This is a genomic window from Lentzea sp. NPDC051208 (assembly GCF_040682435.1).
GTDB lineage: Bacteria > Actinomycetota > Actinomycetes > Mycobacteriales > Pseudonocardiaceae > Lentzea > Lentzea kristufekii.
In genome coordinates this window covers 1-57,379 of sequence record NZ_JBFBAW010000029.1, presented here as the reverse complement: position 1 = coordinate 57,379, position 57,379 = coordinate 1, and the positions used below count along the sequence as shown (strand labels likewise).

Genomic DNA, 57,379 nt, shown 5'->3' with positions numbered 1-57,379 from the left:
CTACGAGGAGAAGCCGCACGTCGGGCGCAGGGCGTTGCAGCTCAGGCGTGCCCTGGTGCAGCTCAGGCGTGTCGCGCTGCCGATGCGTGAGGTGCTGGGGTCGCTGTTGCACCGTGAGCACGACCTCGTGGACGACGTGATGACGCCGTACTACCTGGACGTGAAGGACCACACGCTGTTCACGGCCGAGCTGACCGAGTCGATGCGGGAGCTGATCACGAACCTGCGCGAGGCCGAGGTCGCCGTGCAGGGCAACCGGCTCAACTCGATCATGAAGAAGGTCACCAGCTGGGCCGCGATCATCGCGGTGCCGACGGCGATCTCGGGCTACTACGGCATGAACGTCCCGTACCCCGGCTTCGAGCAGGAGTGGGGCGTCTGGGTCTCCACGCTGGGTATCTTCGGCCTCTCCTACGTCCTGTACCTGATGTTCAAGCGCCGCGATTGGTTGTGAGCCACCTGTGAAGATCCACCTGACCCGCCGCGACGAGCTCGCGATCATCACGATCGACGCGCCGCCGCTCAACCTCTACTCCCTCGACCTCGACGCGGAGTTCCACGAGGCCCTGGACGAGCTGGGTGACGCGCGGGCGTTGCTGGTCAACGCCTCGGGCCGGGTCGTGTCGGGCGGCGTGGACGTGTCGCTGTTCGCCCAGCAGGAGTACCGCGAGGAGGCGCAGCAGCTGTTCGACCGCATGATCCTGCTGCCGCAGCGCCTCGCCGCGCTGCCGATCCCGACCGTCTTCGCCGCGCACGCGCTCTGCCTGACCTGGGCCTTCGAGCTGGCGGTGGCGTGCGACCTGATCCTGGCCTCGTCGTCGGCGCGCTTCGGACTGGTCGAGAAGGTCGTGGGCCTGACGCCGACGATGGGCGGCACGCAGCGGCTGGCGGCGCGGGCGGGCGTGGGCCGCGCGAAGGAGTTCGTGATGACCGGCGACCTTTACGACGCGGCGACACTCGAACGGTGGAATGTCGTGAACCGCGTGTTTCCGGACGAAGGCTTCGCGCTCGCGGCCGAACAGTTCGCTTTGTCGCTCGCGGCCGGCCCCACGCGGGCACATTTTGCGACCAAACAGGTGCTCGCGCATTTCGAGAACGGTGGCGTCCCGGAGGCCGACGCTCACGTCACGACGATCGCGTCGGCGTTGTACGAGACCGAGGACCTGCCACGCGCTGTGCACAGCTTCCTCACGGACGGTCCGGGCCGCGCGACTTTCACCGGTCGCTGATCTCACACATCAAGAATTCACATGGCGCAGTGATAAAACCGTGATCTACCAGCTCAACCGGATGAAGCATTCCCTTCGAGGCGGAAGATGATGTTGCGCCACAAGGAGATCCGCTTGACTCCTCCCGTCGTGCCGTGCAGTGTGCTGACCGTTCAACGGCCCTGTACGAACTCCGTCGCACGGGTTTGTACAAATTCCGCACCGGCCGACGACACAATCAGCGAGTTCACGGTCCCCCGTCGTGAACGCGCGTGGAGGTAGAACCAGCCGTGAGACTGAGATTGGCCGTGCTGCTGACCGGTGGTGTCATCGTGCTGGCCGCCTGCTCCCCGACCGAGGCGGCCTCACCGACACCCGTGGCGGACAGCAGCACCAGCGCCAGCTCGACCACCCCCAGCAGTTCCTCCGCCGCCCCGAGCAGTTCGGCGGCACCCAGCTCCACCACGAAGTCCGCCACCAACGGACCCGTGAAGCCCCCGGCGAACAGCCCCGCCCCCTCCGGCTCCCCCGGCTGGAAGCTCACCCAGGGCAACACCGGCCTCGCCGCGCACGGCCTGAACTGCGACTCCCTTCCGCTCTACACCGGCCCCGGCGCCCCCGCCGCCGGCACCGTGATCTCCGGCAAGCGCGTCGAGCAGGCACTGACGCTGTTCGCGGGCAACATCACCGTCGAGAAGTCCTGCATCCGCCCGAAGAGCCTCGGTGAGACGGCTCCGCTGATCACGACGAACGGCCCGTGCGGCAGCAACTCCTGCCAGGTCACCGGCGCGCCGGTGACCATCCGCGACTCGAACATCGACGGCTCCGCCCTGCCGGCCAAGACCATCGCGGGCTCCTGCGCGTTCCTCGGCGTCGGCACCCTGCAGCGCAACTACATCAGCGGCATGGGCTCCGGCATCTGCTTCTACAACACCGGCGCCACCCTGAGCGGTCTGGCCGAGGGCAACTACGTCCGCGGCCTGCGCTCGGACGGCGAGTCGCACAACGACGGCGCCACCGTCCGCGACTTCCCGCTGGACAAGAACGCGGGCCGCACCCTGACGTTCCGCAACAACCGCATCGACTGCTCCACCGGCAACGACACCGGTGCCCTGTTCATCCAGACCTACGGCGGCGACATCGACAACGTCACCGTCGAGGGCAACCTCCTGGAGGGCGGCGGCTACCAGCTGGGCCTGGAGGCCGGCTTCGACAACCTCTACGGCCGCAACATGAAGTCCATCAACAACCGCTTCAGCGGCACCGGGTGGGGCGCGGCCTACGTGAGCCAGAAGGGCGCTGCCCACAAGTGGGCGGTGTGGCAGGACAACTTCCTGCACGACGCGGGCGCACCGGACGCCAAGGGCAAGCCCGCGCCCACTCCGTAGTCGCCTGTGACCGCCTGCGCCACCGAGCCCCCGCCGACAGCGCAGGCGGTGCGCGGGCTCAGTCAGGCGGTGCCGCGGAACGGCGCTCGGCCTGGGCAACGCGTTCCTCGATGACCCGGATGCGGTCGTAGAGATCGACCAGGGTCACGCCGTCGGCCACCACGCCGGGGCGCTGCCAGTGCCTTCGCACGAAGTCCTCCCGGCTCTCCTGCGGCGACTGCTGGAACCCGGAAAAAGGTCCGGCACCGGGTGCCGTCCCCGGCGTGGGTGCGCCCAGCTGCACGAACAAGCCCTTCTGCAGCTTCGTCACGACGATCCCGACGACCACGATCACCACGAGGACGGTGAGGGGTATCAGCAAAGCCCAAGCGCCCGACATGAGAACCCCCTGATCCTTCGACAGCGGAGATCGACCCTACCGGCCGCGGCACCCGCTCAGCCGTTGTCGCGGAACTTCAGCCACCGTCCGCTGAGCGAGTCCCAGATCTCCTGGTACCGCTCGAACATCTCCCGCACCCGCTCCGGATCCACCTCGTCGGCCGGGGTGGACGCCACGTAGTAGGCGAGGTCGTCCTCCAGCCGGTGGAACTTGTAGCTGGCCTCCTCCATCAGCACCCACAGCGAGCGCCACGCGAAGAACGGCTCCAAAGCGGACACCACGGTCACCACCGCGATCAGCGAGAACGCCGTTCCCGTCCAGGGGTCGAGGTTCTGCAGCCCGAGGATGATCGTCGACACCGCCGAAAGCACCAAAGTGGTCAGTCGGACAGTTACGGACTTCCACCTGAACCGCTGCTTGCGCGCGCGGGCGTACGCGTGCCCGCGTTCGATCTGTCCGCGCAGGTGTTGTGCGAGTTCGTGCGGCTTCAGGCCAGACGGCAAGTCGGTCACCGGAAAGACAATAGTTTCGAGGTAACTTCCCCGCGTGCAGTTCGATGGACCGAGAACCTTGATGGCCGTCCACGCTCACCCCGACGACGAGTCGCGGTCGACCGGAGGAATCCTGGCCCACTACGCCCGTCAGGGCGTGCGGATCGTCCTCGTCACGTGCACGAGCGGCGAGCTGGGCGACATGCCCGGTGGCATCAAGCCCGGCGAGCTGAACCACCACCCGCAGGTGGTGGCGGCGCGGCGCAGGGCGCAGCTCAACGCGGCGTGCGACGTGCTCGGCATCACAGACCTGGAACTGTTGGGGTATCACGACTCCGGCGAGACGGGCGAGGTTCCGCCGGGCGCCTTCTGCTCCATCCCCGTCGAGACCGCCGCGGGGCGGCTGGCCGCTCTGATCGAGCACTTCCGGCCGCAGGTCGTCGTCACGCACGACCACCACAACCCGCACCAGCACCGCGACCACGTCCACGCCGCCCGGGTCGCGCAGCACGCGGTGAAGGAGACCGGGATCCCGGCGAAGCTGTACCTGGAAGCCCACGACAGCCTGGCGACGACCACGGTCGACACCTCAGGCGTGGCCGACCTGAAGCGCAAAGCGTTGCACTGCTACGAAAGCCAGTCGCTCATCGGGAAGCTGACGGCGCAGCAGCGGTTCGCGGCGGAGTCCTACATCCGTGCGATCGACACCACGAACGCGCCGCTGCCGGAGACCGATCTGTTCGCCGGCATCACCCACCACGGGCCGGATCTGCCGCGCTGGTGAGCAAAGGGGCGTTCGCCGTCCACGGCGAACGCCCCCGGGAAGAACAGTCTCGAAAGGACTAGTGCTGTGACTTGGAAGGTTGCCGGGGGAATTCGCGGTCAGACGGGTGCATCGTGGTGCCGCCCCCACGTCCTCGTACTGGACGTATGGGGGCGTGGGGGCGGTGCCGCGAGGCGCCCTGCTGAGCGTGGATCACCTCGCCAAGCTTCCGAGTCACGCCGCTAGCGACGGCCGAGCGACGTGCAGGTCAGGCCGGCGCGGCGGAGGACGTCCGGGTCCAGGAGGTTCCGGGTGTCGACGACCACGGGCTGCCGCACGGTCTCGGCCAGGCGCGCCCAGTCGAGTGAGCGGAACTCCGGCCACTCGGTCAGCACGACGAGGGCGTCGACGTCCTTGGCCGCCTGGTACGGATCGTCCACAACGGACACCGGACCGAGGTCGGTGCCGCCGGTGAGCGCCGGGTCGTAGCCGACGAGCTCGGCGCCCGCCTGCTTCAGCAGAGCGGCCACCGCGAGGGCCGGCGAGTCGCGCAGGTCGTCCGTGCCCGCCTTGAACGTCAGGCCCAGCAGGCCCAGGCGCACGTGGGACAGCGAGCCGCCGCGCTTGCCGGTGACGGCCAGACGGACCTTCTCGACCATCCGCTGGCGCTGGCGCTCGTTGGTGTCGATCGTGGCGCGCAGCAGGCGGAACTCGAAGTCGGCGGCGTCCGCCACCTGGAGCATCGCGTGCGTGTCCTTGGGCAGGCACGAGCCGCCCCAGCCGGGGCCGGGGTTCAGGAACGCCTGGCCGATGCGCTTGTCGTAGCCCATCCCCTCGGTCACGTCGGTGATGTTCGCGCCGAGGCGCTCGCACAGCTCCGCGACCGCGTTGACGTACGAGAGCTTCATCGCGAGGAAGCAGTTCGCCGCGTACTTGACCATCTCGGCGGAGGCGGCGTCGGTCAGCACCGTGGGCGCGCCGAGGCGGGCGTACAGGGCGGCGACGCGTTCGGCCGCGTCCTGCTGGTCGCAGCCGACGACGATGCGGTCCGGGTTCAGGAAGTCGTGCACGGCCGAGCCCTCGCGCAGGAACTCCGGGTTCGAGACGACGGCGACGTCGTCACGGCGCAGCAGCTCGGCGGTGCGGATCGAGGTGCCCACCGGCACGGTGGACTTGTTGACGATCACGGTGCCGGACGGCAGCAGGTCGCGCGTCTCGTCCACAACGGACTCGACGGCCGCGAGGTCCGCGATGCCGCCGACGCCCATGGGCGTGGGCACGCACAGGAAGACGACCTCGGCGTCGGCCACCGCGGCGGACGCGCCGAGGACGAACGACAGACGACCGGAGGCCAAACCCTCGGCGACCAGTTCGGCGAGGCGCGGTTCGAGGATGTCGACCTCGCCGCGCGAGAGGCGCTCGACCTTGGCCGCGTCGACGTCCGCGCACACCACGCGGTGGCCCAGCGAGGCGAGGCAGGCACCGGTGGTCAGACCGACGTAGCCGGTGCCGACGACAGCGATCCTTCTGACGAACATCATTCTCCCGTTCGGGTCACGGCGAACGCGCGGAGCACGGCGTCGTCGCTCACGTCGATCAACTTGTTGCCCCACTGGTCGGTGCCGGCACCGAGCTCGGGCCTGCCGTCGGGGAACGGGCCGCGAGAGGCGAAACCGGTGAGCCCGTCGAACACCGCCACGTAGTTCTCGGCCTGCGGCCGCCAGTCCAGCTCCGCCTCGCAGCGGCGCCGGCCCTCGAAGCCGAGGCGCGCGCGGCGTTCGGCGTCGTCGAGCAGGTCGAGCAGCGACGTGGTGAACGCCTCGACGTCACCCGGCTCGACGAACACGGCGCACTCGCCCGCGGACACCACGGTCTCCTGCAACCGGTACGTGACGACCGGCAGCGCGTAGGCCATGTACTCCATGGTCTTGTTCATAGTGGACACGTCGTTCAAAGGCGACAACGGATCCGGGCCGAGACCGACCGACGAGGTCGACAGGTAACGGGAGATCTGTTCGGGCCCAACCCGTCCCGTGAACTCGACGTACTGATCGAGCCTCCAGGCCGTGGCCTGCTTCTTCAGGTCTTCGAGGCAGTCTCCGAAGCCCAGCAGCGCGAACCTGACATCGGTTCGGCCGTGGTCGAGAACCACTCTCCGTGCGACTTCCAGGACCCCGTCGACGCCGTCCTGCGGTCCCATGATTCCGAGATACGCCACCAGATGTTTGCCGCCGCGTCGGAGTTCGTCCACGCCCTCGACAGGCCGCATCACGGTGGTGTCCGGGCCGGAGCGCACGACGGTGGTGTGCTCGGGCGGCACGTCGCCACGCGTCCACGCGATCTTCTGGTACGAGGTGTTGGTCGACGTCACCCGGTGAGCCGTGCGGAACGTGCGGCGCTCCAGCCACTTCAGGATCCGGTACTGCGCCTTGCCCGCGACGCCCTTGGGCTCGCCGAAGCGCGACAGGAAGACCTCGGGGTTCAGGTCGTGGTGGTCGAAGACGAACTTCACGCCACCGAGCCGCCACAGCAGAGCCAACGCCCAGTACGTGTCCGGCGGGTTGCACGCCTGCATGACGTCGAACCGCCTGCGGCCACGCACCTTCACGCTCAGCAACGCCGTGCGCACCCAGCAGTACAGGAACTCCCACGCATAGCCCAGTGCGCCCTCGGCCTGGGGCGGCGGAGCGTACTTGTAGATGTGCACCCCGTCGAGCAGTTGGTAAGCGGGATCACCCGGACCCTTGGGGCAGATCACCGAAACCTCGTACCCGGCGTTGGTCAGGGCACGGCATTCCAGCCACACCCGGCGGTCCAGCGGTACGGGGAGGTTCTGCACGATGATCAACACGTGAGGCGATGACGTCACGCTCTGGTTCTCGTTTTGGAGGGCAAAACGGTTACACATGGGGCGAATCTCGTAACGGAGGTTGCAAAGCACTCGATGTAGCGCGCAGAGACCCAAATGCGAGGAGCGGTTGTGGAGCGGTCACCTGTCGCGGTGGTCATCGTCACTTACCAGAGCGAACAGGTCATCGCGGGATGCCTGGACTCGTTGCCCGGCGACGTCAGGGTGATCGTCGTCGACAACGCCTCGACCGACGGCACTGTGGCGGCCGCCACCCGACCCGGCGTGGAAATCGTGCGCAGCCCGGTCAACGGCGGTTACGCCGCCGGCGTGAATCTGGGCATCAAAGCCGCCGAAGGCCACGACGTCCTGATCCTGAACGCCGACATCCGGCTGCACCCAGGAGCCGTGGAATCACTCCGCGCCGCGGGCAAGCCGATCGTCGCGCCCCGTCTGGTCGACGAGAGCGGCGCGCTTTCCTACTCACTGCGCCGCAAGCCCACCGCCACCGGCGCCCTCGCGGAAGCCGTCATCGGTGGGACCAGGGCCGGCAGGATCGGCCTCGGCGAGACCGTCACCGACGCGAAGGCGTACCAGGGCGCACACGCCGCCGACTGGGCCACTGGCTGCGCGTGGCTGGTCAAGCGCGAAGTCATCGAGAAGCACGGCCTTTTGGACGAACGCTATTTCCTCTATTCGGAGGAAACCGAGTACATGTTGCGCGCCGGTGGCGTCTGGTTCGAACCGCGCGCGGTGGTCACGCACATCGGCGGCGAGGTCTCCACGAACGCGCGGCTGTGGTCGATGCTCACGTCGAACAAGGTCCGCCTGCACCGCGAACTGCACGGGCGTTTCGCCGCATTTTTCATGTGGTTCGCCATGGTCGTGAACGAAGGGCTTCGCGCGCGTTCGCCGAAGCACCGCACCGCGTTGAAGGGGCTTTTCCGCATGCGCCGCTGGCCGGAGGAAGTGGCCTCCGAGGGCCCGAGCTACCTGTGCTTCTCCGCGCAGGACTGGTGGTACCACAACCGCGCCCACTCGGACTTCCAGCTGCTGCGCCGCGTCGCCAAGCACCGCAAGGTGTTGCTGGTCAACAGCATCGGCCTGCGGATGCCGTCGCCCGGCAAGAGCACGCAGTTCCTGCGCCGGATCTTCCGCAAGGCGATGAGCGTCGCGAAGCTCGTGCGCCAGCCGATCGAGGACACGCCGAACTTCTACGTAATGACGCCCGCTCCCCTGCCGTTCTACGGCAAGCCGTGGCTGCGCAAGCTGAACTCCGTGCTGGTCCGCACCCAGGTGAAAGCGGTCTGCTTCTTCCTGCGGATGGGCACGCCGGTCGTCGTCGCCACGATCCCCACCGCGTGGGACGTCGTGAAGCCCATGAAGACCAAGGGCCTGATCTTCAACCGCTCCGACCGGCACTCGGCGTTCCCCGAGGCCGACCAGGGCACGATCGCCGCGCTGGAGAACCAGCTGCTGTCCAATTCGGACACCGTGCTGTACGTGAGCCGCGCTCTCCAGGAAGAGGAATCCGCGCTGACGGGCGACCGCGCGCACTTCCTCGACCACGGCGTGGACGTCGACCACTTCACCCGCCGCACCGAACTCCCCGCGGACATCGCGAGCATCGCGGGCCCGCGCATCGGGTTCTTCGGCAGCCTCGACGACTACCTCGTCGACTTCGACCTGATCGAGAAGGTCGCGCAGGAGTTCCCCGAGGCGTCGGTCGTGCTGATCGGCGACGCGACCTGCTCGATGGAGCGCTACGACTCCTACCCCAACGTGCACTGGCTGGACTTCCGGTCCTACGACCAGATCCCCGGCTACGGCTCGGGCTTCGACGTGGCGCTGATGCCGTGGCTGGACAACGACTGGATCAAGCACGCCAACCCGATCAAGATGAAGGAGTACCTGGCCCTGGGCCTGGCCGTCGTGTCGACGGACTTCCCCGAGGTCGAGCGCTACGGCGACGTCATCCGGATCGCCAAGGGCGAGGCCGACTTCATCGACCAGATCCGGCTCACGCTCAAGGACGGCGGCCTGAAGACTCCCGCCGAACGCCGTGCGGCCGTGCTGGCCTCGTCCTGGGACTCCCGGGCCCGTGAGCTCATGCAGATCGCCGAAAAGTCCTCTTCCGGGGAGCGCTAGGACATGTGCGGTATCGCAGGCATCAGACGGTTCGACGGCGCGCCCGTCTCACGCGAGGTCCTCGCCGAGATGGCGAAGCGGCTGCACCACCGCGGCCCCGACGACAGCGGGTTCTTCTCCGACGGCTCGATCGGCTTCGCGCACACCCGGCTGTCGATCATCGACCTGGCCGGGTCGCCGCAGCCGATGGCGGGGGCGTCCGGCACGACGACGATCGCGTTCAACGGCGAGATCCTGAACTACCGGCAGCTGCGCACGGAGCTGCCCTACCCGTTCCGCACGAACGGCGACACCGAGGTCCTGCTGGCGCTGTACGAGCAGCACGGGCCGTCCGCGGTCGCCAAGCTGCGCGGCCAGTTCGCCTACGCGATCCACGACGCCCACACCCGCGAAACGCACCTGTTCCGCGACCGGCTCGGCATCCTGCCGCTGTACTACTACGCGGATTCGGCGATGTTCGCGTTCGCGTCCGAGATCAAGGCGCTGCTGCCCGCGATCGGCACCGCAGCGGTCGACCACGAGTCGCTGCACGACTACCTGGCGCACCGTTCGGTGCCCGCGCCGCACACGCTGGTCAGAGGCGTCCGGAAGGTGCCGCAGGGCCACCACCTGGTCGTGACGGCCAAGGGCCAGGTGCGGACCGAGCCGTACTGGGAGCTGCCGCGCGAGTCGGAGATCAGGCAGGTCACGCCCGAGGAGGCCGTCCGGCTGGTCGACGAGGCGCTGACCGCCTCCGTGCGCGACGCCCTGGTCGCGGACGTACCCGTCGGCGCTTACCTGTCCGGCGGTGTCGACTCGTCGCTCATCACCGCCCTGGTGGCGCGAGAACGCGGTGACGCCGAGCTGCACACGTTCTCCGCGGGCTTCGGCGACCCTCGCGTCGACGAGATCCACCACGCCGAGAAGGTCGCGGGGCTCGTCGGCAGCCGGCACCACAACGTCATCGTCACGGCCGACGACTTCCGCGACAGCTGGGCCAAGCTCTCCTGGCACCGCGACGCGCCGCTGTCCGAACCCGCCGACGTGGCGGTGTTCCGGCTGGCCGAGCTCGCTCGCAGGGACGTGAAGGTCGTGCTGTCCGGAGAGGGCAGCGACGAGCTGTTCGGCGGCTACCCGAAGTACCGCTTCGCCCAGGCCACCCGCCTCGCCGGCATCGCGCCGTCGTTCGCGTTGAAGCGCCTGGAGAAGGCCCTGCCCGCCTCCAAGGCACGGCTGGGCGTCGCTCTGCGCGCCATCTCCGAACCCTCCTACGCCGAACGGATGCGCGGCTGGTTCGCCCCGTTCACCGTGTCCGAACGGGCAGCGCTGCTCGGCGGGCCGGCGACGAGGTCGGTGCTGGCGCCGTACGAGAACGGGCGCGGGGACGCGTTGCGGCGCATGCTCTACGCCGACTCGCACACCTGGCTCGCCGACAACCTCCTCGAACGCGGCGACCGCATGTCGATGGCCGCCTCCCTGGAACTCCGCCCGCCGTTCCTCGACCACCGCGTGGCCGAGCTGGCGTTCTCGCTGCCCAGCAACGTGAAGGTCCGCGGCGGCACGACCAAGTGGGTCGTGAAGGAGGTGGCGCGCCAGCACCTGCCGACAGACATCGTCGACCGCCCCAAGTCGGGCTTCAAGGTGCCGCTCGACGCCTGGTTCCGCGACGGCCTGCGGGACATGGCCTACGACCTGCTGACCGGGCCCACGTCGTTCGTGGGCAAGACCTTCGACCGGGCGGCAGTGCGCTCGTTGCTCGACGACCACGACTCGGGTGACCGCAACGAGCAGCCGCGCATCTGGACGCTGCTGTCTCTAGAGGTGTGGCACCAAACGCTCAGCTGGTAGGACGGTCCATGAACAGGGATTTCGTTGCCGGGGCGGGTGGGTGACCCTTGTACGTCGCCTCCTCCCGCCCGTCCAAGACCGACTTCCGCAAGCGGTTGCCGGGCACGGTCTTCGCGCTCGGCACGGTCAGCCTGCTGACCGACGTCTCCGCGGAGATGATCACCGCCTTCCTGCCGGTGTACCTGCTGTTCACGCTGAACCTGGGCTACGCGCAGTTCGGCCTGCTGGACGGCATCTACACGGGTGCCACGGCGGTGCTGCGCCTGGTAGGCGGCACCGTCTCCGACAAGTTCCGCAGGCCCAAGGCCGTCGCCGCGGCCGGGTACGGGCTGTCGGCCGCGACCAAGGTGTTCTTCCCGCTGGTCGGCGCCTCGCCGTTCGGCATCGGCGCGCTGATGGCGGCCGACCGGGCGGGCAAGGGCATCCGGACCGCGCCGCGGGACGCGATGATCTCCCTGGCCACGCCCGAGGACCGGCTCGGGGCCGCGTTCGGCGTGCACCGGAGCATGGACACGTTCGGCGCGCTGCTGGGCCCGCTCATCACGTTCCTGCTGCTCTTCCAGATCGGGACCGTGCCGGGGCCGATCTTCGCGGTGTCGGCGGCATTCGCGGTCATCGGGTTGATCGTGCTCATCGCGTTCGTGCGGGACACGCCCACCGACAAGTTGCCGAAGGGGCCACGGCCCTCGTTCCGGGCCGGGCTGAACCTGCTCACCGACAAGCACTTCCGGCGGACCACCATCTCCGCCGGGATGCTGGGGCTCGCGACCGTGTCGGACGCGTTCGTCTACGTGCTGGTGCAGAAGGCCACGAACATCCCGCTCGGCTGGCTGCCGCTGCTGCCGCTCGGCACCGCGATCGTCTTCCTCGTCGCCGCCGCGCCGCTCGGCAAGCTGTCGGACAGGGTGGGCCGCTGGCGGATGTTCCTCGCCGGCCACGCGCTGCTGCTCGGCGTGTACGCGCTGCTGTTCATCCCCGAAGGCGGGATGGGGGTCGCGATCGCGGCGCTGCTGCTGCACGGCCTGTTCTACGCGGCGACCGACGGCGTGCTGTCGGCCAAAGTGAGCGAGACGGCACCGGAGTCGCTGCGCGCATCGGGGATTTCAGTGGTGCAGACCGGGCAGGCGCTGGGCCGTTTGGTCTCGTCCGTCGCCTTTGGACTGCTGCTGCAGTTCTCCAGCTTCGGGACGAGCATCACGGTGGCGCTGGCAGCACTCACCGTGACGCTCATCGCCGCATACGGAATCAACCGCGAGCAGCCAGCTTCTGCTTGATCTTCTCGAATCCGCCCCTGCCGAGGACCTTCATGGCCGCGTTCTTCGCGGCCACCCGCCCCGAGTCGCGCATGAAGCGGATCGGCTGATCGACCAGGCGGTCCTGCGCGACGGCCAGCGAACCCGGCTCGGGCACGTCGTCCAGCAAGTCCCCGAACGACGCCTTGTAGGGCTCGGGCGAGACGAGCCGGCCGCGTGTGCGGTTCGACACGTTGCCGCCGTGCACGACCTGCAGCCAGCCCGGCGCTCCACCCAGCTCGACCACGGGGAAGTGCAGGTGCATGTGGTTGTGCCAGTGCGCCCAGCACGTCACCGGCGCGTCCCAGGACTCGCGGACCGAGACGAACGCGTTGTGCCGGTCGACCCGGTGATACAGCCCGCCAGGAGACTTGATCAGGCCGTTGACCAGGTAGTACGCCGCCGTGGTCGTGGGACGGGGAGCCGCGCAGAGGCGTTCCACGAAGTCGGCCGCGAGGCCGTCGTCGTTGTCCAGGTTCGTGGTGATCAGCTCGGAACCGGTCTGGGAGAAAAGCGACCGGATGTCCGACCTCAGTTCTTCCCGAGACACTTCCGGACGGTAAACGGCCGTGTACGCGTCACCGTGTGAGGCGATTCTGTCTTTGAGCCATTTCGGTGATTCGGGGTCGAAATAGATGAGCCAACGCGTCCGTTCGTCCGTCTGCGCGAGCACCGATGGCAGGCAGTAGCGCTCGAACAGCGCAACGCGTTCGGTCAGCCATCCTTCCTTTGCCCGGACGTAACTTTCAGCACCTTTCGAAGGCAGGTTGAAGCGCGTCAGGATGACGTGGTCGGCCATGACTCCCCTTACTCCGGTCATCGCCTACATCGCCTGGTGAGACCAAAACGTTGCGGCGCTAACGAATGCCGGGCGGAACCGATACCCAGGTTGTGCCAACGCTTCCCACAGTGGACGTCGTGATCCCCTGTTACAACTACGCCCACTTCCTGCCTGCCTGCGTCCGCAGCGTCCTGGACCAGCCCGGTGTGGACGTGCGAGTGCTTGTGATCGACGACACGTCCTCGGACAACACACCCGAGGTGATGGCCGAACTGATGGCCGCCGACAAGCGCGTCGAGGGCTACCGGCACGAGGTGAACAAGGGGCACATCGCCACCTACAACGAGGGCCTGCTGGACTGGGCGACCGCCGACTACACGGTGCTGCTGTCCGCGGACGACCTGCTGGCGCCGGGAGCGTTGCAGCGCGCGGCCCAGGTCTTCGAGCAGAACCCCGAAGTGGGCATGGTCTACGGCCGCGTCGTCTACTACAGCGACCACGACGCGTTGCCGAAGGTCGCCGAGCTCCCGGTGAGGTCGAAGGTCTGGCGCGGCGAGGAGTGGATCGAGAACCGCTTCCGCAGCAGCCGCAACGTGATCTCCTCGCCGGAGGTCGTCGTGCGCACCAAGGTCCAGCAGAAGGTCGGCGGCTACCGCTCCGACCTGCCGCACGCCGGCGACCTGGAGATGTGGCTGCGCATCGCCGCGGTGTCCGACATCGGCTACGTCAGCGGCAAGCCCGGCGCGTACTACCGGGTGCACGAGAACTCGATGATGCGCACGACGTTCAAGTCGGTGTTCGCCGACCTCGAACAGCGCCGTGACGTGTTCGACCTCGTGCTGGAGCAGAACCCCGGCCTGCCCTCGCGACTGAAGACGTTGGCGCACAAGGCGATCGCGGCTGACGCGCTGTGGCGGGCGGTCCGCCTGCACGACCGCGACCAGCTCGACGGCACCGAGAAGGAACTGCTCGACTTCGCCCGCGAGACCTACCCGGACCTCGAAGAGCTACCGGAGCACCGCGCTCTGTTGCGACGCCAGAAGTTCAGCCCGTCTTTCCTCAACCGCACGCAACTCTTCCTCGCGCCACACGCCTACAAGAGGGCGAAGTTGTTCGTCGGAACTCAGCGGTGGAAGTGGCGGGGCGAGTGGTGACGACGCAAGAGGACACGGGTCAGCTCGAGGGCAAGGTCTCCTCGGCGATCCGCTGGAGCGCGATCAACTCGCTGCTGCAACGCCTCTCCGCGGTCGGCATCAGCATCCTGCTGGCCCGCCTGATCGCACCCGAGCAGTTCGGTGTGTTCGCGGTCGCCCTGGTCGTGCTCAACATCGTGCTGAGCGTCTCCGAGCTCGGCGTCAGCGCCGCGCTGGTCCGCCACAACGGCCCGATCGACGAGATGGCGCCGACCGTCACGACGCTGTCCCTCGCGTCCGGCACGCTGCTGGCGTTGATCTGCGCGCTCGGCGCGCCCTGGTTCTCCGGCGCCATGGACGCGCCGGAGGCCGCCGGGGTCATCCAGCTCATGTCGATCGCCCTGATCATCGCGGGCGCGACCGCCGTGCCGGGCGCGATGATGCAGCGGAACTTCCGGCAGGACCACAAGTTCTACGCCGACACCGCCGCGTTCGTGTGCGGCACGGCCGTCGCGGTCGTGCTGGCGTTCATGGGCTTCGGCGCGTGGAGCCTCGCGTGGCAGCGGATCGTGCAGAACCTCTCCGCCGCGGTCATCATGTTCTGGCTCACCAAGGACAGGTTCCGGCCCGGCTGGAATCCCGCCCAGGCCAGGGAACTGCTCGCGTTCGGCCTGCCGCTCGCCGGATCGAGCCTGCTGATCTTCGGCGTGATGAACGTCGACTACATCGTCGTCGGCGCCATGCTCGGCACCATCCCGCTCGGCTTCTACCTGCTGGCGTTCAACCTCGCGAGCTGGCCGGTGGCGGCGTTCAGCGCCCCGGTGAGGAGCGTGTCGCTGGCCGCGTTCTCCAAGGTGCGCGAGGATCCCGAGCTGTTCCAGAAGTCGTTCGGACGTGCGCTCGGCCTCCTGGCTCTCGTGACGGTTCCCGCGTGCGTGCTCCTGGCCGCCCTGGCCGAACCGCTCATCCGCGTCGTCTACGGCGAGCGCTGGGCTCCCGCGGCGACCGCGCTGGCGTTGCTGGTGCTGCTCGGCGCCGTCCGGGTCGCCCTCGAACTGGGCTACGACTTCCTCGCCTCGGCGGGCCGGTCGCGAGCGATCCTCGTGATCCACCTGGTCTGGCTGGGCGCGCTGGTGCCGTTGCTGGCGCTGGGCGCGCACCTCGACGGCATCCGGGGCGTCGCGGCGGCACACGTGGTCGTCGCGGTCCTGGTCATCACGCCCGCGTACCTGATCACCTTCAAGCCCTACGGCATCCGCGCCGGGGCGCTCGGCACGCGCCTGCTGCGGCCGTTCCTCGGCGGTGTGCTGATGGTCGCCGTCGTGCTCGCGGTCCGGAACACGATCGACAGCCAGGTGCTGCAGATCCTCGTCGGCGGCACGCTGTCCTGTCTCGCCTACGCGCTCGTGGTGTTCCCGATGCGACACGAAATCCTTGCGGTGCTGAAGAAGAGGGCGAGCGCGTGAGACGACTGAGGCAGGTCACGAAGATCGTCCGCGAGCAGGGCGCCAAGCAGCTCGGCGTCCGGCTGCTGACCGCCGCGACCCGCAGGCTCGGCGCCGAGGGCGAGGAACTGCCCGTGCGGCTCGACGACGTCCGCAAGGCCGACGTCGAGGCGCGCAAGCCCGTGGTGATCCCGCCGATCCCCCGCGACGGCAGGCTCGTCGTCAACTGGGTCACCACTCCCCCGTCGAAGGGCTCCGGCGGCCACACCACGATGTTCCGGCTCATCCGGCACCTCGAGTCGCTCGGGCACGAGTGCCGGCTCTACCTGTACGACACGTTCGGCAACACGGTCGCCGACCTCGAACCCGGTGTCCGCGCGGCGTTCCCGTTCTTCAAGGGCTCGATCCACGACGTGACGGACGGGATGGCGGACGCCCACGCGGTGTTCGCGACCGCGTGGATCACCGCGTACCCGGCGTTCAACGACCCGTGCGCGGGCAAGAGGTTCTACCTCGTGCAGGACTACGAACCGTGGTTCTACCCGTCCGGCGGCCTCTACGCGCTGGCGGAGAACACGTACCGGATGGGCATGCACGGCTTCACCGCCGGCCGGTTCCTCGCCGACAAGGTCCGCGACGAGCACGGCATGCCGGCCGACCACTTCGACTTCGGCTGCGACGCCGACAGGTACAAGCTCGGCGACGAGAAGCGCGACGGCATCGTCTTCTACGCGCGGCGCAAGGCACCGCGGCGCGCGTTCGAACTCGGCGTGCTCGCGCTGGAGGTCTTCGCCGAGAAGCACCCCGACCTCAAGATCCACGTCTACGGCGAGAAGATCGGCGACCTCGGTCCGCAGTTCCTCGACCACGGCCTGGTCACACCGGACGACCTGAACACCATCTACAACCGCTGCTTCGCCGGGTTGTCGCTGTCGATGACCAACGTGTCGCTGGTGCCGCACGAGATGCTCGCGGCCGGATGCGTCCCCGTGGTGAACGATGCGCACTTCAACCGCGTAGTCCTGGACAACGACCACGTCCGGTACGCGACGCCCACCCCGCACTCACTGGCGCGTGCATTGTCCGATGTGGTCACATCGCCGGACTTCGACGCGATCGCCCGTGCGGCCGCGTCCAGTGTGGAGGGACGTTCTTGGGATGCGGCAGGACATGAGCTGGAGAAGGTGCTCCGCCGCGAACTCGCCACATGACTCGCGCGAACGTTCCTCACATCACCGGGGACGGCGACGTGGCGTCGGAGATCAGCACCCTCGCGGGCTGCGAGCCGTCGGCGGGAACCACGTGAACGGCGGGCAGCTTGGCGTCCTTGGGCACCGCGGCGAACGCGAGCTCGCCGGTGGTGAGCCAGGTCGCCTGGTCGTCGATGCCGGCCGTGCCGGGCAGCCGCGTCTCGGTGTTCGTCGCGAGGTCGAGTACCGCGAGGTCCCACGGGCCGAGGCGGCCGATGCGCTTCTTGTACGCGACCTTCGTGCCGTCCGGCGAGAGCGACGGGCATTCCGCGTCGCGTCGCAACGTCGTCACGGACTTGGCCGTCAGGTCGCCCTTCACCAGCCAGGTGAAACCGCCGCTGGCGAGCGTCGCGTAGAAGGTCCTGTCGTCGGAAGCCACCGTCAGACCCCAGTAGTTGATGTCACTGGCCGTGTGCGGAGCACCCTCCACAGTGGCGGCGAAGTGTTCGAGCGACTCGACCGTCTCCCCGGTGCGCAGGTCGTGGAAACCGGTGCGGGTGGAGAAGCCACCGGGCACCGAGTACGAGTCGCCGGTGACGAAACTCGTCCAGGACACCACGTTCCCGGACTGCGACACCTTCGCACGGCTCGGGATGCCGGGCAGCGGAATGGTCCTGACCGGCTTGCCGTCGCGGCTCACCTCGGCCGAGTAGGTCGGGCCGGGACCGGACAGCTTGAGGCACACGCTCGTGCCACCGGCGACGTAGAACCGCTGGCAGACCTGCTCCGTCGGGGTGCGGGAGCCGCCGCCGGCGAGCTTCTCGACCCGGTGCTGCCCACCCGCGAGATCGACGAAGAGAAGATCGCCGGTCTTGGCCTGGGACACCTGTTCGGCGCCCTCCGGCCGGTTCGCGTCGGTGGCCGCCGTGACGACGTAAGCCGTTGTCCCACCGATGACCACGAGAATGGCCGCGATGGTCACGGTCAGTCGTCCTGCACGCATGCTGCCTCCTGGTTTCCTCTCCTTCATCGCTCGCCAGCTACGGCCTGTAACAGTTGGCAGCTCACCCCGATTTTCAAAGCAGGCGATACCCTACGAACAGTGCGTTCGCAAGACCGAGCCGCGGATCGGGGATTTTGATGGACTTCTGGGGAACCGTACGAGTGCTGCGGCGGCGGTGGTACATCGCCCTTCCCGCAGTGCTGCTCACCGGTGTCCTCGCGCTCTCCGTCTACATCACCGTCCCCACGCGGTACGAGTCGAGCGGCGTGCTGGTCCTCACCTCCCCCGCGGCCGGCGGCCGGTACTCGGAGAAGACCAAGCCCGAGGACGTCGTCAGGGTCAACCCGCTGCTGCAGTTCGACGGCAGCCTCACCACCACCGCGCAGATCCTCACCCAGATCCTCGGCGACCCGAAGACCGCGGAAGAGCTGGCGGGTGAGGGCTCCACGGCCGTCTACACCGCCAACACGGGTCCCGTCGGCGGCCCGCTGCTGTTCATCACGACCGAGGCCGACTCGGCCGAGACCGCCGAAGGCCTCGTCGGCAAGGTGCTCGAGAAGACCGTGGCGGAGCTCGCGGCGCAGCAGAAGGCGTTGAGCGCGCCCGAGCAGACGTTCATCACCGCGCAGGTGCTCGTGAAGCCGACGACGGCCTCGGCCAAGATCGGCGGCAAGGTCCGGTACGTCGGCGCGGCGACCGTCGTGTTGCTGCTGCTGACGCTCGCCTCCACGTTCGCCGCCGACTCGATCCTGCTGAAGGCCAAGCGCCGCAAGGACGGCAAGGACAAGGACGCGAAGGACCCGGCACCGTCCGAGAAGGACACCACGCCGGCCCCCGTTCCCCCGGTCCGGCCGAACCCGCCGATCAACGGCAACGGGGGCGTCCCGCAGCGGCCCACGCCTCCCGGTGTGCCGAACGCGCACCAGAAGACCGTCATCATCGCCGCCCCCAAGCCCCCGAACCCGGCATGGCCGACGAAAGACGACTGACCGCCCAGCGAGCCGACGGCGCCACTCTGCTCATCTTCTACATGGTGGCGCTGCTCGTCGTCCCGGCCCGGTTCACGATCGCGTTCGTCCCGATCACGCTGCCCCCGGCGTTGTTCGTCGCGATGTGCCTCGCGGTGGTGTGGTTCGCCGCCCACCTCGTCGACCACCTGGGCATGGCCAAGGGCCGCAACGCCGTCCGCACGATCCTCGCGATCTACGTGATCCTGCACCTGATGACGTACGCCCTCGCGACGCGGCGCTACCTGCCGATCGACGAGCTGTCGGTGTCGGACTCGGCGCTCATCAGGATCGTGTCGATGGCGGCGCTCGCGGTGTTCGTGTGCGACGCCGTGCGCAGCGGCGAGAGGCTGAGCCGGGCGCTGCGGGTGATGGTGGGCTGCCTGACGGTCAGCGCGTTCGTCGGCCTGTTCCAGTTCGGCCTGGGCCTCGACCTCGCGTCGTACATCACGCTGCCGGGCCTGCGCGTGCAGGACAACGGCTACTCGGCGCTGGAGTCGCGGTCGATCTTCTTCCGCCCGGCCGGCACCGTGAACCACCCGATCGAGTTCGGTCTGGTCTGCGTGCTGGGCGTGCCGTTCGCCGCGCACTTCGTGTTCCAGGCGAAGGACCGCGGCGAGCCCGTCGGCCGCTGGTGGACGGCCCTGTCACTGCTGGCGCTGATGGCGATCCTGTCGCTGTCCCGCACGGCGATCATCGGCCTGGTGGTGACGGGCATCGTGATGGCGATCCTGCTGCCCCGCGAACGAGGCCTGCCGCTGCTCGGCATCGGCGCGGTGTTCCTGGGCGGCGCCTCCATCGTCGTGCCGGGCCTGTTCGGCACGGTCACCTCGATGTTCTCCAACATCGAGGACGACCCGTCGTTCCAGGGCCGCACCAAGGACTACGACGGCGCGTGGCTGGAGATCGCCAAACACCCGTGGCTGGGCAGGGGCTTCGGCACCTTCCTGCCCTCGAAGTACACGATCCTCGACAACCAGTACCTGCTGACGATGATCGAGAACGGCTACCTCGGCCTGATCGCCTTCGTGCTGCTGTTCCTCGGTGCCATCTTCGCGGCACTGCGGGCCCGCGCGCTGTCCCGCGACGAGGGCGTGCGCGGCATCGCCATGTGCCTGGTGGCCGCGATGCTGACGTCCGCGCTGGGCGCCGCCACGTTCGACGAGCTCGCGTTCAGCGTCGCGACCGGCATGACGTTCATGCTGATCGGCGTGTCCGGCGCGTTGCTGCGCATAGCCAGACAGGAGGCCGCCGCGCGCAAGGCGGCCGAGGTCAGTCCAGCCAGCTGAGCAGGCTGCGCCAGGCAGGAGCGGAGAACGCGAGGACGTCACCGCTCGCGTTCTTCGAGTCCCGCACCAACGCGGCGTCGGACAGGGCTACTTCAACGCAAGCGCTGTCGGTCGAACTGCCGCTGTAGGAGCTCTTACGCCAGGTCCGTTCGCTGGTCATGAAGATCCTCTCGAAGACTGCTGACGTACTCCGCCAGCATGCTCCGAGATTGTTCCGCATCCAGGGCTGCCGCATCCAACCGCTCGAAGAACTTCCTGCTCGACGCGACGGCTGAGGGCTCCTGCGCGAACACCTTGGCCAGATCGGTCTCCGTGTAGGCCAGTGGCGACGCCTTGCCGAACTCGAACAGCTGGAGCGGCGTCTTGAGCGCGAGGCCGACTTCTTCCGCTGGCACGATCCGTACGAAGTCCGCGTTGAAGAGCAGGCGGAGGTACTGGTCTTCCATGGTCTTCGCGTCGCCGACCCGCAGCCGCAGCGCCAGTTCGTGCACGTAGAACACGCACTCCGGGCGATAGGGCCGCCGCCAGATGTTCTGCCGCTCCATTCGGACCTCGACGCCTTTCTCGATGGCGTCCGGCGATTCACAACCCGCATGCCTGAACAGTGCGCGCACAAAGGCCTCCGTCTGGAGAAGGCCGGGGATCGACAAGATCTCGTAGCTGAAGATCTTGGTGGCCATCGCCTCGACCATGGCGAGCGTGCGCAGGTTCTCCGGCACCTGGGCGAAGTACAGGTCGAAGGCGTGGCGGTACCGGTCGGCGAAGTCCTGCAGGAACTCGATGCCCTTCCCGCACGTCGCCAGGTACTGGGCGAGGTCGACCTCGGTGGGGCGAGCCTTGCCGGTCTCGATGTTGGAGACCTTGCTCGGGTCCCACCCCAGCTGGGCGGCCATCGCGCGGCCTCCGAAACTGGTGTTGTTCTCGCGCAGCCTGCGCAGTTCGTCGCCCAGATCCCGGCTGTACGCGGTGGAGATGATCGCAGTCATGCTCTTGGACCGTAAGCGTTGAAGGAACTCCATAGAAAGGCTCGTTCGGGTGAAAACGGAGGACCTGTGCCGCGCATCTAGAGAGAGACGGCGCGCACGGCGCCATAGCCTCTGACCTGGCAATACACCCGATCGTGGAATGGATTTCGAACACCTGTTCATGCCACGATGAACCCATGCAGGCACTCGCGCTGTCCACCCCGCTTGAGCTCCTCGACGAGCTCAAGCGGAAGGTCCGCGCGCTGCACCAGCTCCAGTTCCAGGTGCTGGAGATCGTCGGCACGCTCGATCAGCAGGGCGCGGCGGAAACGTTGGGGTACAAGGATCTTGTCGAGGTCTTCAAGCACGCGCTGCGCTGGGATCCGAAGACTTCCCGCCGCAAACTGGCGCAGGCCAAGGCTTTGTGCCCCACCGTCACGCCGAGCGGTGCGCCGGTGGAACCGGCACTGCCGCTCGCGGCGGCGGCGATGGCGGCAGGAGAGCTGTCCGAGGACCACGTCGATGTCGTGGCCGAAGCGATGGCAGGCCTGCCCGCCGTGGCCGAGGTCCACCTGGTCGAGTATGCACAACTACACGAGCCCCGCTCGGCCAAGGCGTTCTGCAAGGAGCTCGCCTACCGCCTGGACCAGGACGGCCCCGAACCTGGGGACGCCGAGCCCGTGCAGCCGCGCAACGTGGTGCGCCGCCAGTGGAAGAGTGGCCGCTACCACCTCTTCGCCGACGTCGACGCCGAGACCGGCGCCAAGCTCGACGCACTGATCGACCCGCTGGCCAAGCCGGAGCCCGGCGACCTCCGCTTCGCACCGGAGCGAGAGGGCGACGCGTTCTGCGAAGTGATCGACCTGGCGATGTGCGCCGGCCACGACCACATCAGTGGCGGCGAACGCGTCCAGCTCACCGTCACCCTCGACTACGACAAGCTCCGAGCGGGCATCGGCACCGCCCGCCTGGACAACGGCGAGCAGATCCCGATGCACCAGGTCCGGAAGATCGCCTGCGACGCGGCCGTCATTCCCATGCTGCTGGGCACCCGTTCCCAGGTCCACGACGTAGGCCGCAAGACCAGGACCATCAACGCGGGCCTGCGCCGAATCCTGGTGGCCAGAGACAAGGGCTGCACCTTCCCTGGCTGCACCCGCCCACCCAGTCACTGCGAGGCCCACCACGTCCGGCACTGGTCGAACGGCGGCGAGACCAACCTGGCCAACCTGGCCCTGCTCTGCCGCCGCCACCACGACCTGGTCCACCACTCCGACTGGCGACTACAGATGGAAGGCGGCGTACCGACCTTCCGCCCGCCGGCCTTCGTGGACCCTCACCGAAGACCACGCCACAACCCGATCCACGCCGTCGCCTGACCCGCCTCGGCTACGCCGCCCTGCCTCCGTAACGGCGGATCTCCGGCGTACGACAGTCGCACCGACAACCGCGACGTGCGAAGGAGCTCGGTGTGACCTCTGATCCCCTCGAAGAACCGGTCCCGGCGTCGAGCGGAGGAGGCCAGCGGGTCCTGGACCTGCTGGACAAGGCCATCGGCCTGCAGACACCGTTGGTGCGCAAGAACATCGCCCGCGCCCGCCAGCGCAACCCCGACGCGACACCGGCGGAGGTCATCAGCAGCCTGGAGAAGATGTACGTCAGCGCCCTGGCAAGCACAGGAGCCGCGGTAGGCGCCACCGCGGCAGCGCCCGCCGTCGGCACCGGGGTAGCGCTGGCGCTCTCGGCGGGCGAGTTCTTCTCGTCGCTCGAACTGAGCACCCTGTTCGCGCTCTCGGTCGCCGAGGTCCACGGGATCCAGCTCGACGAGATCGAACGCCGCCGCACACTGGTCATGGGAATCCTGCTCGGCGAGTCCGGCTCCGCGACCATCGGCAAGGTCGCCGAACGCACCGGCCAGCACTGGGGCCGCCAGCTCGTCAACAAGGTGCCCATGGCGACGCTGAAGCAGATCAACAAAGTCCTGGGCAAGAACTTCATCACCAAGTACGGCACCAAGCAGGGAATCATCGTGCTCGGCCGGGTGGTCCCGTTCGGCATCGGCGCGGTGATCGGCGGCGCCGCCAACGCCACCGTCGCCGCCCTGGCCGTGCGGACAGCCCGCCGCGCCTTCGGCCCGGCCCCGCAGTCCTGGCCCGAGACACAGCAGGAAGTCGTGCCAGGAATCGTGCTGGAGCACGCACCGGACCCGACTTCCCGATCAACACCGCAGCCCGGCTGAGCGCCGTCCAGACCAGCAGGGCCCCAGCCACCGGTCACCACTCCGCCCGCGTCCAGCGCTCCCAAAATCGCTGTGCGGCACCTAGATCGCGGTGATAGACAGCGGCGTGCACACCACTCTGGCGTTCCCCGACCTGCTGCGACTGATCGAGGAACGGACCGCCGCCTTCTGCGCCGCGATCGCCGCCGCACCCGACCTCGACGCACCGGTACCGTCCTGCCCGGGCTGGACGCTGTACGACCTGGTCCAGCACCTGGGCGACGGCCGCCGCAAGTGGGCGGAGATCGTCGCGGCGGGCCCGGCCGACGCTCCCCCGGCCCGCACCCCCGCCGTGGCACCGCGCGAAGACCTGGTGGCGTGGATGACCGAGTCGTCGCGGCTGCTGGTGGAGGCGCTGAAGGAGTCCGGCCCTGACCGCGGCTGCTGGGCGTGGTGGAGCGACTTCCAGTCGCCGCGGACCACCGGCACCGCCGCCCGTCACCAGCTCCAGGAGATCGCGGTCCACACCTACGATGCCCAGCTCACCATCGGCGCCCCGCAGCCGTTGCCGGCCGAGGTGGCGCTCGACGGCGTCGAGGAGTTCCAGACGACCTGCGTCGCGACGACGTCCCCGTGGCCGCACGAACCCACGATCGTCGACTACCACGCCACCGAGGGCCGTTCCTGGCGCGTGACGCTCGACGCCGAGGGCGCCCGAGTCGGTGAGGTCCCTGGCACGGCCGACGCGTCGTTCAGCGGCACGGCGAGCGATCTGGTGCTGTCCTTCTACGGCCGCAAGACCGCGGCGGACCTGAAGGGCGAGGGCGACCACCTGCGCGTCTTCGACCGGCTCGTGGCCTGGGAACCCGCCTAGGGTAGGGCAGTCGGCGGTGGCGATGCTCGAGGAGATCGCGCAAGCGCTGCGCAACGCGGCTGACAAAGCCGCTGCTGCGGCGGCGCCGATGGTGGCGGCGGAAGAACTCGCCGACGCCGCTGCCGACCTGGTCAGAACTGCGGGCGAAGGCTCCTACGGCCTGACCGCGGAGATCGAGCAGACGGCAGAACAGTTTGCCCAGGTCAAGCCAGTCGTCGCGGAACTCTTGGAGCGCCTTGACGCCGCTCAAAGGGCATCGCCGGCATCGTCTCCGCACTGATGGGCGACGGAGCTCCGGCAAAGGGATCCCAGGTGGGGGCACCTGCCTCGCCCCGGACAGCGGTGTGGGCGTCCGCACCTCCGACACCGCAACCTGAACTTCGCTGGGACGAGCAACAGCGCAGGACCCTTCCCGCCCAGATCACGAGTGGTCGGTACTTCGACGATGACGGACACAGCGACCTCGTGCAGAGCGGCAGCGAGCCGGACGGCGAGCACGAGCGGATCAACGACTACCTGATCGAGAACGGCATCATCGACCCGAAACGGATCGAGACCACCAAGCACGTGAGATGAAGGTTGCCTGGAGGATGAGTCAGGGCGGAGCCGACCGCGTCGACCTCGTCATCAACAACAAGGTCTGCAGCGGCGTCCTGTCCTGCGCCAAGCTGCTGCCATGGGTGCTCGGCCCAGGTCAGGTGCTACGAGTGCACGACCCAGTAAGGTCGCGGGAGTTTCGCGGAAGGGACACGCGGTGAGCTACACGCTGGATGTCTGGTACTACACCGACACCCACGACGCGGACGAGCCGGTGTCGGTTCGTTCGGAGTCGGACCTGGAGCTCGTGCTCCGCGAGCTCGTCGAGCACGAGCAGCCGCACCCGACGCAGGTTTCCGCACCCGAGCTGCCGACCCGCGGGCTCGCGGAAATCCCCGACCGCATGTTCAAGATCGGTGTCGCCCACAGGGGCGAGGTTGGTGCGATGCTCTACTTCGGACCTACCTCTGAGGGTGTTGAAGGCATCTGGATGACGCGCGCCGACGAGCCTGCCGGTGACGCGCCGACGTTGTATCGCGACGTCGACAGCCGCAGGGAGTTCCCCGCCGATGCAGTGCTGCCGCTGTCCTCGGTGGGCAAGGCGTTGCGTGAGTTCCAGTCGACCGGCGTGCGTCCGGACTGCGTTCAGTGGCAGGAAGCGGACACCTTCTGACACGGGAGAGGCCGCCAAAGCCCTGGCTTCGGCGGCCCTGAACGTGTGCTCAGACGGCTTTCAGGCCGTCCGGGGTCTCCTCGTGCCGGATCCCGCACTCGGGGCACGACAGGTCGTCTGAGAGCCGCACCCCGCAGGCGCAGACCCAGCCCTTCACCACGGCCGGGTTACCCGCCACGAACGCATGCGCAGGCACCGAGCGAGTGATCACCGCACCAGCCGCCGCGAACGCGTGCTCGCCGATCTCCGTCCCGCACACCACGATCGCACCGGCGCCGAGAGTCGCACCCCGACGAACCAGCGTGGTCTCCAGCGCGTCGCCGGTCTTCTTGACGTGCGCACGAGGCCGCAGGTCGTTGGTGAAGAGCACGTTCGGGCCGAGGAAGACGTCGTCCTCGCACGTCACGCCGTCGAAGACCAACGTCCCGTTCTTGACCGTCACGTTGTTGCCCAGCACCGCGCGCGACTCGACGAACGCGCCGTCGCAGATGTTGCAGTCACGGCCGATGCGCGCGCCCGGCAGCACGTGCGCGAACGCCCACACGCGCGTGCCGTCGCCGACGTCCTCGGACTCGCACAGCCCCTTGGGGTGCACGCGGACTCCGGTCATCGCAGCGCCTCCTTCAACGCCTCGGCCACGCGGGTCTGCTGGGCCTCGGTGATCTCCGGGAACAGCGGCAGCGACAACAGTTCCCCGGCCGAAGTCTCCGCCACCGGGTACGAGCCGTCCAGGTGGGCGAACGCGCCGGTCTTGTGCAGCGGCGTCGGGTAGTGGATGCCGGCGCCGATTCCCGCGGCGTGCAGGGCGGAGAGCACGCGGTCGCGTTCCGGTACGCGCACGACGTAGAGGTGCCAGACGGGCAGGTTGCCGTCCAGGACCATCGGCACGCGAACCCGTTCGACGTCCGCCAGCAGCTCGGTGTAGCGGGTCGCGGCGGCGCGGCGGGCCTGGTTCCAGCCCTCCAGGCGGCGCAGCTTCGCGGACAGCACCACGGCCTGCAGCGTGTCGAGGCGGCTGTTGAAGCCGAGCACCGGGTGCTCGTACTTGCGCGGCGAACCGTGCTCGCGCAGCAGCTTCACCGACTCGGCGATGGCGTCCGACGTCGTCAGCACCGCGCCGCCGTCGCCGTACGCGCCGAGGTTCTTGCCGGGGTAGAACGAGGTCGCGGCGGCGGCACCGAGGCCACCGACGGCGACACCGTTGCGGCGCGCGCCCTGGGCCTGGGCGGCGTCCTCGACGACCGGCAGGCCCAGCGGCAGCAGCTCGACCGGCGCGGCCTGGCCGTAGAGGTGCACCGGCACAACGGCCTTGGTGCGCGAGGTGACCACGGAGGACACCTGGTCGACGTCGATCAGGAGCGTGTCGTCCACGCAGTCCACGAGCACGGGCGTCGCACCGGCGCGGGCGACGGCCTCGGCCGTGGCGATGAACGTGTTGGCGGGCAGCACGACCTCGTCACCGTGGCCGACGCCCAGCGCGCGCAACGCCAGTTCGATGGCGTCGGTGCCGTTGCCGACACCGATGGCGTGCGGAACTTCTTGGTAGGCGGCGAACTCCGACTCGAACCGGGCGACCTGGGGGCCGTTGATGAAGGCTGTCGTCTTGAGCACCTCGGCCCAGCCGTCGGCCACCTCGTCGGCCACCTGCTCGTGCTGGGCACGCAGGTCCACCAGTGGAATCTCGATCACGCGCTCTCCCCACGCAACGGGCGGGCCGGCACGCCGGCCCACGTCTCTCCTGCCGGAACGTCCCGCAGGACAACGGCTCCCATGCCGATCACGGCACCGGCGCCGATCTTCACACCCTCGCGCACCATGGCTCCCTGTCCCAGGTACGCGGCCTCCCCCACGTGCACGGACCCCGCGAGCGAGGCGCGGCCGGCGAACGTGACGCCGTCCGACACCTCGTCGTCGTGGGTGATCAGCACCTGTGGCATGGCCACCACGTGCCGTCCCAGCGCCAGCGGGGTCGTGATGACGACTCCCGCGAGCAGAATCGTTCCGGCGCCCACAGAAGCACCGGAGGTCACGGCCGCCGGATGCACGATGGTCGCCCATCGCTCGTCCGGCAGGTCGAGCTTCCTGGCCACGCTCAGCCGGACCAGCGACCGCCGCGCACTCGCGATGCAGACCACGACGGCCGCGTCCGGATGATCAGCCAGGAGGTCGAGCCCGCCCAGCACGGGCACCCCGTCGATCAGGGTGCCGTGCAGGGCGGTGGAGTCGTCGAGCGCCCCGACGGGGTTCCACGTCTCCGGGAGGAGGCGGACCGCCGCGAGAGTCTCGCGAGCGAGTCCACCTGCCCCGATGAACAGCAGTGGCCTTGCGGTCACAGGTGCATCACTGGAACACCACGTCCACCCAGTAGTTGCCACCGTTGTAGGTCGTGCTCGGGAATCCCGACCCGGCCGTGAACACACCGGCGGACGGTGCGGCACCCAGCGGCGGCGAGGTCACCGAGCCGAAGTAGCCGGCGTTCACGGCGTAGTGACCCGTGGTGGTCGTGTACGACGCCGTGTACGTGGTGCCGGCGGTGATCGCCACCGGCTGCGTGAACGTCAGCGTCTGCCAGCCGGACTCGGTCTCGTTCGAGAACGTGCCGGTGGCCAGGCGCTGGCCGTCCGCGGACCAGAGCGATCCGGTGTGGGTGCCGGTGTTGCCCGCGCCCTTGTAGAACTTCACGCCGGTGATCTGCCCGTTCGTGCTCGACGTGAACTTGACGCCCAGCTCGTACGCGCCGTTGTCGTCAGCCGAGGTCACCGTCGGAACGGTGGCCGCGCTGAACAGCGAGCACGGGCAGGTCTGCGTCGTCGCCGACGTGAACGACCACGTGACCGGGTTGGCCATCATGTTGCCGAACGTGTCCGCGGCCTTGGCGGTCACCGAGTACACCGTGGACGCCGCGAACCTGGCGGCAGGCGTGAAGGTGATCATCCTGCTGTCCGGCGAGAGCGTCCGCGTGCCGGCGATCTTCGCGCCACCGGGGTCGGTGACGTCGAACTGCGCCGAGTTGAGATCCACCGGCTCGTCGAACGACACGGTGATCGCCGAGTTCAGCGCCACCTCGGACGCACCGCTCAGCGGCGTGTGCGACTGCGCCACCGGAGCGACGTTGTCCGCGTTGGGCTGGTAGACCACGTCGACCCAGTAGTTGCCGGAGCCGTACGTCGTGGCCGGGAACCCGGAGCCCGGCGTGAACACGCCGTTCGTCTCCTGCGGCGCCGTCAGCGGACCGGAGTTGACCGGACCCGTACCGAAGTACCCGGCGTTCACCGCGTAGTGCCCGGTGGTCGTCGTGTACGAGGCGGTGTAGGTCTGGCCGGAGCTGACGATCACCGGCTGCGCGAACGTGAGCGTCTGCCAGCCCGTCGCGGTCTCACCCGTGAAGGTGCCCGTGGCGAGGCGCTGACCGCTGGAGTTCCAGAGGCTGCCGGTGTGCGTGCCGGTGTTGCCGGATCCCTTGTAGAAGCGGACACCGGTGATCTGGCCCGACTGGGTCGGGGTGATCCGGACGCCCAGCTCGTACGCGCCCGAGTCGTCGGCCGACGTCTCGTCCGGCACCGTCGCCGTGCTGAACAGCGAGCACGGGCAGGTCGCGGTCGTCGTGGTCGTGAAGGTCCACTCCGCCGCGGCCGTCATCGCGATGCCGTTGACGTCCGCGATGCCCACGCGCGCCTGGTACTGCGTGCCGGGCACGAGCTTGCCGGACGGCGTCCAGGTGACCGTCTTCTGGTCTCCGGACAGCGACACCGAGCCGGACAGCTTGCCGCCCTTCGGGTCCTTCAGCCAGATCTGCGCCGACGCGGGGTCGACCGGCTCGCTGAACGTCGCCGTCAGCGCGGTCTGCAGGCCCACGTTCGTCGCGTTCACGGCCGGCGTGCGGTTCGTGATCGTCGGCGGCGTGGTGTCACCGTTGAGGCCGTTGCGGTAGATGACGTCGACCCAGTAGTTCGTGGCGTTGTACGACGAGTTCGGGAACCCGCTGCCGTACTTGTAGACGCCGTTGCCGCCGTCCGTGCCGTTCTGCAACGCGTGCAGCGACTGGTAGCTCGCCTCCTGGCCGTTGAAGTAGCCGGAGGTGACCGAGTAACGGCCGTTCGGGGCGTTGTACGAGACGACGTAGGTCGTGTTCGCCTGCACCTGGACCGGCGAGTTGAACATCAGCTTCTGCCAGCCGGACGTGGTCTCGGCGGTGAACGTGCCGGTCGCGAGCAGCAGACCCGTGGAGGTCCACAGCGAGCCGGTGTGCGTGCCGGTGTTGCCGGTGCCCTTGTAGAAGCGGACGCCGAGCACCTCGCCCTTGCCGTCGAAGCGGACCTTCGTGCCGACCTCGACCTGGCTCGTGTCACCGGCGTCGATCACCGCCGGTGCCGCGAAGTCGTCCCAGACCGTGCACGGGCAGGTCGCCGGGCGCGGCGAGCCAGTCGTGAACGTCCAGTTCGCCTGCGAGGACAGGTTCCCCGCCGCGTCCGCCGCCCTCATCGTGACGGTGTAGGCCGTGGCCGCCGCGAGTGGTGCCGAGGGCGTGAACGTGATCGTGCGGGCGTCGTTCGAGATCGACTTGGTGCCCGTGATCGCACCCGACGGACCGGTCACCGTGACCTGGGCCGAGGCGAGCGTGACGTTCTCGTCGAACGTGCCGGACACCGTGGTGTTCAGCGCGACGGAACCGGCGTTGGCCACCGGGGACATCGCGCTCTGGATCGGCGCGCGGGCGTCGGGACCGGGGTCCGTCGCCCACACCACGTCGACCCAGTAGTTGGTGTGGTCGAACGTCTGGTTCGGGAAGCCGGCGCCGAAGCGGAAGACGCCGTTCGGTCCGTCCACACCGGACTGCAGGCCGGTGATCGGCTGCATGTACGCCTGTTGCTGGTAGAACCCGCCGGTGTCGTAGGCGAAGTGCCCTGTCGGCGTGTAGTACGACACGACGTAGGTCGTGTTCGCGTTCACCGCGATCGGCTGCGGGAAGAGCAGCGTCTGCCAGCCCGTCGGGCTTTCGTTGGTGAACGTGCCGGTGGCGAGCAGGTCACCGTTGCTCGACCACAGACTGCCGGTGTGCGTGCCGGTGTTGCCGGTGCCCTTGTAGAACTTCACGCCGCGGACGTAACCGTTGCTCGCGGCGCGCCACTTCACGCCGAGCTCGAGCTGCGAGTTGTCGTTGGCGGAAGCGACCTTCGGGACCTCCGAGCCGGAGAACATGCCGCACGGGCAGGTCTTGGCGGTGACGCTCGGCGTGGCGGACACGGGCGTGGACAGGTTCAGCGAGTCGTCGACCGCGCGGACCCTGAGCTGTGCCGTGCCGGACTGGTTCGGCGTGTAGGTGTAGCTCCACGACGTCTGGCCGGCCTGCCAGTTGGCGTAGTGCCAGCGCGTGCCGCCGTCGGTCGAGACCTCGACGCCCGCGACCTTGCCGGCGGCGTCGATCACGGTGCCGCTGAAGGTGTAGGGCTGGCCGACCGTCGACTGCGCCGGCAGGGTCGTGATCTGCACGCCGGGTGCCGCGTTGTCGTTGATGGCGCCGGAGATGACGAGCTGGTCTGCTCCCCACAGCTGGTAGGGCTGGACGCCCATGTCCGCGAGGAAGTTGACCGTCGCCTGCTTCATCCGCTTGTCCGACGTCGGCGTGTTGGTCGGGAACGCGTGCTCGTCGTCGACCCCCCACGCCCACTGCACCGTGCCGGCACCGAACACCAGGGCGCCGGAAGGCGCGCGGTAGTACGTGATCGCGTGCGTCTCGGTGCTGGAGCCGTACTCGTCGCCGTAGTTCTTCAGGGCGTAGTAGCCGTCGAGGTTGACCGTGGTGCGCGACATCTGCGCGACACCGGCGGGCTGGAAGCCGTTGTCGTACACGGTGTTCCACTCGTAGCCCAGCGTGCCGGGCTCGAACGTGTACGTGGTGCCCGCGGCGAGGTTCACCAGGTCGGTGTTGCGCCAGAGCCGCATCTTGCCGTACGCGGCCGGGACCTGCAGCGCGTCGTCACGCCGGCCGTTGACCGTGAACATGTTGCCGAGCAACGCGTTCTCGGGCCTGCCGCCGTCCTGAGGCGGGCTGTAGCGCGGATCTCGCCACGTGCCGGTCCAGGTGTTCTCACCGTCGTTCTGGGCACCCTTCGTCTCCTTGTAGCAGACGATGGTGCGCCAGTCGGTCTGGGAGGAGTCGATGCTCTTCTCCCACTTGGTCTTCCAGAAGATCTCGTTGCCGGTCAGGAACGCCATGTGCACGCCCGCGTCACGGGCGGCCATCACGTTGTTCCACTGCTCGTTCGACCAGTACTCGTCGTGGCCGACCGCCATGAAGACCTTGTGGTTCTTGATCAGGTTGCCGCGGCGGGCGGAGTCCACGTCGGTCGTGTAGCTCATGTCGTACCCGTTGCGCTCCAGGAACCTGAGCATCGGGTACTCGGCGTTGAAGATGAAGTTCTCGTCGCCGTCACCGCCGGTGTACGGGCGGTTGTAGCTGACCTTGTACGAGCTGCCGCCCTGGCCGGGGCCGTCACCGAAGTAGAGGCTGTTGCCGCCGTAGCGGTTGTAGGCGACCCAGGTGGCGTCGGAGGTCTGGAAGAAGATCTTCGAGGTCGAGCTGTCGTCGCGGACGACGAACGCCATCTCGTTCTCGGCACCGGTGTCGTTGCGCGTCATGCGCACGTAGTAGATGCCGGAGACCGCGGTGGACGGGATGTTCCAGGTGAGCGACACGGCCCAGTTGCCGCAGTCGACGAGCGCGGACGGCGTGTCCCGCAGACACGGTGGCTGGTTCTGCGGGGTGTTGCGGTTGACCGTGCCCATGTACCGGGCGCCCTTGCCGCCGTACCAGCCCATCCGGTAGATGTCGAGCTTGTACGAGGAGGCCGACGTCAGCATCTTGAAGCTGACGGTCTGGCCGACGTTGTAGCTGATGTCCGTCGTGTAGCCGAGGATCGTGTCGTCCCGGTACTGGGCCTGCCAGTTGTCCGCCCCGGTCTGCGTGTTCTCACACGCGACCTTGTTGGTGACGGGGAAGTCACACGGAGCGGCGTTGGCCTTCGGAGGGTTGAAGACGCCGAGCACGAACATCGTCGATGCGATTAATGCCGTGATCACAAGCACCCGCACGAGACGCGACTGCTGAGCCACCATTGGGTTTCACCTCTCGGACGGAGTTACCGTGTGTGATCCGCGCACTACGCTGGACAGCACAGGGCTGCTACTCCGAACGTCGGCGATCTGGTTAAAACTGTTACGTGTCAACACAAAAATGTTCCTGTGGGGGTTGAATCTTTATCTTTCAACCACGCACGGTCAGCCGGGATGTGTGGAGAGTTTCCGACAACGCTGACACGACGGTGTCCTGTTCGGACTCGGTCATGTCGTGGAAGAGCGGAAGGATCAGCGTCCGGGCCGTGAAGGCCTCCGTCACCGGCAGTTCCGCGCAGGGGTGACCCTCGTAGGCGGGTTCGAGGTGTGACGCCATGATTCCGCGCCGTGCGCTCACACCGCGTTCGGCAAGGCCCGCAAGGACTTCCTGGCGGTCGGCGCCCTCGGGCAGCCAGACCCAGAACGACTGGTAGTTCGTCGTGCCGTACTCGGGGTCCCGCACCGCGACGAGGCCGGTGTCCGCCAGCAACTCGTGGTAGCGCGCGGCCAACTCACGGCGACGAGCGATGATCGCGTCCAGTTTGGACAGCTGCACCAGGCCGACCGCGGCCTGGATGTCGGTCATCCGGTAGTTGAACGCCGTCTCCAGGTACTGCTCGATGACGGCCGACCCACCGTTGTGGCGGTCCGCGGCGGACACGCTCATCCCGTGTTCCCGCAGGCGCTTGAGCCGAACGGCCCAGTCGGGGTCGTCGGTGGTGACCATGCCGCCCTCACCGGTGGTGAGGAGCTTGCGCGGGTGGAACGACCAGGCGGCCAGCAGCGCGTTCGTGCCGACCGGCTTGCCCTTGTAGGTGGAGCCCGCGGCACAGGCCGCGTCCTCGATCACCGCGATGCCGCGCGGTTCGCAGAACGCCTTGAGGGCGTCGACGTCCGCGGGCACGCCGGCCTGGTGCACGACCATGACCGCGCGGGTGCGCTCGGTGAGCACCGGTTCCACTGTGGACGCGCTGATGTTGCCCGTCCCGGCCTCGACGTCGGCGAAGACGGGGGTCGCGCCGGTGTAGCGCACGGCGTTCGCGGTGGCGATGAACGACAACGACGGCACGACGACCTCGTCGCCGGGGCCGATGCCCAGCAGGTGCACGGCGAGGTGCAGGCCGGTGGTGCACGACGACACGGCCACGCCGTGGCTGGCGCCGACCGACGCGGCGAACGCCTCTTCGAACTCCCGGACCCGGGGGCCCTGCGCCACCCAGCCGGACCGGACGGCCTCGGCGGCGGCGAGCGCCTCTTCCTCACCGAGCAACGGCCGCATAACCGGAATCACTGGTACTGCCCTTCATCGGGGTGGTGGATCTGGTGCCCGCGGATGCCGTCCTGCTCGACGGCGGAGAGGAGCAGGACGGCACCCGCTGACGGCGGGGTGTGGCCGGAGCCCGACGGCGGTGGGTTCCGGCCGGTCCAGCGAACGTTCGTGCTGGAGGGTGCGGCCGCGGCGCACGCCGACCTGGGGGTGCCGGCGGCGCCGCGGCCGCGGCTTTCGGGGGTGTTACCCGGCGTTCTGCTCGGCGGCGGCCTTCTCGGCACGCCACCACGCGACGAGGTCGCGCAGTCCGCCGTCCATCTCGATCTCGGGCTTCCACCCGAGCTCGGTGGCCGCGAGGCTGATGTCGGCGAGCCGGCGCGTCACGCCGTTCACCTTGCGCTCGGGGCCGTGCTCCAGCGGCAGGTCGGAGTCCATCGCGGCAAGCAACGCGAGGGCGAGCTCCTTGAGCGAGGTCTCCTGGGAGGACGCGATGTTGTACACCGTGTCCGTGACCGGCGCCCTGGCCGCGAGGATGTTGGCGCGTGCGATGTCGTGCACGTGCACGAAGTCCATCGTCTGGGCGCCGTCACCGAAGATGAGCGGCGACTTGCCGTCGACGATGCGCTCCATCCAGCGGATGAGCACCTCGGTGTACAGACCGTGGACGTCCATCCGCGGGCCGTACACGTTGAAGTAGCGCAGCGCCACGTAGTCGAGGTCGTACATGGCCTTGAAGCTGCGCAACATGCCTTCGTTGAACGCCTTCGCGGCGCCGTAGAAGGTGTCGTTGTTGTACGGGTGGTGCCGTTCGTCGGTGGGGAACGACTCCGCGAGCCCGTAGATCGACGCCGACGACGACGCGATGACCTTCTTCACCCCGGCGGCCGCGGCGGCCTCCAGAATCGTGAACGTGCCGTCGACCAGGCACTCCAGCGCCAGGCGCGGTTCCTCGGCGCACTGCGTGATGCGGATGGCGGCGAGGTGGAAGACGAGGTCCTTGCCCTCGGTCAGCTCGCGCACCAGCGCCTTGTCGTTGATGTCGCCCTCGACGATGCGGACGACACCGGACTCGAGCGCGGAGGCCAGGTTCTCCCGGCGGCCGCGCACGAAGTTGTCCAGCACGACGACCTCGGCCGCGCCGGCCTCGACGAGCTGGTCCACGACCGACGAACCGATGGTTCCGGCGCCGCCCGTGACGAGCGCGCGCTGACCGGTGATCGGCTGAGCCAGATCCTTCAGGGCCAGATCATTGGGGGCCGACATCAAGAAACCCTGCCTTCGACTTGTTGAACGGGAACGAAGACCCCGCCGGAGCGCAACGACTCCGACGCCGCCTCCAGCACCGCCAGCACGCGCAGACCCGCGCGGCCGTCGGTCAGCGGCGCGCGCTTCTCGGTGATGGACGCGGCGAACTCCGCCATCATCGACCGCAACGCCTCGCGTTCCACCAGCGCCGGCGCGACCATGTCGCCGGTGCGGTAGGAGATCTTCTGCTGCTCCGGGGAGAGGTCGACTCCCCGGTCGTAAATGGACAGTCGCTGCGCGGGATTGTTGTCGTCCCACACGGCCGTGCGCTGCGAACCGCCGATGACCATCGTGCGAATCTTCGTCGGCGACAGCCAGTTCACGTGCACGTGCGTGATCGCCCCGTTGGACAGCCGCACCGTGAGGTGGCCGACGCACGCGACGCCCGCGCCGATGGGATCGGAGCCGTGCGCCGAGACCTCCACCGGGCGCACGTCGTCGGGCAGGATCGCCTCGAAGATCGACAGGTCGTGCGGGGCGAGGTCCCACAGCACGTCGACGTCCGGCTGCACCAGACCGAGGTTGATGCGCACCGAGTCGATGTACTGGATGTCACCGAGGTCGCCGCCGCGGATGATCTTGCGCAGGTGCTGCACCGACGACGTGTAGGCGAAGGTGTGGTCCAGCATCAGCGTGAGGCCGCGGTGCTCGGCGGTCTCGACGAGCTTGAGGCCGTCCTCGAAGTTGGCCGCGAGGGGCTTCTCCACGAGGACGTGCTTGCCGGCCTCCAGCGCCGCGAGGGCGACGGGCAGGTGCGTGGCGGCGGGGGTGGCGATGGCGATCGCGTGGACGTCGGGATCGGCGAGGACCTCGTCCAGCGACGCGGTGGCGCGCACCGTCGAGTACTGGCCCAGCACGCGCTGGGCCTTCTCGACGTCGAGGTCGCACAGGTAGCGCAGGTGCAGTGCCGGCGTGGCCTGGGCGTTGCGAACGAGGTTCGGCCCCCAGTACCCGGCACCGATGACAGCAAGGCCAATCACGTCTTGGTTCCCCATCAGTAGGCCCCCTGGCCGCCGAAGACGGCGCGGAAGGTCTTCCACATGATCACGAGGTCGAGTGCGAGCGACCAGTCCTCGACGTAGCGCAGGTCGAGGCGGATCGACTCCTCCCACGAGAGATCGCTCCGTCCGCTCACCTGCCACAGACCGGTCAGGCCGGGCTTCACCAGCAGGCGGCGCCGCACGTCCGAGGAGTACTTCGCGGTCTCCTCCGGCAGCGGCGGGCGCGGGCCGACGAGCGACATGCTGCCCGCGAGGACGTTGAACAGCTGCGGCAGCTCGTCGATGGAGTAGCGGCGCAGGAACGTGCCGACCTTGGTGATGCGCGGGTCCTTCTTCATCTTGAACAGCACGCCGTTGCCTTCGTCGACGCTGGCGAGCCTGGCGCGCAACGCGTCGGCGTTGGTCACCATCGTGCGGAACTTGATGATCGTGAACGGCACACCGGTCTTGCCGACGCGCTTCTGGCGGTAGAAGACGGGACCACGGCTGTCGATCATCACGAACGCCGCGACGGCGAACATGAGCGGTGCCAGCAGGACCAGGAGGACGAGCGCTCCGACGCGATCGACGACTTCCTTGACCAGACGGCGGAATCCGCTCAGCGCCGGTTCACTCACGCGCAGCAGCGGCATGCCGAGCACCGCGCTCATGTGCAGCCGCGGGCCGGCGACCTCCATGAGACCGGGCGACACGACCATTTCGGCACCGGAGCCTTCGAGTGCCCACGCGAGCTGCTGGAGACGGCGAGGTGTCCAGTAGGCGTCGGGCGTGACGGCGACGATGCGGTACCCACCGCGGCGGACGTGCTCGGCGAGCTCGCGCAGCTGGCCGACGACGGGCACGCCGTCGACATCGGTGCCGGAGCGGCCGCGGCCGTCGATCGTGCAGATGGCGTCCACGCGCCAGCCCAGGTGGGCCACGCGCTTGGTGCGGTGGATGAGGTCCTCGACGGTGTCCAGGTTGCCGGCGGCGAGGACCGAGAGCAGGAATCGTCCTTCACTGCGGCCGCGGTGCAGCGGGCGGCGCAGGAGGTAGCGCATGGGAAACGCGACCAGTGCGATCGCGGGAACTACGACGAAGATCCACAGGCGGGCGCCGGGGATGTCGACGGCGAGCGCTCCGAGGCCGAGCGCCACGACGGCACCGAACAAACCCCGGCCGAGTCTTCGGAACTCCTCGGCTCCCTGGCCGAGAACGGCCGGTGTCCACACGCGGTTGATCGCGAGCGAACCGACCACGACAACTACTGTGAGTATGTCCAGCAATGCAAGGGAAAGCGGGCCGAAGGCCGTGTGACGCATGCTCATGACGGCACCGACGGCGATGACGACCAGGACGACGGTCAGCACATCGGCGGTGATCACGGCATATCGGTAGCGACTTTCCCAGCGCGCTACGGGTGGATGGGTCTGTCTGTGTTCCGACAGCGTGTTGAGCGTGGAGCGCAACCCGTCGACGTCACGGGCAGCGCGGACCTGCTCACTCATCGTTCTGATCTCCCCGGCTCAGCGGCGATTCCGGACGTGCACCAACGCAGGTCACCCCGAGGACCTTCGAAACTCAGGACTTCGCGATCTTCGGCCACGCCGTCATTCGGGCTCGGCCGCCGAAGCTCGCAACCGGTGATTCGTCTGTTCCGGCATCCGCGTTACAGACCTTGGAAAAAAGTTTCCCCAGTGCCCGAATACCGGACGTGACCCCCGTCTCACAGCAACGAAAACGTGGCGTCACAAGACGATTCCGGATGTCCACAAGGGACATAAAGGTTACGTATGTCCCGAGGTAATCGTTCAGATCAGGTCTTCAGGCCCTAGTCTGATCGACTGCGATTGTGCATGCACTTACCGCCGAACGGAGCAATGCGTTACGGCCGAACGGAAATGCGCACCTCGTCGCCGTCGACGACCACGATGTCGCCGTGGCGCAACTGTGCTCCGCGCCGCAGCTCCACAGAGCCGTTGACGTGGACTTCTCCGTCCTCGATGAGCACCTTGGCGTGCCCGCCGTCCTCGGCCAGCTGCGCCAGCTTGAGGAACTGTCCTAGCCTGATCGGCTCTTCGGAGATCTCGACCGTCCGCATGAGTCCCATCATCCCAGTAGGGCCCGCCCCACTGCTCGCTCGGGGGCGCACACCAGCGCGTTCGAGTGAAGGCGTTGACAGCCTTGAAGTATGAAAACTTCGAGGGGGTACGTCGCCTGGTTGGCGGTGTCGGGACTCGTCTGCGTGGCGATAACGATCTTCGCGGCGAGCGCGTACGTCACGCTGGACATGAGCCAGGCGAGGCCGGCACTGCGCGGACCCGTCCACTACGGCCTGCTGGTCGCGCACATCTTCACCGGAACGGTCGCGGTCCTGGCGGGTGTGTCGCAGTTCTGGCCGGGCCTGCGCGCCCGGCATCCGCGGGTGCACCGGGTGATGGGACGCGTCTACTTCGCGGCGGTCCTGCCGTCGTCGGTGCTCGGCGCCGTGTGCGCCCAGCTGTCGCTCTTCGGGCTGGCGTCGTCCGGGCCCCTGACGGTCCTGTCGGTGCTGTGGTTCGTCAGCGCGGTGTACGGCCTGAAGACGGCACGGCGGCGCCAGTTCGGCGAACACCGCATCTGGATGATCCGCGGGTTCGCACTCACCGGCGCCGCCGTGACGGGTCGCCTCTGGGGCCTGGCTCTCGGCGCACTGGTGCCCGACGGGGACGGGCTGCTGATCTTCGCCACCGCGAACTGGCTGTCGTTCGTGGTGAACCTGCTGGTGGCCGAGTGGTGGATCCAGTCGCGGGGTTACACCCGGACCTTGCCCTCCGTGGCGCTCAGGCCGAGCATCTCCAGCAGGTCGGCGCAGTCGAGCGAGTCCATGGCGTGAGACGCCACGGTGCGGGCCGCCTTGCTGTTCTGAATCGTGCTGTGCTCCTTTTCCAGAGCCTTGGCCTCGGCGAAGGTGCCGGTTTCGGGCTCGGCGATCGCGGGACGCGCCCAAGTCATGTCGTGCCTGCTTCCGCATCGGGGGATGTAGTCATCATGGCAAGTGAGTGACCGAAACACCAGAACCTGTGCTTACCGTAATCGATCACCCACGCTGCGTGTAAACCGTGGAAGCGATTTCTCGAAACGACACCCGATCGATTTCAGCGGGGATTCGGCTTTACCGGCCGTACCTCAGCACCGACTCCACTTCGGTCACGAATGCGACCAGCCGTTCGTCGTCCACATCGTCCGGCGTGGGACCGTCCACCGCGAGCCGTTGCAGCGCAACGGAAGTCGTCGCACTCTCCCGCGCCAGACGGCGGAACCCGAATGTCGCCTCGTACAGCGACATGGCGGTACCCAGAGCGGCGAAAGTCGTTGCCACGAAAGCCCACATGGCCCTGCGCGGCCCGTCGGCCATGCCGATCGCGGCGGCCGCGGCGGCGGCGATGAACATCGCCGCGGAGAGCGCGACCGTCCACGTGCGGGCGCGGGAGTAGCGCTTGCGGCTGCGTTCGAAGTGGTCGAGCCGGTCCTGGAAGCGGTGGCGGAGGTAGGCCTCGACGAACTGGGCCTGCCTGAGTTTGTCGCTCATGTCCTGACCACCTCGTGCTTGCGGTTGCTGACCGCGGCTTCCAGGTCCGCCACCTTGTCCAGGCGCTCGTCCTCCGTGGCGGGCGCCACAGCGGCGAGGTGCGCGAAGTACAGCGCCCGCAGGCGCTCAGCGCGTGACCGGGCCGTCAGATACTTGTCGAGCGACTCGCGCTTGCGCGCCACGATCGTGATGGCCGCGGCGAACGCGCCGCCCGCCACGACGAGCACCCCAGGCCACGGCGTGTCCTTCAGCCAGGTCTGCAGCGCGGCGAACACCGTCGTCGTCAGGCCGCCCGCGATCGCGAGCACGGCCGTGAGCCGGTAGCGGTTCTGCTCGACGTCGGCTTCCGCGTCGAGTTCCTGGAACGCCGGCGCGACGACCTGGTTCGCTTCGTGGATGGCGTCCGCGAGCATCGGGTACGCGACCACGAAACCGGGATCGACCAAAGGCCGTGCTTCGGGAGCCTTGTAGCGGAGCTTGGGCAGGATCCGCGGCGGCTTGACTGGCTTTTCCTTGCCCAGCAACCGTTCCAGCGCGGTGACGGCCTTGCCTGCGCCCTCGTCCACGTGGACGATGAAGATCTTGCCGCTGCGCACCAGCACCGCGAGGTCACCGGTGAGGTCGCCGGTCGCGATGCGGTCCGCGAGACCGCCCGTGCCGGCGAGCACCAGCAACGGGTTGTCGCCGCTGAGGTGGTCGACGACCTCCTGCTCGCTCTCGCCTCCGACGACGAGGGCGACGACGGGCTTCTTGTGGCGCACGGCGTCGATCGTGCGGAACAGCACCGGGGTCGCGTCCGTCCACTCCGAACCGGGGACGATGACGGCGACGCTGTGGTTGGGCTCCAGCGGGACCTGGCCGTTGGTGGCGCTCTCGGTCAGGTCGTGCACCTTGCTGCTCGGCGCGACCCCGATCACGACGGGCCAGCGCTGCTCGCACGCCTGCAAAGCCATGCCCAGCAAGTGGACAACGCCTCGGTCGGTGCCTTCGGTGACGAACACGGCGCCGTTGCACGCCGCGGTCACGACGACGGATCTGAGCACCGGCAACAACTTCGCGGCGAGATCCGTCTCGATGTCTTCTGTGGAGCCGAAGACCGAGATCACCGTGCGGCCCCGGGGCAAGCCGAGGGCCTTGGGTTTGATGTCGGCGTCCGGCTGGGACAGCCGTTTGACTGTCGGGCCGCCTGCTGTGGGCATGCCGCGCACCATAACGCCGTGATCGATCGAGGGCCAGAGCCCGTTAGACCTCATCCTCGTCGTCCAGGGGGACTTCCTGGCGCTGCTCGTGGGCGTCGGCCTCGTTGGCCTCCAGCGGCGTGTCCGACGTCTCGACCGGCTCGTGCGGAACGACCTCGCGCAGCTGCTCCTGCACATCCGCTTCGGGTGCTTCGGGATTCATGCCGTGCGGTTTCCCTGCGGCGTGCCCTTCCACACCTGCCGGGTCAGCTCACCGAGGTCCGCCAGGTCGTCGAGGACGGTCTCGGCACCGGCCCGGCGCAGGTCGTCCGCGTCGCTGCGCCCGGTGGCCACGGCGACCAGCCGCACACCCGCCTTCGTCGCCGCGTACACGTCGTGCGGCGTGTCGCCGATGAGCACGACCTCGTCGTGGGTGAACGGCCGGATGCGCTGCGCGCGTTCACGGGCGAACGTCACCAGCTCGGCCCGGTCGGCGTGCTCGTCGCCGAACGCGCTGACGTCCCAGTCGACCAGGTGCGCCAGGCCGAACTCCTCCAGCTTGATCAGCGCCACGCTCCTGAGGTTCGCCGTCAGCACGCCCTGGTGCACGCGCGGGTCGTCGGCGAAGTGCTGGAGGGCCTCCAGCGCTCCCGGCAGCACCTCGCCGTGGCCGGGCAGCTCGGCGCGCCTGGCCTCGAAGGAGTTCGCGAGGGCGTTGGCGAGGAGCTGGGCGGCCTCCTCCGTGTGCTCGATGCCGTGCAGGCGCAGCGTCTCCTCGATGATGTCGACCTCGGTGCGGCCGCCGAGGTCGACGGGGCCGCTGAGCTCCCTGCCGAAGGCGCTGCGGAACGCCTCGCGGTACATCAGTCCGCCGAAGCCGCGCGCCGAGATCAGCGTGTTGTCGATGTCCCACAGCACCAGCAGTTCAGGCCCGGTCACCGGACCACCACCCCTCAACGCGTAAAATGGCTGCTCATGACCTCGATCGACCCCGCAGAGCTGGAAGTCTGCCTGCGCGTGCTTGCCCAGGTCGAGGACCTGCCGGCGGAACACGACGACGCCGTGCGCGTGCGCCGGGCCACCGCGAAGATCTTCAAGGCCGCGAAGAAGTTCCGCAAAACCGAGCGCAAGGCCGCCATCGTGGCCAACGACCGCGCCGTGACCGCGCTCACGGCCACCGGTTCGCCGGACCGCATCGACGACGAGACGCAGGGGCTTCCCCTCGTGTCGACGGCTCAGGGCGCCACGGCGGGCACGCTGCTGCGCGCGCGGTCCTGCTACACGTGCCGCACGAGGTTTGTCGAGGTAGACGCCTTCTACCACAACCTCTGCCCCGCCTGCGCCGCCTTCAACCACGGCAAGCGCGACGCCCGCACGGACCTGTCGGGCCGCAACGCGCTGCTGACCGGCGGCCGGGCGAAGATCGGCATGTACATCGCGCTGCGGCTGCTGCGTGACGGTGCGCACACCACGATCACCACCCGGTTCCCCAAGGACGCGGCGCGGCGGTTCGCCTCGATGCCCGACGCCGCCGACTGGATCGACCGGCTCAAGATCGTCGGCATCGACCTGCGCGACCCGGCCCAGGTGCTGGCACTGGCCGACGAGGTGGCCTCCCGCGGGCCACTCGACGTCCTGATCAACAACGCCGCCCAGACCGTGCGCCGTTCCTCGAACGCGTACGCGCCGCTGGCGCAGGCCGAGCACGAGGCGTTGACGGGTGATGCGAAGCGTCCCGAGCTGATCTCGTTCGGCGGGCACGGGCAGCTGGCGTTGCCCGGCACCGCCGTTCCCGAGGCGCACTCGGTGACGACGCTGGCGTTGATGGCGGGCTCGAAGGACATCGACGCGGGCGGCCTCGTGCCGGACACCGCGCCGGTCAACTCGTGGATCCAGAACGTCGACGAGGTCGACCCGGTGGAGCTGCTGGAGGTGCAGCTCTGCAACTCGACGGCGCCGTTCCTGCTGATCTCACGGCTGCGCGCCTCGATGGCGAAGTCGTCGTACCGCCGCAAGTACGTGGTGAACGTGTCGGCGATGGAGGGCCAGTTCTCCCGCGCCTACAAGGGTTCCGGGCACCCGCACACGAACATGGCGAAGGCCGCGCTGAACATGTTGACGCGCACCAGCGCCGAGGAGATGCTGCAGGCCGACGGCATCCTGATGACGGCCGTCGACACGGGCTGGATCACCGACGAGCGCCCGCACCCGATGAAGATGCGGCTCGCCGAAGAGGGCTTCCACGCCCCGCTGGACCTGGTCGACGGCGCGGCACGGGTGTACGACCCGATCGTGCGCGGCGAGGCCGGCGAGGACCTATACGGCTGCTTCCTCAAGGACTACGCGCCGTCTCCTTGGTGATTTCGGGCTGACACACGTGTCCGAGGTACCCGTCGGACGCACCCGAACGAGCCCTTTCGTCAGGTCAGAGGCCTATTTGAACACCCGTTCGAGTACTCATTTGTCATGAGGACTGTGTGGCGGGGAGCACTTCGGTTCGGGATGACGACGATGACGGTGCGGCTGGTGTCGGCGGCCACCGAGCACCGCAGCAAGGTGCACCTGGTGCACCGCGAGGACAGCGGCCGCGTGCGCCATCAACAGGTGTGCGGCGAGTGTTCGCTGCGGCTGGCGCCGGAGGACATCGGGCGGGGCTACGAACTCGACGACGGCCGGATCGTGCAGATCGATCCGGCCGATCTGCCGGCGCCGGAGGACGGCGTGATCGACGTGCAGCAGTTCGCGCCGCAGGTCGACGTGGACCCGGTCGCGTTGCACCGCAGCTACTACCTGGAGCCGGACGACCTGGCCGTGCGGTCCTACGTGCTGCTGCGGGAGACGCTGGAGCGGACCAAGACCGCCGCGATCGTCAAGTTCGGCCTGCGCGGCAAGGAAACGCTGGCGGCCATCCGGCCGCAGCACGGCGTCCTGGTGCTGCACACGCTGCTGTGGCCCGACGAGGTCCGGGAGCCGCACTTCCCGTTCCTGCACCGGGACACCGAGGTGCGCACCGGCGAACTGGCCGCGGCGGCGGCTTTGGTGCGAGCGCAGACACGTCCGTTCCGGCCGCACGACTACCCGAACACGCACCACGAGGCCTTGCTGCACCTGGTGGAGGCGAACGTCTGACCCGCATCTGATGGTGCGGACGTCTGAGGGCTCCTGATGGTGCGGGTGCGCGACCCGGGTCTCGGGGATGAACGCGGGTCGCGCGCCCGTTCTGTCAGGGGGCGGCGCTAGCATCGGCAGCCATGCTCGCCAGCCCGTCCGATCTCGTCGACCTGCTCGAATGCGAGCACCGCAGCTTCCTCGCTCGTGACGAACGGCGCGGCGACCCCTCCGAACTGCACCTCGCCGCCGCCCGGACGGCCGCCGAGATGCGTTCCGGTGCGGACCTGATCGAGAACGCGGTGTTCTTCGACGGCGTGTTCCACTGCACCGCTCAGACCCTCGTGCGCACGGCCGACGGTTACGAGCCGTGCGACGAGGCCTCGGACGCCACTCCCCTGGCCGTGTTGTCGCTGGTCGCGGCGGCGCAGGCGCTGGGTGCCGCTCGGGCTCACCTGATCGTCGACGGCCGGCGGACGTCGTTCCGCGTCGCCGACTTCCTTCCCCTGGTGGGGCGCCTTCGGACGCGGCTCGCGAAGCCCTCACCGGCACCGAAGCGGTCGTGGGGTGACGTGCGGGCGGCCTGCACCGGGTGCCGGTTCGCCCGTCACTGCGCTTCTGGCCGTGAGGAGGCGCGGGACCTGTCGCTGGTGGCCGGGCTTCGCGCCGACCAGCGGCGCAAGCTGGTTTCAGCCGGCATTGACACGATCGACGCGCTTGCGGCGACCGAGGAACGGCCGGCGACGCTGTCGCCCGCGAGCTTCACGGCGCTGACCGCGCAGGCCCGGCTTCAGGTGCGGCAGGAACGCACGGGCGTCATCACCTACGAGGTCGTGGCGCCGGAGGCGTTGGCGAACCTGCCGGAGCCCGCCGAGGACGACGTGTTCCTGGAGGTCGACGGCGACACGTTCCGGACGCCGGGCTGGGAGGGGACGTTCGAGGAGTTCGTCGACCGCACGCCGGCCGGGACCGTCTACCACTTCGCGCCGCACGACCTCGCCGGGCGGGCCGCGCGGACGGCGACGCGTGAGTCCGAAGTGGACGAGCTGGTGCGGCGCTGCGTCGATCTCGGCGCGCTGACGCGTCGGGTGTTGCGGGTGTCCACTCGGGAGTACACGCTGCCCGCGCTGAAGCCGTTGCTGGACGACGAGGTTCCCACTCGCGGGTTGAGGGACCTGTTGCACCGCATCAAGGTCGAGCGCGAGATCGAGACCGCGGCACCGCAGGAACGCGACGAGGCTGCGTTGGAGAAGGCGGCCGAGCGGGCGCGGCGGATGGCGGCGTTGACCGAGCCGTTGCTGGCGGAAGGACACGACCTGTTCGCGGCGACGGTCGGCTATCACCGGCGTGAGTCGAGTCCGGCGTGGGGTGACTTCTTCCGGCAGGCCCTCGCGCCGATCTCCGATCTGGAGACGGATTCGAACTGCGCGGTGCCGATCACGCTGAAGGCCGAGGACTGGGTGCCTCCGGCCGGGCGGGTCCGGACGCACAAGCGGCAGGTGCACGCGCGGATCGACCCGGAGCGCCCGCACCCGTTCGGTTCCGGCGAGCAGGTCCGGTTGCTCTACCCCGGCAACGTCACGCGCAACGCCGTGGTGGCGGACGACAACCCGTACGAGCTGGTGCTGACCGAGAGCAACTCGCAGGAGCACTCCGAACTGCCGATCGCCGTGCTGCCGGGCAGTCCGGTGCCCGCGTCGCCCAAGGACGAGGCCGTCGCGGAACTGGCCGAGCAGGCCGTCGGCCTGCTGCCGCTGCTGCCCCGCAACCCCGGCATCGACCTGTTGCTGCGCACACCGCCCGCGCAACCGTTGCCGCAGCACGACGACGTGGTGCAGGCCGTGATCAAGGCCGTCGACCAGCTCGACGGCGGGACGCTCGCGGTGCAGGGACCGCCCGGCGCCGGCAAGACGTACCTGGCGACCAAGCTCGTGCGGCACCTCATCGACCAGGGCAAGACCGTCGCGGTGACCTCGACGTCGCACAAGGCCGTCGAGAACGTGCTGTCTTCGGTGGATCCCGACATCCCGATGGCCAAGCGTCCCAAGGAGAAGAAGCCCGAGGAGGGCCTCCCGTGGGACCAGCCGAAGAGCAACGGCGCACTGGCTCAGTGGCGCGAGGAACACCCGCAGGGCCACCTTGTCGGCGGCACGGCTTGGACGTTCTCCAACGCCGTGATCAAGGCGCAGCCGTTCGACGTGATGATCATCGACGAGGCCGGCCAGTTCGCGCTGGCCGACGCGGTGGCGGTGGCGACGGCCGCGCGCAACCTCGTGCTGCTCGGCGACCCGCAGCAACTGCCTCAGGTGGTGCAGGGCGTGCACCCGCCTGGTTCGGACGCCTCGGCGCTCGGCCACCTGCTCGGCGACGCGGACGTGATCCCTCCGCACCTGGGCTACTTCCTGGCCGAGACGCGGCGGATGCACCCCGCGGTCTGCCGTCCCGTGTCCGAGCTCTCCTACGCCGGACTGCTCCATTCGCACGAAACGGCCGCCCACCGGTCGATCTCGGGCATCGAGCCCGGTATCTACCTGCGCGAGATCGACCACCGGCACAACATCACGTCGTCCGTCGAGGAAGCCGAGGCCGTGGTGGACACGGTGCGCGCGATCGTCGGTCGTACTTGGACGGACAACGGCAAAACGCGCGAACTGACCGATGCGGACATTCTCGTCGTGGCGCCCTACAACCTGCAGGTGCGGGTGATCCGGCGCAGGCTGGCCGAGGCCGGGTTCGAGGGCACGCGGGTGGGCACCGTGGACCGGTTCCAGGGTCAGGAAGCACCGGCCGTCATCATGTCCATGACGTCGTCGTCCACCGTGGACCTGCCCCGTGGCCTGGACTTTCTTCTGTCACGCAACAGGCTGAACGTGGCACTCTCGCGTGCCCAGGTGCTCGCCGTGATGATCTGCTCGCCGCGCCTGCTGGACGCCGACGTGCGGGGCGTGGAGCAGATGCGGCTGGTCGCGGGCGCGATCGGCCTAACAGAAAACATGAGGATCTTTCCGTGGTGACACCGTAGCGTTGTCATACAGTGACCTTCTGACCCCTCTGTGTTGTTAGCGTGACGCGGTTCACCCGGTCGGGTGATTCAGATCATGAATGTGTGCTCGGCCCCGCCACGCATCAAACAGAGCAGGAGAGATTCGTTGGCAAGGAGAGTTCTCGGCGCGTTCGCGGTGACCGCTACCGCAGCCCTGGTCACGCTGGCCACGGCCACCCCGGCTAGTGCACACACGGCCAAGGGGTACGCGAAGTGCGACGGCAAGGACGTCGTTCTCCACGTGGATCTGACGCAGTTCGCGCCGGAGAAGCGGAACACCGTCGTGGTCAAGGACGGTGACACGGTTCTCATCCCTGAGAAGGGGAAGGAGACCGAGAAGTTCGGCGCCACCTGGACGAAGACGTTCAAGGGTCTGGACGGCACTGTCGCCCACAAGTTCACGGTCGACGTGAAGGCCTACGACACGAACAAGGCCAAGGGCCAGGACTACGACAAGTTCGAGACGTACACGGTCGACCAGCCGTGCGTGCAGAAGCCGCCGACCAAGACGGAAGAGACCACGACGACCACCACGCCGCCGGCCACCACGGCCCCGGAGGTGCCCTCGTCCTCCGAGGCTCCGCCGTCGACCACCCCGGCCGCCCCCGGCGGCAGCGCTCCGGAACCGCCCCTCGCGGCGACCGGTGCGTCCCCGACGTGGCTGCTGCTCTCGGGTCTGGGTCTGGTGGGTGCCGGTGCCGGCACCCTGCTGTTCCTGCGTCGCCGCCGCAGCGCGTGAACTAGCTGAACAAACGAACGGGGGCGGTCCACATCGGACCGCCCCCGTTTCGTCCCTACAGGTCGAGCGCGGTCGCGGGTTCGTGACCCTCGCGGATGAACCACTCGGTGCCGAACGCGTGCGCGAACGTCGGCTCGTCGAGCGACAGGAAGAACGAATCCTCGGGGATCTGCGAGGCGTGGGCGCGCATCGCCTGCCGCTTCACCTCCAGGTACTTCGAGACGTCGACACCGACGTTGATCTCCGACTCCGGCACCGCGCCCTCGCCGAGCGGCTCCGGTTCCTCGATGCCGGCCATCCGGAACGCCTCGCGGAACTCCGACTCGCGCACCATCGCCTGGTAGACGGCCGGTGTGCCCGCGATCTCCGCGGCGCGCATGCCCACGCGGTGGGTCTGGATGTGGTCGGGATGGCCGTAGCCGCCGAAGCGGTCGTAGGTCAGGAACACCTTCGCGTCCTCTTCGACGAGGATCGCCGCGAGCTTCTGCGCCGCCTCCTCGACGTCCGCGGTCCAGAACGAACCGGGCTGGTCGTTGAGCTCGTCGCCCATCATCCCGGAGTCGCGGTACCCCAGGAACTCCACGCGCGCGACGCCCAGCAGGTCCGCCGCCGCGTGCGTCTCCGCGACGCGGCGCTGCCAGAGTTCCTCGCCCTCCTCCAGGAAGCCGGGCACCTCCCCGGCCTCGCCTCGCGTCGCCACGACGAGCACGACCCGGTGTCCCTCCTCGAACGCCTTGCGCATCACGCCACCGGTCACGATGCACTCGTCGTCGGGATGGGCGTGAAAAGTCACCAGTGTGGCCATGTCAGCGACGTTACCCGCGAACGGGAAGTCGCCAACGTGAAAGGGCGGCGCTCCCCCAGAAACAGGCTGGGAGGCGCCGCCCCTCGGCGAACTCGTGGAGCTATCGCAGGGTCAGGTTCCAGGCGTTGATGTACCCGGTGTCACCGGAGTACACGTCCTGGACCCGCAGCTTCCACGTGCCCGCCGCGACCTCGGACGAGGCGTTGACCGTGTAGGTCGCCACCACGTTGTCGGCACTGTCCGAAGAGGACGAGTTCTTCAGCCGGTAGGCGGTGCCGTCCGGCGCGATCAGGTCGATCACCAGGTCACCGCGGTAGGAGTGGACGATGTCCACGCCGACCTTGGTGGTCGCGGAGGCGTTGCCCGTCACCGTGGAGCTGATCGAGGAGGTGACGGTGCCGAGGTCCACGATCGCGACGTCGGTCGTGTTCTCCAGACCACCGGAGGGCGGCGGAGTCGTGTCGAGGGCCGCCACGGTCTTCGCGGCGTCCGCGAGACCGGCGCCACAGCCACCCGAGCAGGTGCCGGGGAGCGGCCGGGCGTTGGTCTTGATCAGGTCCTTGACCTGGGCCGGCGTGAGCGACGGCTTCTTGGCGACCAGCAGTGCCGCGAGGCCCGCGACGTGCGGGGCGGCCATCGACGTGCCCTGGTAGGGCTTGTAGTTCTCGGCACCGGGGACGGTGGTGCCGGCGTTCAGCGTCGACCAGATGCCGTTCTCCGGCGTGGTGATGGTGCCGGGGGTGTCGGTGCCGCGGCGGGTCTCGCCGCCGGGCGCCGCGATGTCGATGCGGGTGCCGTAGTTCGAGTAGAACGTCCGGTTGCCCTCACGGGACGACGCCGCGACGGTGATCACACCGGAGCAGTTGGCCGGGGTGTAGAGCGACGCGTTGTCGTTCGAGTTGCCGGCCGCGACGACGATCGTGGAGCCGCGGTTGATGGCACCGTTGATCGCGTTCTGGTACGTCGTGGAGCAGGAGGACTTGCCGCCCAGCGACATGTTGATGACCTTGGCGGGCGTCTGGTTCGCGGGCACGCCGGTCACCGTGCCGCCGGACGCCCAGGTGATCGCGTCGGCGATGTCCGAGGTGGCGCCACCGCACTTGGCGAGCACGCGCAGCGGCTGGATCTTGGCGTCGTAGGCGATGCCCGCGATGCCCTTGCCGTTGTTGGTGGACGCGGAGATCGTGCCGGCCACGTGCGTGCCGTGCCAGGAGGAGCTGCTGTCCTGCGCGGGCACCGGGTTGCCGTTGGCGTCGGTGCCGCACTCGCCGCGCGCCGCCCAGTCACCCTGGTCGGCCGGGTTGGAGTCGCGGCCGTTGTTGTCACGGGCACGCGCCGCGTCGGAGACGAAGTCGTACCCCGCGACGACCCGGTCCGCCAGGTCGCTGTGCGCGACGTAGCCGGTGTCGATGACCGCGACGGTCACACCGGAGCCGGTGGTGCTGGACCACGCGCTGGGCACGTTCATGCCCGCGGTGGCCTCGAAGAGGTCCCACTGCCGCGAGTAGTCGGTGTCGTTCGGGTCGGCGAACGGCTGCATCAGCAGGTCCGGCTCGACGTAGGCGACCTTCGGGTCGTTCTTGAACGCCTGGATCGTGTTGTCGGCGTTCGTGGTCTTCGCGCCGAGGTCGACGACGACCGCGCCACTCGCCATGCGGCGGTGCACGGACTTGCCCTTGCTGCGGGCGTCGTCCGAGGCAGCGGAGTCGGACGAGGCTTCGGCGGTGCCGGGCTTGTAGCCGACGATCAGCCGCTCGAAGGGGCGGTTCACCTGGGTCGAGTCCGGCTGGGACTGGATCTGGGCGGGGGCTGCGGTCGCCGATGGGGCGACAACGCTGAGCACGGCGGCGGAAACTGCCGCGGCGCACACACTCGTGCGTCGCAATCCGTTCACGTGAGGTCCTTCCACGCAGGGCCTTCGCGTGCCGTTGAGGGCGTCAGTGTTCTGAACCGGCTGCGGAGGTGGGAGGACGGTAAGCCGGGCCACACCTGCGAAAACAGGTCTAGTGGAGTCCGTTTGACGACACTGGCGTGTTCACGACAGGGGTACTGGGCCGAATGGCGCACAATGTGGCCGTGTTCGGACACTTGGGCGTCGCGCCGGAGCTAACGGCCGTTTACGAGCTTCTGGTAACGGGCGGAAGCCGCACGACGGAGGAAATCGGCGTCGCGGTCCCGGTGCTGGAGGAGATGCGGGAGCTCGGCCTGGTCCGGCACCTGCCCGGCGACGTGTGGCAGGCCGTGGCGCCGGACCTGGCCGTGGAGGCGCTGATCGCCGCACGCGAGGAGGCCAACCGCCGGGCCCGGGCGGACATCGGCCCGTTGATGGAGCTGTACCTGCGCAACCGCGACGAGGAACTGGCGGACAACGCGTTCGTCGAGGTGGTGTCCGGTGTGGACGCTGTCCGCGAGCTGTGGCACGCCCTGCTGCGCGGCGCCCGCGGGGAGGTCTGCGTGCTCGACCAGCCGCCGTACGTGACGCCACTGGGCCAGCACGTCGCTCTGGAGGACGAGACGCGGGAACGGGACGTGCAGTGGCGGGTCGTCTACGACCGCTCGGCCGTCGACATCCCCGGCCGGGTCACCGAGATCATCGACCTGGTCGCGGCCGGTGAACGCGCCCGCGTCACGCCGACGCTGCCGTTCAAGCTCGCGGTGATCGACACGCACGCGGCGGTGCTCCCCGTCGTGAACGGCGACATCGTCGACAAGGTGCTGCTGATCCGGCCGTCCGCGCTGCTGGACGTGCTGCGCTCGACGTTCGAGCTGTACTGGGACAAGGGGATCCCGTTCAGCCCGGGCGGGATCTACGCGGCGGCGGCCGACGTGGACCCGAACCTGCTGGGGCTGCTCGCCGCCGGGCTGACCGACGAGTCGATCGCACGGCAGCTGGGACTCGCGCCCCGCACGGTGCAGCGGCGGGTGCGGCAGCTGATGGACCGGTGCGGCGCGCAGACCCGGTTCCAGGCGGGCGTCCAGGCGATGCGGCGCGGCTGGCTGTAGTCCGACGCAACCTCCGATGATCATTCGGCGTCTTCCTCTGTGCAAGCACGTACTCACAGGGGGATTCAACAAATGCGCATGCGCAAGGTGATGGCGGCTGCCCTGACGGGCCTCGCACTGATCGGTCTCGCGGGCACGGCATCGGCGTCCGCGGACCTCACGTGGCCGCCGAAGGACGTCACGCCGGTCCACAAGACCAAGGCGGAGCTCGAGAAGCAGGCGGCCGGGTTCACCGCTCGCCAGCAGGAGACCTTCCCGAAGATCTTCCGCGGCGCGCAGGACGTCTCGCCCGGCAACTGGGGTGGCGAGGCCGAGGGTCTGTTCGACGACATGCAGTACCTGACCAACTGGACCGGGTTCACCGTCGACGGCCAGAGCAACACGGTGTTCATGCAGGTCAACGCTCCGGGCTTCTTCCAGCAGTCGCCGAAGCAGCTCTGCGAGCGGGACAAGTGCACCGGCAGGACGAGCGACCACCGCGGTGGCGTGACGGTCTTCACCAAGAACGACCAGCACGGCATCACGATCGCGTGGAACTTCCGCCGCAACGGTGAGGTGGTCTGGGCGCAGAGCTGGACGCCGGGCACCGAGGCGCAGCTGGCGGCCGTGGCCTCCGACCGCGCGTACACGTTCACCCGCTAGCGAGAAGAGTGAGCGGGCGCTTCCGGTCATGGAGTCACCGGAAGCGCCCGCTCGATCAGCTGGCGACCTTGCGCGCGGCCACCAGCTGCCCGTCCGCGAAACCCTCGACGCGCACCTCGCGCCCGGTCGCGGCCAGCGTCGCGGTGTGCGCGCCGTCGGTCACGTCCAGCGAGGTCGCCGGGCGGCCGTCGACGTAGACGTCCACCCGGTCGAGGTTCACGGTGTCCAGTGAGACGGTCGTGCCCGCGACCGCCACCCCGAGCCGCCGCACCGGCTGCTCCTCCAACAGCTCTCCCGCCCGTGCGAGGAGATCCACGTTGCCCTGCAACAGGTCCGCGCGGGTGACCCTGTGCTGGTGCGTCGGGCGCACGCCCAGGTCCTCGACCGGCGTGCCGGCGAGCTTGCCCACGCGCAACGTGCGGCGGATCGACACGCGCATGTTCGCCTTGTTGGGCAACGGCTTGTACGGCGACTCCGCGTCGACCGGCGCCGGGATCTTCAGCAGCGTCGACAGCAGCCCGTGCGTCCACACGTTCGCGCCGCCCGCACCGGTGTTGTCGTCCACGCCGAGGATCGGGCCCAGGTCGTGGTCGGCCCAGCCCGCGGCGAAGATGTCGGTGGCCGAGTAGCAGCGCGCGTCGGTGATCAGCACGACCGGGCCGTGGTAGGTCTGGCCCACGGCGTTCGCGCCGTCGACCGGTGTGATCGTGTGCGAGCAGGAGAACGCCTGCCCCGTCTCGGTCGAGCTGTCGAGCGACGGGAACCACGGGCCGAGGTTGATCCGGCCGGTCGGGTCCTCGGCGTGGCGGCGGCAGATCCGCAGGTTCAGCGGTGTGCTCAGGAACTGCACGGGCTCCGGTGAGACGGGCCGCGGCGTCATGGTCTGCAGCAGGAACTCCGCGGCGAAGATGTGGCCGCCGCCGTTGTCGCGGACGTCGACGATGAGCCCGTTCTGCGGCAGCAGGGCCGCGAGCCGCACGAACTCGGCGAGGAACGCGTCCGGGTCGTCGACGCTGAAGGTGAAGATCCGCAGGTGCCCGAACGTGCCGGACGGCGTGACGACGGGGCGGGCCCGGAACACGCCCGGCATCGTCGTCGCCACGTCCTGCGCGGACATCGCGACCGCGCCACCGGAGGCTTCGGCCTGCACGACTTTGGGCGCGTGCAACAACTTCTTGGCGCGCGCCTTCTCGTCGGAGTCCAGGTCGACGCCCTGGGCGGCCGCCGCCGGTGACAGCTCGTCGACGTCCGTCATGGGCGGCAGGTTCTCCGTGACCTGCCAGTCGACGCGGATCTCCCCCGCGGTGCCGCTCTCGTCGCGGTAGCTCACGACCACCCAGTCCTCGTCGGGCGGGAGCTGGATCACCAAGGGGCGCAACGTGAGCGACTCGAGGCCGCGGGCGAGGTTCGCGGCGGTGTTGCTGCCGGCGAAGATCGCGCCGTTCAACGCGACCGCGCGGGCGATCGGCGTGCCGTTCCAGTGCGTCACCTCGGCACCGGCCGCGAGGCCGTCGAACCCGGCGACCGTGCGGGCGACGAGGTACTGCTCGGTGCCGTCCTCGGCGAAGCAGCGCTCCAGCTGGAACGGCAGGAAGGCGATCTTGCCCGCGAACGGCGCCGGCAGCAGGTAGTTCGTGTGCAGGTCGCGCACCGAGTGGAAGGTGCTCGACAGCTCGCGGTGGAACTGCCACTCGGGTTCGGCCGTGGCGTCGGTCTGCCGTTCGAGTCTCGCTCTCAGGACTCTGAGTCTTTGCACGGGATTCACCGCGTGCATCGCGACTTTGAGCGGCAGGTGCGCGTAGTTCTGCTCCAGCACGATCAGCGCCTGGTCGACGATGAGCTTGCGCTGCGCCAGGGTCAGCGTGCCCGAGGTGGCCAGGAACTCGGCGAGTCCGACGGAATTTGCGACGTTCGGGTGAGCGGTTGTGGTCATGGTGGGGCCTCCTTGCTCAGTAGAGGCTTTCCAGGGCGCCTGGATACACCTTTTTCACCCGTTCGGCCGCTAACTGGAGCAGTTTTGTTGACGACAACTGGAGTAAAGGGGAGGCCAGCGATGAGTCCAGCCGTCCTGGAACTGCGCATCCACGGGGTCAACAACACACCCCCGGACGCGATGCTGGCGCTCCCCGACCACGCCGTCGAACAGTTCCGCGGCGATCGGTTCGGCAGCTTCTGGCGCCCGCGACCGGACAGGCTCGCCGACGTCCCAGCGGATCACCCCGGGCAGGTGCCCGCCGGCGTGCGGCGCGAGGCGTACTCGTGGGGCGGCATGGCGCGCAGCAGCCCCGGCGTGCCGGGTAGCGGGGTGCCGTCGGTGCTCGCGAACGCGCTGGGGCGCATCGGGTGGGCGCTGCTGCTGCCGTTCGGGCTGGCGAACGTCGCGTACTGGTCCCGGAAGCTCCCCGACGACTCGGTTCCCTCGACGCGGCGGATGGCGTGGTGGAACGCCGGCCGCGGGGCGGCCTCGACGCGGCTGTTCGGGCTGGGGCTCACGGTGCTGCTGGTGCTCGCGGTGTGCGAGGTGGCGATCGACGTCTACGCGGTCCAGTGTTCGCTGCCGGGCACCACGTGCAAGCGGCTACCGGACTTCCTGGACGTGCTGGGTGATCCCGCCCGCCACGTCCGGGTGCTGGCCGCGTCCGCCGTGCCGGTGTTGCTGCTGCTCGGGTTGCTGGCGCTGACCTCGTTGTCGCGCAGCAGGTACGAGATGACGTCCGTGCGCACGCCGCACCGGCGGGCGGGGGTGATGCTGAGCCGGGCGTCGATGTGGGAGGGCAGCCCGCGGATCCGCCGGCTCACGCGGTTGCACCTCTCGGCCGGGTGCTGCGTGGTGGTGCTGGCGACGAGCACGCAGGTGTGGCAGCACGTGTTCTTCCTCGTGCTGTCCGTGCTCGCCGCCGGAGTCCTGGCCGTGGTGATGGCGCGGGTGGTGGTGACGGCCACCGACTGCCCGGACGTGCCGTCGACCGAGCAGGGCGGCCTGTGGTCGTGGCTGCTGATGATCTCGTCGGTGATCGTGCTGGTGGCACACGGGTTCGGGCTGTACGCGATCGCGCCGGTGTTCGACGGGCCGTTGTGGCTGACGACGTGGGGGCCGCCGGCGGTGACGGTCGCGCTGCTCGGGTCGGTGCTGGCGGCGTGGTCCTGGCGGCGCAACGACGCCAACGGACCGCTGGTCCTGCTGGTGCTGTTCGTGGCCTGCATGGTCGCCACGCACTGGGTCCCGCTCGCCTGGATCGGCGCCGCCGTGTTCGGCGGGGCGCTGGCGTGGCGGGCACGGCCGCGTGCCGGTGACGAGTGGCAGGCCTGGCGCGGCGCCGGACCCGGTGTGCTGCTGGGGTTGTCGCTCGTGTCGTCGGTGATGATGGCGACCGTGCTGGTGCTGACGTTCCGCGGCTGGGTCGGCACGGGCCTGCGGGCGCCGGTGTTCTACTCGTGGTTCAGCGCGGCGTTCGCCGTCGCACTGGTCCCGCTGGTGTTGCTGGTTCTGTTGCAGGCCTTGGTGCTGCTGTCCCGGTTGATCACGCCCGCGGTGCTGGACGGCGAGGGCGAGGCGCTCGTCGTGCGGGCGCGGCACGTGGTCGCGGTGACGCACCGGGCCGAGAACGTGGCCGGGGTGCTGTCGGTGCTGGGCGTGCTCGCGTTGCTGCTGACCTGCTACCTGACGTTCGCCTCGCCGGACTGGGGTCAGTCCTCCGCCGTCACGTGGGTGGTGGGCAAGGGCGACTGGGTGACCGGGCTCGCCGGGATCGCGGTGATCGGGTCGTTCGTCGGCGCCGGGATGCTGACGAACCGGCGGCCGCTCGGGCTGCTGTGGGACCTGATGTGCTTCCTGCCGCGCACGGCCCACCCGTTCGCGCCGCCCTGCTACGCCGAGCGCGCGGTGCCGGAGATCGCCGACCGTTCGCGTGAGTTCCTGGACGAGTCGCCCGACCATCGCGTGGTGCTGTCCGCGCACAGTCTGGGCGCCGTGCTGGCCGTGGCGGCGTTGTACGCGTTGCCCGACGGGTATCTGCGCCGGGTCCAGCTGTTGACGTACGGCGTGCAGTTGCGGCCCTACTTCGGGCGGATCTTCCCGGAACTGCTGGGTCCCGCCGTGCTGGGCACGCCGCCGGTGCGGGCGGGCGCGATGTTCTCGTGCGACCCGTGGCGGCGGGAACCCGGCGAGGTGCCTGAACGCGGGCTGGCGTCGTTGCTGGGGCCGAGCTGGATCAACCTGTGGCGGCGCACCGACTACCTCGGTTTCCCGGTGCACGGTTGGGAGGACAACGACCTCGACCGTCGGGCGAACGAGACGGACGGGTCACCGGACAAAGTGGAGACCCACGGCGATTACCACCTGTGCGCGGCCTACCGAGACGCGTTCACGGAGCTCGTCTCGCTCGATCTGAACCGGTCACCCGATCGTGGACGTGGAGGGGATGGGAACCTGGAACGCAGCTGACTCAAGGAGAAACATGCGCACGACTGTGGCGACCCTCGTGGGTGCCGTACTGCTCGCTGGAGGGCTGGCCGCTTGCTCGAGCGAGACTCCATCCTCCGCACCGTCCTCCGCACCGTCCTCCGCGCCGCCCTCCACACCGGCCATCACACCGGTGGCCGAGACCGAGGTGGCCGCACCCGCGGCCTCCGGTGACCAGCCGAAGGGCATCACGTACGACGTCGCGCGAATCCCCGTGGGCGCCAAGCTCTCCACCGGCTCTTCCGTTGCGAATGGACGGACGACGGTGGAGCTGAAGGTGTCGGGCCTGCTGCCGAACACCAAGTACGGCTCGCACGTGCACACCAAGCCGTGCGGCGCCAAGCCGGCCGACTCGGGCCCGCACTACCAGAACACGAAGGACCCGGTGTCGCCGAGCGTCGACCCGCAGTTCGCCAACGCCGAGAACGAGATCTGGCTGGACTTCACCACCGACGCGCAGGGCGCCGCGACCGGCACGGCGACGGTGAAGTGGGAGTTCCGCAAGGGCGAGGCGAACTCGGTCGTCGTGCACGCCGCGCACACCAGCACCGAGCACGGCAAGGCGGGCACCGCCGGTGACCGCCTCGCGTGCCTGACCGCGGCTTTCTAGTGTCCTGATTCATTAATTCGTGTGCAGGCGTAGGGTTCGGTGGCATGCCGAACCCGAAGCTGCCTGAGTTGCTGCTGTCCGATGACGAGGC

The 57,379-nt window shown here is 68.8% G+C and carries 52 protein-coding genes and 1 pseudogene (1 of these 53 cut by a window edge); 28 read left to right on the top strand and 25 right to left on the bottom strand.

Going from position 1 to position 57,379, the window contains the following annotated elements:
* Together AB0M48_RS41855 and AB0M48_RS41850 are read left to right on the top strand one after the other, a co-directional pair.
* Positions 1-454, top strand: the 3' portion of a protein-coding gene (locus tag AB0M48_RS41855) for a magnesium transporter CorA family protein (RefSeq protein WP_363853746.1). The gene continues 503 nt to the left of window position 1, outside the view; the window shows 454 of its 957 coding nt (coding positions 504-957); its start codon lies off the left edge, out of view; its stop codon occupies positions 452-454.
* 7 nt (positions 455-461) lie between these two features.
* The gene (locus AB0M48_RS41850) at positions 462-1,229 is read left to right on the top strand and encodes an enoyl-CoA hydratase/isomerase family protein (protein WP_363853743.1); all 768 of its coding nucleotides are present in this window, start codon (positions 462-464) and stop codon (positions 1,227-1,229) included.
* A 226-nt stretch (positions 1,230-1,455) separates the two neighbouring features.
* Here AB0M48_RS41850 and AB0M48_RS41845 read toward each other — a convergent pair whose 3' ends face one another.
* Positions 1,456-1,686, bottom strand: a complete 231-nt coding sequence (locus AB0M48_RS41845; RefSeq protein WP_363853741.1) for a hypothetical protein — start codon at positions 1,684-1,686, stop codon at positions 1,456-1,458.
* Between the two features lie 10 nt (positions 1,687-1,696).
* Here AB0M48_RS41845 and AB0M48_RS41840 point away from each other — a divergent pair, with 10 nt between their 5' ends.
* On the top strand, positions 1,697-2,596 hold the full coding sequence (locus AB0M48_RS41840; RefSeq protein WP_363853738.1) for a hypothetical protein: 900 nt from the start codon (positions 1,697-1,699) through the stop codon (positions 2,594-2,596).
* A gap of 58 nt (positions 2,597-2,654) precedes the next feature.
* Here the strand turns inward: AB0M48_RS41840 and AB0M48_RS41835 are convergent, their stop codons facing one another.
* Positions 2,655-2,975 carry a hypothetical protein gene (locus AB0M48_RS41835; RefSeq protein WP_363853736.1) on the bottom strand — a complete coding sequence of 107 codons (321 nt, stop codon included), beginning with the start codon at positions 2,973-2,975 and terminating at the stop codon, positions 2,655-2,657.
* A 56-nt stretch (positions 2,976-3,031) separates the two neighbouring features.
* Positions 3,032-3,487, bottom strand: a complete 456-nt coding sequence (locus tag AB0M48_RS41830) for an SLATT domain-containing protein (protein WP_363853733.1) — start codon at positions 3,485-3,487, stop codon at positions 3,032-3,034.
* 34 nt (positions 3,488-3,521) lie between these two features.
* On the opposite strand from AB0M48_RS41830, the gene AB0M48_RS41825 reads away from it, so the two are divergent.
* The gene (locus tag AB0M48_RS41825; protein ID WP_363853730.1) at positions 3,522-4,250 is read left to right on the top strand and encodes a PIG-L deacetylase family protein; all 729 of its coding nucleotides are present in this window, start codon (positions 3,522-3,524) and stop codon (positions 4,248-4,250) included.
* 221 nt (positions 4,251-4,471) lie between these two features.
* Here AB0M48_RS41825 and AB0M48_RS41820 read toward each other — a convergent pair whose 3' ends face one another.
* Both AB0M48_RS41820 and AB0M48_RS41815 read right to left on the bottom strand, forming a co-directional pair.
* Positions 4,472-5,767 carry a UDP-glucose/GDP-mannose dehydrogenase family protein gene (locus AB0M48_RS41820; protein WP_363853727.1) on the bottom strand — a complete coding sequence of 432 codons (1,296 nt, stop codon included), beginning with the start codon at positions 5,765-5,767 and terminating at the stop codon, positions 4,472-4,474.
* Positions 5,767-7,098 (bottom strand): glycosyltransferase family 4 protein, encoded by a 1,332-nt coding sequence (locus AB0M48_RS41815; protein WP_363853724.1) that lies wholly within the window; start codon positions 7,096-7,098, stop codon positions 5,767-5,769. The genes AB0M48_RS41820 and AB0M48_RS41815 overlap by 1 nt, the downstream gene beginning before the upstream one ends.
* 111 nt (positions 7,099-7,209) lie before the next feature.
* Here AB0M48_RS41815 and AB0M48_RS41810 point away from each other — a divergent pair, with 111 nt between their 5' ends.
* From AB0M48_RS41810 to AB0M48_RS41800, 3 genes are read left to right on the top strand one after another with little or no spacing between them, the layout of a single operon-like run.
* Positions 7,210-9,225, top strand: a complete 2,016-nt coding sequence (locus AB0M48_RS41810; protein WP_363853721.1) for a glycosyltransferase — start codon at positions 7,210-7,212, stop codon at positions 9,223-9,225.
* Between the two features lie 3 nt (positions 9,226-9,228).
* Positions 9,229-11,052 carry an asparagine synthase (glutamine-hydrolyzing) gene (asnB, locus tag AB0M48_RS41805; RefSeq protein WP_363853718.1) on the top strand — a complete coding sequence of 608 codons (1,824 nt, stop codon included), beginning with the start codon at positions 9,229-9,231 and terminating at the stop codon, positions 11,050-11,052.
* Between the two features lie 47 nt (positions 11,053-11,099).
* Positions 11,100-12,326, top strand: a complete 1,227-nt coding sequence (locus AB0M48_RS41800) for an MFS transporter (RefSeq protein ID WP_363853715.1) — start codon at positions 11,100-11,102, stop codon at positions 12,324-12,326.
* Here AB0M48_RS41800 and AB0M48_RS41795 read toward each other — a convergent pair.
* Entirely contained in the window at positions 12,298-13,143 is an 846-nt protein-coding gene (locus tag AB0M48_RS41795; RefSeq protein ID WP_363853712.1) for a glycosyltransferase, read from the bottom strand. The genes AB0M48_RS41800 and AB0M48_RS41795 overlap by 29 nt on opposite strands.
* 110 nt (positions 13,144-13,253) lie before the next feature.
* Here AB0M48_RS41795 and AB0M48_RS41790 point away from each other — a divergent pair, with 110 nt between their 5' ends.
* The 3 genes from AB0M48_RS41790 to AB0M48_RS41780 are packed head-to-tail and all read left to right on the top strand — an operon-like array spanning position 13,254 to position 16,914.
* Positions 13,254-14,279: a glycosyltransferase gene (locus AB0M48_RS41790; RefSeq protein ID WP_363853709.1), complete on the top strand. Its 1,026-nt coding sequence runs from the start codon at positions 13,254-13,256 to the stop codon at positions 14,277-14,279.
* A complete protein-coding gene (locus AB0M48_RS41785) occupies positions 14,276-15,724 on the top strand; it encodes a lipopolysaccharide biosynthesis protein (RefSeq protein WP_363853706.1) in 1,449 nt (482 codons plus the stop codon). Before AB0M48_RS41790 ends, AB0M48_RS41785 begins: the two co-directional genes overlap by 4 nt.
* On the top strand, positions 15,721-16,914 hold the full coding sequence (locus AB0M48_RS41780) for a glycosyltransferase family 1 protein (protein WP_363853703.1): 1,194 nt from the start codon (positions 15,721-15,723) through the stop codon (positions 16,912-16,914). Before AB0M48_RS41785 ends, AB0M48_RS41780 begins: the two co-directional genes overlap by 4 nt.
* A 16-nt stretch (positions 16,915-16,930) precedes the next feature.
* Here the strand turns inward: AB0M48_RS41780 and AB0M48_RS41775 are convergent, their stop codons facing one another.
* Complete coding sequence (locus AB0M48_RS41775) at positions 16,931-17,896, bottom strand: hypothetical protein (protein WP_363853700.1); 966 nt, start codon at positions 17,894-17,896, stop codon at positions 16,931-16,933.
* Between the two features lie 137 nt (positions 17,897-18,033).
* Between AB0M48_RS41775 and AB0M48_RS41770 the strand changes: the two genes are divergently transcribed.
* The gene (locus AB0M48_RS41770; protein WP_363853697.1) at positions 18,034-18,885 is read left to right on the top strand and encodes a hypothetical protein; all 852 of its coding nucleotides are present in this window, start codon (positions 18,034-18,036) and stop codon (positions 18,883-18,885) included.
* Entirely contained in the window at positions 18,864-20,192 is a 1,329-nt protein-coding gene (locus AB0M48_RS41765; RefSeq protein WP_363853694.1) for an O-antigen ligase family protein, read from the top strand. The genes AB0M48_RS41770 and AB0M48_RS41765 overlap by 22 nt, the downstream gene beginning before the upstream one ends.
* On the opposite strand, the gene AB0M48_RS41760 is transcribed toward AB0M48_RS41765, so the two are convergent.
* Positions 20,176-20,352, bottom strand: a complete 177-nt coding sequence (locus tag AB0M48_RS41760; protein WP_363853691.1) for a DUF397 domain-containing protein — start codon at positions 20,350-20,352, stop codon at positions 20,176-20,178. The two genes, AB0M48_RS41765 and AB0M48_RS41760, sit on opposite strands and share 17 nt — an antisense overlap.
* A complete protein-coding gene (locus tag AB0M48_RS41755) occupies positions 20,327-21,178 on the bottom strand; it encodes a helix-turn-helix transcriptional regulator (RefSeq protein ID WP_363853689.1) in 852 nt (283 codons plus the stop codon). The genes AB0M48_RS41760 and AB0M48_RS41755 overlap by 26 nt, the downstream gene beginning before the upstream one ends.
* 176 nt (positions 21,179-21,354) lie before the next feature.
* On the opposite strand from AB0M48_RS41755, the gene AB0M48_RS41750 reads away from it, so the two are divergent.
* From AB0M48_RS41750 to AB0M48_RS41720, 7 genes and pseudogenes are all read left to right on the top strand, one after another.
* The gene (locus AB0M48_RS41750; RefSeq protein WP_363853686.1) at positions 21,355-22,536 is read left to right on the top strand and encodes a DUF222 domain-containing protein; all 1,182 of its coding nucleotides are present in this window, start codon (positions 21,355-21,357) and stop codon (positions 22,534-22,536) included.
* 92 nt (positions 22,537-22,628) lie between these two features.
* On the top strand, positions 22,629-23,396 hold the full coding sequence (locus tag AB0M48_RS41745; RefSeq protein ID WP_363853683.1) for a hypothetical protein: 768 nt from the start codon (positions 22,629-22,631) through the stop codon (positions 23,394-23,396).
* 106 nt (positions 23,397-23,502) lie between these two features.
* Entirely contained in the window at positions 23,503-24,249 is a 747-nt protein-coding gene (locus AB0M48_RS41740; RefSeq protein WP_363853680.1) for a maleylpyruvate isomerase family mycothiol-dependent enzyme, read from the top strand.
* A 16-nt stretch (positions 24,250-24,265) separates the two neighbouring features.
* Positions 24,266-24,529 carry a hypothetical protein gene (locus AB0M48_RS41735; protein WP_363853678.1) on the top strand — a complete coding sequence of 88 codons (264 nt, stop codon included), beginning with the start codon at positions 24,266-24,268 and terminating at the stop codon, positions 24,527-24,529.
* A 32-nt stretch (positions 24,530-24,561) separates the two neighbouring features.
* Positions 24,562-24,825: a hypothetical protein gene (locus AB0M48_RS41730; RefSeq protein ID WP_363853675.1), complete on the top strand. Its 264-nt coding sequence runs from the start codon at positions 24,562-24,564 to the stop codon at positions 24,823-24,825.
* Positions 24,783-25,007: pseudogene (locus AB0M48_RS41725) on the top strand (DddA-like double-stranded DNA deaminase toxin); the annotation flags it as partial. The gene AB0M48_RS41730 and the pseudogene AB0M48_RS41725, both read left to right, overlap by 43 nt.
* Positions 25,004-25,459 (top strand): Imm1 family immunity protein, encoded by a 456-nt coding sequence (locus AB0M48_RS41720; RefSeq protein ID WP_363853671.1) that lies wholly within the window; start codon positions 25,004-25,006, stop codon positions 25,457-25,459. The pseudogene AB0M48_RS41725 and the gene AB0M48_RS41720, both read left to right, overlap by 4 nt.
* Positions 25,460-25,508: 49 nt before the next feature.
* On the opposite strand, the gene AB0M48_RS41715 is transcribed toward AB0M48_RS41720, so the two are convergent.
* The 9 genes from AB0M48_RS41715 to AB0M48_RS41675 all read right to left on the bottom strand — a co-directional run bounded on the left by AB0M48_RS41715 (position 25,509) and on the right by AB0M48_RS41675 (position 38,228).
* Positions 25,509-26,069 (bottom strand): acyltransferase, encoded by a 561-nt coding sequence (locus AB0M48_RS41715; protein ID WP_363853668.1) that lies wholly within the window; start codon positions 26,067-26,069, stop codon positions 25,509-25,511.
* Entirely contained in the window at positions 26,066-27,148 is a 1,083-nt protein-coding gene (locus tag AB0M48_RS41710) for a DegT/DnrJ/EryC1/StrS family aminotransferase (protein WP_363853666.1), read from the bottom strand. Before AB0M48_RS41710 ends, AB0M48_RS41715 begins: the two co-directional genes overlap by 4 nt.
* Positions 27,145-27,792 carry an acetyltransferase gene (locus AB0M48_RS41705; protein ID WP_363853664.1) on the bottom strand — a complete coding sequence of 216 codons (648 nt, stop codon included), beginning with the start codon at positions 27,790-27,792 and terminating at the stop codon, positions 27,145-27,147. The genes AB0M48_RS41710 and AB0M48_RS41705 overlap by 4 nt, the downstream gene beginning before the upstream one ends.
* Before the next feature lie 7 nt (positions 27,793-27,799).
* The gene (locus AB0M48_RS41700) at positions 27,800-32,575 is read right to left on the bottom strand and encodes a DUF4082 domain-containing protein (protein ID WP_363853661.1); all 4,776 of its coding nucleotides are present in this window, start codon (positions 32,573-32,575) and stop codon (positions 27,800-27,802) included.
* A gap of 148 nt (positions 32,576-32,723) precedes the next feature.
* On the bottom strand, positions 32,724-33,851 hold the full coding sequence (locus AB0M48_RS41695) for a DegT/DnrJ/EryC1/StrS family aminotransferase (RefSeq protein WP_363853658.1): 1,128 nt from the start codon (positions 33,849-33,851) through the stop codon (positions 32,724-32,726).
* 234 nt (positions 33,852-34,085) lie between these two features.
* Positions 34,086-35,105 (bottom strand): NAD-dependent epimerase/dehydratase family protein, encoded by a 1,020-nt coding sequence (locus tag AB0M48_RS41690; protein ID WP_363853655.1) that lies wholly within the window; start codon positions 35,103-35,105, stop codon positions 34,086-34,088.
* Entirely contained in the window at positions 35,105-36,127 is a 1,023-nt protein-coding gene (locus AB0M48_RS41685; protein ID WP_363853652.1) for a Gfo/Idh/MocA family oxidoreductase, read from the bottom strand. Before AB0M48_RS41685 ends, AB0M48_RS41690 begins: the two co-directional genes overlap by 1 nt.
* 14 nt (positions 36,128-36,141) lie before the next feature.
* Positions 36,142-37,635: a sugar transferase gene (locus AB0M48_RS41680; RefSeq protein ID WP_363853649.1), complete on the bottom strand. Its 1,494-nt coding sequence runs from the start codon at positions 37,633-37,635 to the stop codon at positions 36,142-36,144.
* Positions 37,636-38,012: 377 nt separating this feature from the next.
* Entirely contained in the window at positions 38,013-38,228 is a 216-nt protein-coding gene (locus AB0M48_RS41675; protein WP_319982927.1) for an RNA-binding S4 domain-containing protein, read from the bottom strand.
* A 90-nt stretch (positions 38,229-38,318) separates the two neighbouring features.
* Here AB0M48_RS41675 and AB0M48_RS41670 point away from each other — a divergent pair, with 90 nt between their 5' ends.
* Positions 38,319-39,002 carry a DUF2306 domain-containing protein gene (locus AB0M48_RS41670; RefSeq protein WP_363853646.1) on the top strand — a complete coding sequence of 228 codons (684 nt, stop codon included), beginning with the start codon at positions 38,319-38,321 and terminating at the stop codon, positions 39,000-39,002.
* Positions 39,003-39,281: 279 nt separating this feature from the next.
* On the opposite strand, the gene AB0M48_RS41665 is transcribed toward AB0M48_RS41670, so the two are convergent.
* The 4 genes from AB0M48_RS41665 to AB0M48_RS41650 are packed head-to-tail and all read right to left on the bottom strand — an operon-like array spanning position 39,282 to position 41,815.
* Positions 39,282-39,698: an SLATT domain-containing protein gene (locus AB0M48_RS41665; protein WP_363853642.1), complete on the bottom strand. Its 417-nt coding sequence runs from the start codon at positions 39,696-39,698 to the stop codon at positions 39,282-39,284.
* A complete protein-coding gene (locus AB0M48_RS41660) occupies positions 39,695-40,897 on the bottom strand; it encodes a DUF4231 domain-containing protein (protein ID WP_363853639.1) in 1,203 nt (400 codons plus the stop codon). The genes AB0M48_RS41665 and AB0M48_RS41660 overlap by 4 nt, the downstream gene beginning before the upstream one ends.
* Positions 40,898-40,940: 43 nt before the next feature.
* Positions 40,941-41,099, bottom strand: a complete 159-nt coding sequence (locus AB0M48_RS41655) for a hypothetical protein (RefSeq protein ID WP_363853636.1) — start codon at positions 41,097-41,099, stop codon at positions 40,941-40,943.
* Positions 41,096-41,815: a haloacid dehalogenase-like hydrolase gene (locus AB0M48_RS41650; RefSeq protein ID WP_363853633.1), complete on the bottom strand. Its 720-nt coding sequence runs from the start codon at positions 41,813-41,815 to the stop codon at positions 41,096-41,098. The genes AB0M48_RS41655 and AB0M48_RS41650 overlap by 4 nt, the downstream gene beginning before the upstream one ends.
* Positions 41,816-41,851: 36 nt before the next feature.
* Here AB0M48_RS41650 and AB0M48_RS41645 point away from each other — a divergent pair, with 36 nt between their 5' ends.
* The 4 genes from AB0M48_RS41645 to AB0M48_RS41630 all read left to right on the top strand — a co-directional run bounded on the left by AB0M48_RS41645 (position 41,852) and on the right by AB0M48_RS41630 (position 47,766).
* Positions 41,852-43,237: an SDR family NAD(P)-dependent oxidoreductase gene (locus tag AB0M48_RS41645; RefSeq protein ID WP_363853630.1), complete on the top strand. Its 1,386-nt coding sequence runs from the start codon at positions 41,852-41,854 to the stop codon at positions 43,235-43,237.
* A 105-nt stretch (positions 43,238-43,342) separates the two neighbouring features.
* Positions 43,343-44,005, top strand: a complete 663-nt coding sequence (locus AB0M48_RS41640) for a Ku protein (protein ID WP_363853627.1) — start codon at positions 43,343-43,345, stop codon at positions 44,003-44,005.
* Between the two features lie 122 nt (positions 44,006-44,127).
* Positions 44,128-46,998 (top strand): AAA domain-containing protein, encoded by a 2,871-nt coding sequence (locus tag AB0M48_RS41635; protein WP_363853624.1) that lies wholly within the window; start codon positions 44,128-44,130, stop codon positions 46,996-46,998.
* Positions 46,999-47,133: 135 nt separating this feature from the next.
* Complete coding sequence (locus AB0M48_RS41630) at positions 47,134-47,766, top strand: LPXTG cell wall anchor domain-containing protein (RefSeq protein ID WP_363853622.1); 633 nt, start codon at positions 47,134-47,136, stop codon at positions 47,764-47,766.
* A gap of 55 nt (positions 47,767-47,821) precedes the next feature.
* On the opposite strand, the gene AB0M48_RS41625 is transcribed toward AB0M48_RS41630, so the two are convergent.
* Together AB0M48_RS41625 and AB0M48_RS41620 are read right to left on the bottom strand one after the other, a co-directional pair.
* The gene (locus AB0M48_RS41625) at positions 47,822-48,571 is read right to left on the bottom strand and encodes a PIG-L family deacetylase (protein WP_363853619.1); all 750 of its coding nucleotides are present in this window, start codon (positions 48,569-48,571) and stop codon (positions 47,822-47,824) included.
* 100 nt (positions 48,572-48,671) lie between these two features.
* The gene (locus AB0M48_RS41620) at positions 48,672-50,465 is read right to left on the bottom strand and encodes a S8 family serine peptidase (protein ID WP_363853616.1); all 1,794 of its coding nucleotides are present in this window, start codon (positions 50,463-50,465) and stop codon (positions 48,672-48,674) included.
* A gap of 182 nt (positions 50,466-50,647) precedes the next feature.
* Between AB0M48_RS41620 and AB0M48_RS41615 the strand changes: the two genes are divergently transcribed.
* The gene (locus AB0M48_RS41615; protein ID WP_363853613.1) at positions 50,648-51,574 is read left to right on the top strand and encodes a LuxR C-terminal-related transcriptional regulator; all 927 of its coding nucleotides are present in this window, start codon (positions 50,648-50,650) and stop codon (positions 51,572-51,574) included.
* A gap of 72 nt (positions 51,575-51,646) precedes the next feature.
* On the top strand, positions 51,647-52,216 hold the full coding sequence (locus AB0M48_RS41610) for a hypothetical protein (RefSeq protein ID WP_363853611.1): 570 nt from the start codon (positions 51,647-51,649) through the stop codon (positions 52,214-52,216).
* A 55-nt stretch (positions 52,217-52,271) separates the two neighbouring features.
* On the opposite strand, the gene AB0M48_RS41605 is transcribed toward AB0M48_RS41610, so the two are convergent.
* Positions 52,272-54,149, bottom strand: a complete 1,878-nt coding sequence (locus tag AB0M48_RS41605; RefSeq protein ID WP_363853608.1) for a S41 family peptidase — start codon at positions 54,147-54,149, stop codon at positions 52,272-52,274.
* 120 nt (positions 54,150-54,269) lie between these two features.
* Between AB0M48_RS41605 and AB0M48_RS41600 the strand changes: the two genes are divergently transcribed.
* Both AB0M48_RS41600 and AB0M48_RS41595 read left to right on the top strand, forming a co-directional pair.
* Complete coding sequence (locus AB0M48_RS41600; RefSeq protein WP_363853606.1) at positions 54,270-56,660, top strand: hypothetical protein; 2,391 nt, start codon at positions 54,270-54,272, stop codon at positions 56,658-56,660.
* Between the two features lie 13 nt (positions 56,661-56,673).
* Complete coding sequence (locus AB0M48_RS41595; protein ID WP_363853603.1) at positions 56,674-57,288, top strand: superoxide dismutase family protein; 615 nt, start codon at positions 56,674-56,676, stop codon at positions 57,286-57,288.
* Positions 57,289-57,379: the final 91 nt, after the last annotated feature.

Coding starts and splice junctions, on each gene's coding strand:
- AB0M48_RS41690 (WP_363853655.1), bottom strand. CDS start 35,105: ATGTCGGCCCCCAATGATCTGGCCCTGAAGGATCTGGCTCAGCCGATC.
- AB0M48_RS41755 (WP_363853689.1), bottom strand. CDS start 21,178: ATGACTGCGATCATCTCCACCGCGTACAGCCGGGATCTGGGCGACGAA.
- AB0M48_RS41605 (WP_363853608.1), bottom strand. CDS start 54,149: ATGACCACAACCGCTCACCCGAACGTCGCAAATTCCGTCGGACTCGCC.
- AB0M48_RS41625 (WP_363853619.1), bottom strand. CDS start 48,571: ATGGCCACACTGGTGACTTTTCACGCCCATCCCGACGACGAGTGCATC.
- AB0M48_RS41660 (WP_363853639.1), bottom strand. CDS start 40,897: ATGCCCACAGCAGGCGGCCCGACAGTCAAACGGCTGTCCCAGCCGGAC.
- AB0M48_RS41775 (WP_363853700.1), bottom strand. CDS start 17,896: ATGCGTGCAGGACGACTGACCGTGACCATCGCGGCCATTCTCGTGGTC.
- AB0M48_RS41610 (WP_363853611.1), top strand. CDS start 51,647: ATGCGCATGCGCAAGGTGATGGCGGCTGCCCTGACGGGCCTCGCACTG.
- AB0M48_RS41675 (WP_319982927.1), bottom strand. CDS start 38,228: ATGCGGACGGTCGAGATCTCCGAAGAGCCGATCAGGCTAGGACAGTTC.
- AB0M48_RS41770 (WP_363853697.1), top strand. CDS start 18,034: ATGGACTTCTGGGGAACCGTACGAGTGCTGCGGCGGCGGTGGTACATC.
- AB0M48_RS41670 (WP_363853646.1), top strand. CDS start 38,319: ATGAAAACTTCGAGGGGGTACGTCGCCTGGTTGGCGGTGTCGGGACTC.
- AB0M48_RS41700 (WP_363853661.1), bottom strand. CDS start 32,575: ATGGTGGCTCAGCAGTCGCGTCTCGTGCGGGTGCTTGTGATCACGGCA.
- AB0M48_RS41635 (WP_363853624.1), top strand. CDS start 44,128: ATGCTCGCCAGCCCGTCCGATCTCGTCGACCTGCTCGAATGCGAGCAC.
- AB0M48_RS41595 (WP_363853603.1), top strand. CDS start 56,674: ATGCGCACGACTGTGGCGACCCTCGTGGGTGCCGTACTGCTCGCTGGA.
- AB0M48_RS41665 (WP_363853642.1), bottom strand. CDS start 39,698: ATGAGCGACAAACTCAGGCAGGCCCAGTTCGTCGAGGCCTACCTCCGC.
- AB0M48_RS41600 (WP_363853606.1), top strand. CDS start 54,270: ATGAGTCCAGCCGTCCTGGAACTGCGCATCCACGGGGTCAACAACACA.
- AB0M48_RS41655 (WP_363853636.1), bottom strand. CDS start 41,099: ATGAATCCCGAAGCACCCGAAGCGGATGTGCAGGAGCAGCTGCGCGAG.
- asnB (WP_363853718.1), top strand. CDS start 9,229: ATGTGCGGTATCGCAGGCATCAGACGGTTCGACGGCGCGCCCGTCTCA.
- AB0M48_RS41760 (WP_363853691.1), bottom strand. CDS start 20,352: ATGACCAGCGAACGGACCTGGCGTAAGAGCTCCTACAGCGGCAGTTCG.
- AB0M48_RS41680 (WP_363853649.1), bottom strand. CDS start 37,635: ATGAGTGAGCAGGTCCGCGCTGCCCGTGACGTCGACGGGTTGCGCTCC.
- AB0M48_RS41765 (WP_363853694.1), top strand. CDS start 18,864: ATGGCCGACGAAAGACGACTGACCGCCCAGCGAGCCGACGGCGCCACT.
- AB0M48_RS41645 (WP_363853630.1), top strand. CDS start 41,852: ATGACCTCGATCGACCCCGCAGAGCTGGAAGTCTGCCTGCGCGTGCTT.
- AB0M48_RS41695 (WP_363853658.1), bottom strand. CDS start 33,851: ATGCGGCCGTTGCTCGGTGAGGAAGAGGCGCTCGCCGCCGCCGAGGCC.
- AB0M48_RS41835 (WP_363853736.1), bottom strand. CDS start 2,975: ATGTCGGGCGCTTGGGCTTTGCTGATACCCCTCACCGTCCTCGTGGTG.
- AB0M48_RS41750 (WP_363853686.1), top strand. CDS start 21,355: ATGCAGGCACTCGCGCTGTCCACCCCGCTTGAGCTCCTCGACGAGCTC.
- AB0M48_RS41795 (WP_363853712.1), bottom strand. CDS start 13,143: ATGGCCGACCACGTCATCCTGACGCGCTTCAACCTGCCTTCGAAAGGT.
- AB0M48_RS41640 (WP_363853627.1), top strand. CDS start 43,343: ATGAGGACTGTGTGGCGGGGAGCACTTCGGTTCGGGATGACGACGATG.
- AB0M48_RS41820 (WP_363853727.1), bottom strand. CDS start 5,767: ATGTTCGTCAGAAGGATCGCTGTCGTCGGCACCGGCTACGTCGGTCTG.
- AB0M48_RS41715 (WP_363853668.1), bottom strand. CDS start 26,069: ATGACCGGAGTCCGCGTGCACCCCAAGGGGCTGTGCGAGTCCGAGGAC.